Source organism: Streptomyces sp. SAI-135 (assembly GCF_029893805.1).
Classification (GTDB): Bacteria; Actinomycetota; Actinomycetes; order Streptomycetales; family Streptomycetaceae; genus Streptomyces.
The window spans coordinates 2863247-2920917 of sequence record NZ_JARXYP010000002.1 but is presented as its reverse complement, the minus strand read 5'-3'; the positions used below and the strand labels follow the sequence as shown (position 1 = coordinate 2920917).

The following is a 57671-nucleotide window of genomic DNA, read 5'->3' as shown; positions in this document are numbered from 1 at the left end:
CTCCCTCTGGCTCAACTCCATGCACCCGGGCATGCGCGCCCCATGGTTCGGCCTGCACCTGCGGCGCGGCAACTCCCTCATCGGCGCGAGCCGGAAGGTCTACAAGGCCGATGCTCTGACGGGCGGCGGCTGGCTGGCGAAGAAGTACACCCTCCCGCCGACCGACCTGCCCTTCCGTGAGGGCCCACTGCCTGAGGGCGCCGTCCACCAGTTCCTGCTGCCCGCCATCGGCTGGGGCGCGGTCGCGGGCGAGCCGGAGGCGAAGCGACTCGCCGAGGACGAGGCCAGGGCGCTCGGAGCGTGGCGCAAGGGAGTCCAAAAGGCTCCGAAGGGACCGAAACCCTTCCAGGAGCGCGGCGAGGAGACCACCGAGGCACGGCAGAAGCGCTACGACCGGTGGCTCAAGGCCGCCGACAGGACCGAGCTGGGCCGGTTGCAGGGCGTGGCCCGGCGCGCCGAGTTCCTGTGGTCGCTCGTCGCGACCCGGCTGGAACTCTCCGAACGGGCGGTCTCCCGCCGTATCGACGTCTGGGGTGCGGACTGGCTGGAGCAGTCCTCGGAGGCGGAGGACAAACAGAAGGTCCTCGACGACCTGACCCGGCACGGCACCCCCTACTGGCGGCTGAAGACCGTCATGGACGCGTGGTGCGCGCTGTGGTTCTGGCCGCTGGACAAGGTCGCCGAACTCGACGGCACGGACCCGGTGTACGGGACGGGTGGCGGGCTGGTCGACGAGTCGTCGGTCGCCGGTCTGCTGCGCGAACCCCGAGCGGCAGCACCGGCAGAGCCGACCGGTCCGGCTCCCGGGGATCAGGTGTGGCGGGCGACCGGGCTGTTCGACGACCCGGACGGCGAGCAGGAGGAACTGGGCGCTGGCACCGGGCCCGGGCGGACCGCGCCGGGCCGCAAGTCCGTCGCCCGGCCGCCGGAGCGTACGACCGTCCCGCTCCAGAGCCTGGGCGACTGGCTGGACTTCCTGGAGAGCGTCCTCGGCAAGGCCGACATGCCCGAGAACTCTCTGCTCTCAGGCATCGAGAACCTCAAGCCCGACGAGGCACTGGAGGTGCTGGCCGACGTTGAGGACCGCCTGGAGGGCTTCCTCGGCATGCGCCCGGCCCGGCTGCTGCCGTTCCGCTACCCGTGGCTGAACACGGTCGAGGACATCGCCGGCACCACGGAGAAGGACATAAAGGCCGAGGACGGCCACGGGTTCTTCCACTGGGAGCTGCACTTCGCCCATGTGTTCCGGGGGCCGGGGGGTGGGTTCGACCTTCAAGTGGGGAATCCACCGTGGGTGCGGCCGAGGTGGGAGGAGAACCCGGTCCTCGCCGAGCACGACCCGTGGTTCATGCTCACCGAGAAGCCGACCAAGGCGGAACGCACGCGGCGGCGCGAAGAACTGCTGAAGCGGCCCCTCGCCCGCGCGTACCTGCTCGCCGAACTCGCCTCGACGAGCGGCATGGGCGAGATGCTGGGCTCAGGGCCGGTGTACCCCCTGCTCGCGGGAACCCAGCCGGATCTGTACCGGGCCTTCATGTGCCAGACCTGGCAGCACACGGCGAACAATGGCACCGTGGGCCTCGTCCACCCGGACTCCCACTTCAGCGGGGACAAGGAAGGACGGTTGCGGGAGGCCGCATACAGCAGGCTGCGGGTGCACGGGGACTTCGTGAACGCGGGCAACCGCTTCTTCCCGCCGCCTGTCGGCCGGTCCAGCCACTTCGGCGTGCACGTCTACGGGCAGGCGGGCGAAATCGGCTTCGACCACCTCTCCTGGCTCTTCTCCGTGGACGCGCTGCGCCTGTCGGCCGACGATGACGGCACGGCTCCCGACCCAGGGGTCCGTTACGGCGACAGCTGGGACGAACGCCCGCACCGGAAGCGAATCGTCCGCGTGGACGAGGACACACTCGCCCGCTGGCAGAAACTCACCGGCGACGAGACCCAGCCCGTACGCCAGGCCCGGCTGCTGTCACCGGTGAGTACGGCGGAGGCCCAGGCGATCGAGGCACTGGCGGATTACTCGCTGCGGCTGGGTGAGTACGACCCGCAGATCTCCCGCGGTTATGGCGAGAGCGAGGCTAAGGCGGAGGACCTCATCGACTACAACACCCCGGACGACACGGGTGTGATCCAGCGCCCAGCTTCCTGGCGTGAGGTGATCCTCAAAGGCCCGCAGATCGGCCTGGCCAATCCCATGTTCAAGCAGCCGAGCCAGGGAGCTGGGGAGGTTCTGGGTCTCAACCCGCTGACGCTTGCGGACGACGCCGTGCCTGAGTCGGAGTACAAGTATGTCGCGAAACCCGAGGTGTACCGGGCTCGGCAGGAGGTATGGAGCGACGGCAGATCCTTGGACCAGCTCAAGGCGTCCGAACGGGAGGTGACCCGCGCACGGAGGGCTGCGGCGGGGCGGTTCGGGGTGGAGCTGGCCGAGGTTACCGAGGAGCAGGTGGACGGGGAACTGCTGGGGCGGTTGCGGAGGCCGTATACAGAGTTCTACCGATTGGCGTGGCGCGAAATGATCGCACCTGACACGGAGCGCAGCCTCTACACGGCGCTGATCCCCCCCGGTGTGGCGCACATTCTCACCGTGCAGAGCGCAATGGTAGGCAGTACTCGCCTCACTGCCTTGACTGCCGGTTTCTGGAGCGGTTTGCCTGTTGACTACCTGCTCCGGACGACAGGTATCGGTCACCTGCAGAAGGCGCCTGCCCGTCGAATGCCTGCGCCCCAGGCGGAGCATCCTCTCGCTGCCGCTCTGCTCCTCCGCACACTCCGCCTCAACTGCCTCACCAGCGCCTACGCAGATCTCTGGGAGGAGTTGTACGACCCCACCTGGCCCGCCTACGAACCGTGGGCACGCGACTGGCCGAACCTCCAGCCGCTGCACACCGTCGGCCCGGAGTGGACCCGGGACACCCCGCTGCGGACCGAACGGTCGCGGCGTGCGGCTCTCGTGGAGATCGACGCGCTGGTCGCCGTCTGGCTAGGAGTGAGCGCTGACGCCCTCGTGGCCATGTACAAGTCCCGGTTCCCGATCATGCAGGACTTCGACGCCGTGACGTGGTTCGACGCCAACGAACGCAAGATCGCGGGGAACCGCTACACCTACGGCTTCGGCCAGACCAAGGACCACTACGACCACCTCCTCGCCTACCAGAAGAAGGAGCGCCCCGAGCCCCCCGAGGGCTACACCGCACCCTTCTACAAGGCCAAGCGCGAGGAGGAAATGCGCGAGGCACACGCCCACTTCACCGCGAGGCTCAAGAAGGCCCAGGACAAGGGCAATGAGTGAACGACAACGCCCCGTGCAGGACGCATCCGGCACGGGGCGGGGCGGGAAGGTCAGCCCTGGGCGGCGTAGTTGACGAAGTCGTTCCACGCGGTGGGGGAGAGGGCGAGTTCGGGGCCCTGCCGGTTCTTGGAGTCCCGGACGTGGGTGGCCTGAGTGCACTGCGCCACCTCGACGCAGTCGTCACCGTCGGAACCGCTGTAGCTGCTCTTGAACCAGACCCGTTCGTCGATGCTGCTCATCGCGCTCCTCGAAGTTGCTACAGCAGGCTCCTGGAATCCTCGGAGGTGAGAGCCTGTGAACGCAGTTTTGCATACCGCTGGAGCATGATGCTGACCTCTTTCGGGTCCGTGATCAGCATCCCGCCACGCTGGCCCTCCGCGTAGCCGAACCACTTGTTGTCCTGCGACTCCAGGAGCCTCAACGGGCCGTCGAACCCGGCGTGTTCCGGCTGGTACCGTGGCATGATCTGCAACTCGACGTTGAACTGCGAGGACCGCTCCAAGAGGCTGTCGAGCTGCTCCCGCATCACGTCGGGGCCGCCGGTGCCCCGCTCGATGAGAGCCTGCTCGATGATGAAGCTGAACGCGATCGGCGGCCTGCGGTCGAACAGTTGCTGGCGTTCCAGCCGAGCCGCGACCTGCTTGGTCACCTGCTCCTCGTCCTTCACGGGCGGGACGCTCTCCGTCACCGCCCGCGCGTACGCCTCCGTCTGCAACAGGCCCGGAATCACCCGGCAGTCATAGGTCCACAGGGTCACCGCCTGGGCCTCCAGCCGAGCCCACTGCCGGAACCAACTCGCCAGCCCCGCCTGCCGCGTAAGATGCGGCGCGGCTTGCCGCAGAGCACCGGTGTTGCCCGTCGCCGCCTCCCCACGCTCCACGAAGTCGCGGTCTGGCATGCGGCGCCCCAGCTCGACCGAGGCCACCGTGTGCTTCGAGAAGCGGACCAGGTCGGCGAACTCCTCGCGACTGAGGCCCGCGTGTTCCCGTAATGCCTGGACCACGGCGCCGAAGGTGCGCAAACTGTCCGAGACCCCGGGCTCGCCGCAGCTTCCCGCGCCCGCCCCGCCGTCCGTGTTCTCGTAGGCCACCACAGGCCACCTCCCGCGCACCGGTCACGCCGTACCGCTTCTGACTCGCTCCCATGGTCACGCTCAGCGACATGTACTGTCCACTCTGTGTGTGCGTACGCTGACCCGGAGTACGCAGGGCGTCCCTGGTGAAGCGCCCCGAACCGCCGCCAGATTGGGCGCATGACGCCACCGTCCCCCACAACCCGCCGGGAGCCCGTCACCGTACGTGTGTTCGCCCAGCGGTTCAGCTCCACCCCACGCGGAGCCCGCCTCGCCCGTCGCCTCGCGCTGCACCAACTCGACGCCTGGGGCGTTCCGTACGGCAGCGAGGCGTCCGACACCGTCGCGCTGCTCGTCGCGGAGCTCGCGGCCAACGCCGTCACGCACGGCCGTGTCCCCGGCCGGGACTTCGAGGTCGCCGTCCAGTTCCTCGGCCGGACCCTGCGTATCGAGGTCTCCGACACCCGGGGCGAGCGCCGGCCGCCAGCACCCGGCGCGGCCCGCACCGCGCCCCCGCCGCTCGCTGAGACCGGCCGGGGCCTCCTGCTCGTGGAAGCCCTCGCCGACCGGTGGGAGGTCATGGACCGCCTCCCCGTCGGCAAGACGGTCGTCGCCGAACTGGATCTGCCGGGCTGAACCGGCCCGGACCGTCGCGCTGACATGCCGTAAGGCCCGTCATAGGCTTGGCCGGGAACGGCATCGAGCGGCGGCGGAGGGCGGCGGGGACCATGACGGACCTGGAGGACAGCGCCGACGGCCGGGGTGCCGGACGAAACCGGGAGGCAGGAGCCCGGGGGTACGCCGTGGCGGGGGACGTCGACGACCCGGACGCGCTCCTCCTGCCGCTGGGGGCGCCACTCGAAATCGGGTCCGACGGCCGGCCGACCGGCGTGGAGCTGGAGCTCCCGGACGACGAGGAGGAGGACGGCGGGGACTTCGGTGACTCCGACGGCGGCTTCGCCCTGTTCCGGCCCGACAGCATCAGGATCCAGACGGAGAGCACCACGGTCGACCTGCTGCTGTCCCGGCTGAGGGAGGGCATGATCGACCTCGCGCCGGACTTCCAGCGCAGGGCCGGGATCTGGAGCGACCGCGCGCAGAGCCGTCTGATCGAGTCGCTGCTGCTCCGCATCCCGATCTCCACCGTCTACATGGCCCAGGACGACGAGGACAAGTGGGCCGTGGTGGACGGCGTCCAGCGGCTCACCGCCATCGCGCGGTTCATGGAGCCGGGGCTCACCGGCCTCCGTCCGCTGGTTCTGAGGGGCCTGGACTACCTGCGGGACTTCAACGGCAGCTCGTACCAGAACCTGACCGGGCGGCTGAAGATCCGGCTGCGCGAGACCCAGCTCACCGTGCACGTTCTGCAGCATGGCACCCCGGAGGCCGTCAAGTACAACGTGTTCTCCCGGATCAACACCGGCGGCACGCCTCTGACGCCGCAGGAGCTGCGGCACGCGCTGGTGCGGGGGCCGGTCCGGGCGTTCCTCGCCGACCTGGCCAAGGATCCGGCGTTCGGCGAGGCCACTCGGTGGAGCGTGTCCGACGAACGGATGGCCGACCGGGAGATGGTGCTCCGCTTCCTCGCCTTCCGCCTGAGCAATCCGGCCAGGCACGAGGAGAAGGACTTCGACAAGTTCCTCATCGACGCGATGTACAAGGTCAACGCGCTCACCGACGAGCGCCGCGAACAGCTGGCACGGGAGTTCCGGGTGGCCATGCGGTGCGCGCGCGACCTGTTCCTCGACCACGCCTTCCGTAAGTGGCACGGAGGGAAGCGGAGTTCACCCGCCATCAACAAGGCACTGTTCGAGACGATCTCCGTCCAACTCGCGCTTCTCGATGATCAGGAGCGGGCCAGGCTGGTAGCGTCTCGGGAGAAGGTGATCGCCGGGTTCGTCCAGCTCATGGGCGACTGGGACTTCGACCGGTCGATCTCCGTGGGCACCGGGGGCCCGACGAAGATCCGCACCAGATTCAATGCATTGGCAAGACTGTTCCGAGGGGTGGCAGAACAGTGATCGACCGTCTGACCCTGCACAACTTCAAGGCGTTCCAGGACGCCTCACTGCCTCTGGGCCCCCTCACCCTCCTCACCGGACTCAACTCGTCCGGCAAGAGCAGTGTCCTGCAGTCGATCGCCCTGCTGCGCCAGTCGTACGAGGCGGGCGACCTCGACGTCTCCCACCTCCTGCCCGAGGCGCGACGAAGCGGATTCCAGGGCGGTGTCGGCAATCAGGGCTTCCTGCTCAACGGCGACCTCGTCGGCCTCGGCACCGGAGAGGACGTCCTGCACGAGGACTTCACGGAGGATGAGCCCCTGATCGGACTCGGCGTGGACGAGGGGCCGTACCACTACGGCTGGACCGTCGCCTACGAGGCCGAGCAGAACCTGCTGCCCCTGCGGGACGTGGAGTCGCCGCTCACCTCGGAGGGAGCCGCCGCGCCCACCGGACCTGAGGCCGTGACTCCTTCGTTCCTCACCGCCCCCTTTCAGTACCTGCACGCCGACCGGATCTCGCCCGCCGAGTTCTACCCGCGCGACCACCAGGCTGTCGTCGGCCGCGGCTTCCTCGGCGTACGCGGCGAACACACCGTCAACTTCCTGCGCATCCATGCCGGCGGCGCAGTCCCGGCGGGCCCGTTGCGCCACCCGCGCGCCGAGTCGGACCTGCTGCGCGACCAGGCCGCCGCCTGGATGGGCGATCTCTGCCCCGGCGTGGACATCCAGGCGGACGCGATCAAGGGCGCCGACGCGGTGAGCCTCTCGTATGGGTTCCAGGGCACCCTCGGTCCCACGAGGCGCCGCCGTCCCAGCAACGTCGGATTCGGCCTCACCTACGTCCTGCCGATCGTGGTCGCCTGCCTCACCGCCCGGCCCGGCTCCCTGGTCCTCCTGGAGAACCCCGAGGCACACCTCCACCCGATGGGGCAGACCCGGATGGCGGAGCTGGCCGCCGCGACCGCCGCGCAGGGCGCCCAGGTGATCATGGAGACGCACAGCGACCATGTCATCAACGGCGTGCGGCTCGCGGTCAAGCAGGGACGCATCGCCCCCGGCCAGACGGTGTTCCACTACTTCCGTGGCAACGGCTCCGGTGCGCAGTTCGTCAGCCCGCGGATCGACTCGGACGGCATGCTCGACCAGTGGCCCGCCGGCTTCTTCGACGAGTTGGAGAACACGCTCGACCAGCTCATCGGCTGACAGCCGCCCGGGGAGGGCGGGACGAGGCGCACACACCATCGCGGAGGGGGAGACGTGCCGCAGCTGTTCCTGAACGAAAAGTCCTGTGAGACGACGGCCGATCCGGAGCGGGTCAACCGCGCCACGACCGAGATGGTCAGGACCGTGCTCGCGGTGGCCAGGGATGACCGGGCGGGAACCAGGCTCTTCGCCCGTGAGCCCGTCAACGGGCTACAGCTGGCCAAAGAGCATCCCATCAGCAGGTGGATCGGTACCCCGGGCACCAAGGACCTGTGGCAGCGACTGGCGATCCTTGAGACCAAGTGGCCTCACCGGGCGGCCTATCCCGATGGGGAGACCCACTCCGACGTCGAGTACCGGTACGAGGGGGAAGCGGTCGACGGACTCGGGGCGGCGCACCTTTCCGGCGGCCTTGCCATCTCCCTGCCGATCGAGCCACGCTGGGACGCGGAACGGCTCACGCTCGTCCGTGAGGAACTCCTGGACGACGAGGACGGTGGCTCCGCACTCACCGATGTCGAGGTGAAGCACGCCGCCAGGCGGGAGCACCTGGACACCCATAGGTCGTGGATCCAGCGCGGAGCGAACTCCGCCCGGCAGAAGGCCGTCGAAGGCCTGCGCTCCGGCACCGAACTATGGGGCCTGAAGTCGGACCTCTTCCCGCTCCTCCAGTTCACCCGGCTCTCCGAGCAGCACTTCGCTGCACTTCCCGAGGTGTGGGTGCGGCCGGTGGGCGAGCGGCTCGGAGAACTCCAGGACGCCGTCAGCGACTGGGACCCGCAACAGCAGCCCATCTCGCCCCAGTGGCGTTCCTACGTCCGCACCGAGTTCGAGTCCCGCCGGCGTCTGTGCAAGTTCATCGACGACGACGGCGAGGAATATTTGTTCGACTGGCACTGTGACTTCCTGCCGTCGCCGGGCCGGATGCACTTCCGGCTGCTCCACGAGCAGCGCACCCTGCGCATCGCGTACGTCGGACGGAAACTCGGCAGGTGATCCGGGCCGGAGCCGGACGGCCGCTCCCGTTACCGTAGACCGGTGATCGGCCGTCCCCCGGCCCCACCAGCACAAAGGAGGACCGCGCGTGCGTCCCACCCTCGCCGCCGACCAGGTACGGGACAGTCTGAGCCAGTACCTCGCGACGACGTACGCGCTGGCCGACGAGAGCACGCGCCGGGCCCTGGAGAACTTCCTCGGCGACCCCGAGGACGGCATTTTCCGCGGGCCCTACCTCCGCGTCCGCACACCGTTTCGGCCCGCCGACGGCACGGGCTGGAAGCGGCACCTGACCTGGTATCCCGATCTGACCCCGTACCGGCACCAGGAGCAGGCCTGGGAACGGCTGTCCACGCTGCACGGCCCGGCGCGGCCCACCCTCGTCACCACCGGCACCGGCTCCGGGAAGACCGAGTCCTTCCTGATCCCGCTGCTCGACCACTGCTACCGCGCACGTCAGGCCGGCCGGGACGGCGTCAAGGCGATCCTGCTCTACCCCATGAACGCCCTCGCCACCGACCAGGCCCACCGCATCGGCGAGCGGCTCGGCGACCCCAAGGACACCCGGCTACGGGACGCGGGCGTACGGGCCGCCCTCTACATCGGCGACACACCGTCGCAGGAGTTCAAGCAGGCCAACCCGACGATCACCGTCGACCGGGACGAGATCCGGCGCACCGTACCGGACATCCTGATCACCAACTACAAGATGCTCGACCTGCTCCTCCAGCGGCCCGAGGACCGGCGGCTGTGGCAGGACCCGGCGCTCGCGTACGTCGTCCTCGACGAGTTCCACACCTACGACGGCGCCCAGGGCACGGATGTCGCGATGCTGCTGCGCCGCCTGGGGTCGGTCACCGGGCTCGCCGAACCCGGCCGTCCGCTGGGGCCGGTCTGTCCCGTCGCCACCTCTGCCACCCTCGGCGAGAACGGCGTCGGCAACGGCCGGGTGGGAATGAGGGAAGTCGCCGAGCAGGTCTTCGGCGTACCGTTCCCGCCCGACGCGGTCGTGGGTGAGGACCGGCGCTCCGCCAAGGACTTCACCGGCGAGAGCGACTTCAGCCTGCCGTTCCCCTCGCCCGAGGAGGTCGACGCTCTCGGCGACCCCACCCGTGACGCGGGTGCCATGGACGACCTCGTGGCCAGGTTCACCCGCCTGAGCGGACCGACTCCCGAGGAACTCGGGGCCGTGCTGCGCCGCCACCGGCTGACCGCGGCCGTCCTGGAGATCCTCGACGGCACCCCGAAGACCCTCGCCGAGATCACCGAGGTACTGCCCCGCTACGCCTACCACTGGGGCGTGGCCGTGCAGCAGCGCCCGCGTCTCGCGGCCCGCGCCCTCGCCCGCTACCTCGCCCTCCTGTCGTACGCGCGCGACCCGGAGCACCCCGGACGGCCATTGCTGTCCATCGAGATCCACCACTGGGTGCGCTCCGTTTCCCGCGTGCTGCGCGGCATCGGCGTGGCGCGCGCCGAGTTCCGCTGGGACGACGAACGCGTGACCTCCCGCGGAGCCCTGACCCACAAGGACCCGGGTCCGGCCGCCCGGCGCTCCCCGTACGACGGGGAGGAGCCCGCCGTACCGCTCGACGCCGCCGAGCAGGCCGCCGTACCCGCCGACGACAGCGCACCGCCGCCCGCCGAGGTCTTCCTGCCGGCCGTGTTCTGTCGCGAGTGCGGACGCTCCGGCTGGGCCGCATACTCACCGGAGGTCGACCCCGCCGAACTCGACCTGAACGCCACGAAGATCCGCCGCGCCTCGGTCGGGCGTGACAAACGCCGGGTGCGCAACATGATCGCCGCGACCCCGCGGGAGGTGCACCAGGCGGCCTACGGGGCCGGACCCGAACGCCGACGCGGCGGATCCACCGTTATGGTCCTGGAAGGCAGCGGTGGACGGCTGCGGCCCCTGTCGCCCGAGACTGACTTCACCGATGCGGAGGGTCCGGGTGGCGCGGACGGGCCGCGGCGACCACGGGCCCTGCATAACGCCGCGTTTGTCCACGCCGACCTCGCGGGCGACGGGGCCGCCGAACGCGACCAGTGTCCCGCCTGCCACACCGCCAACTCCATCCGCTACCTCGGCACCGGCCTCGCCGCGCTCGCCGCCGCCGCCATCACCCAGCTCTTCACCGGTGGCGAACTCGACAGGAACCTCAAGGAGAACAAGACCCTCCTCTTCAACGACTCCGTCCAGGATGCCGCCCACCGCGCCGGATACGTCGCCAGCCGCTCCTATACGTTCTCGCTGCGCGCGCTCCTCGCCAGCCGCATCGACGAGAACGAACCGATTACCCTGAACGACCTGGCCGCCGACCTGATAGAGGACGTCGTCGACAGCAAGGCCGTGCAGGCCGCCGTCATCCCGCCGGACCTGCACCCGGTGCGCGGCGTGGACACGCTGCTGTCCGGGCGCAGCCGTGGCTCCAGGCCCACGTGGGAACTGATCGCGCAGCGCCTGGCGTTCGCCACCGTCATGGAGTTCGGCCTGCGATCCCGGCAGGGCCGCACCCTGGAAATCACCCGCACCGTCGCCGCCGACGTGCCCCTAACGGACCCCGATGCCGTGGCGGACCTCGTACGGGAGCTCCTGCTCACCACACCCGGAGAGATCGCGTTCGCGGACGGATCGGTCCCCGGGCCCGACCAGTACATCGGATTCGTGCGCGGTCTGCTGGAACGCATGCGCATCCGGGGTGCCGTCCGGCACGCCTGGCTGGACCCCTGGCTGGACCAGGCCGGTGTGCGCCGATGGGCGATCTGGGGCGGGCGCGAAACCGGGATGCCCGCCTTCCCCCGGGGCGTGTCTGCGCCCGCCTTCCTGCTCGGCACCCCCAAACAGGGCAGCGAAGACTTCGACGTACTCACCGGCCGCCTCGGCTGGTACCAGGACTGGGCTGTACGCTCCCTCGGCCTGCGACCGGACACGGCCGGCGCCTTCCTGCCCCGGCTGCTGCCCGCGCTCGCCGACCTGGGCGTCGTCTCCGTACGCACCGCGCTCGACGGCGCCACCCGCGTCTACGGACTCCAGCCCGGCCACATCCAGGTCCGCAAACTCGCCGACGACACCCTTCCCGACGCCACCGCGCACTGTCCGCAGTGCTTCTGGGAACAGACCGTCCACCCCGAGCTCGCCGACCAGTGGCACGGCCTGCCCTGCCCCCGCTACCGCTGCGACGGCATCCTGAGGACCGGCCGTGACCTGGACAGCGGACTGCGCCAGCGGGACTTCACCGACGACTTCTACCGGCGCATGTACCGTGAGGCCGGCGTCTTCACCATCAACACCGCCGAGCACACGGGCGCCCTCAGCCGCGCCCGGCGCGAAGCGGTGGAGAAGGCCTTCCGTGACGGCGTCGATGTCCACTACGCTAACCCGCAGGTGCTGTCCTGCACCCCCACCCTCGAACTCGGCATCGACATCGGCGACCTCTCGGTCGTCGTTCTCGCCTCCCTGCCCAAGGGCCCCGCCAACTACATCCAGCGCGTCGGACGGGCGGGCCGCGCCACCGGCAACGCGTACCTGCTGACCATGGTCGACCGGGGCCCGCGGGACCGCTACTACCTGGAAGAACCCCGGCTCATGATCGCCGGGGACGTCCTGCCACCCGGCTGCTACCTGTCCGCCGCCGAGATCCTGCGCCGCCAGTATCTGGCCCACCTCCTCGACCTCGCGGGCGCCGGACGGCTCACCGCTCCCGACGGGACGCCCCTGCGGCCACTGCCGGCACGCGCTACCGAACTGTTCGGAACCTCGGCCTGGCAGGCCGAGTTCACCGAAGCCGCCCTCGCCGACGGCCCCCGGCTCGTACACGACTTCCTGGACCTTTTCCCGGCGTATGACGAGACCCGCGGCACCGGCGTCGACCCACAGGCCCGCGCGGCCCTCGTCACCTACGCCACCGACCCGGGCGAGGACGGACTCGGCGGTGCCCTGGACTCGGCGCGCCGACGCTGGGAGGACCGCCGCGCCGAACTCCAGCGCCGGACCGAGGCCATCGACCGGGCGCACGGACTGCTCGTCGCCGGCGACCCCAACCACGAACGGCAGGGCCGTGAACTTCGTGCCGAACGCCGGGACGTGGCACGCGTCGCCCGCGACATCGCCCGTACCACCGCGCACGGCGCGCTCGTCGATCTCGGTCTGCTGCCCAACTACAGCCTGATCGACTCCGCCACCGAACTCGAAGCCACTCTCACCTGGACCGAGAAGACCGCCGACGGCCGGCGCGAGAACCACAACAAGACCATCCCCCACCGTCGTCCCGCCCGTCTCGCCCTCACCGAGTTCGCGCCCGGCAACCACTACTACGCGCAGGGCTACAAGCACCGCGTCACCGGACTGGACATCGGCAGCCCCGGCCGCCCGGCCTGGCTCTGGTGGCGGATCTGCCCCGACTGCGGCCACGTCCGCACCCACCGGGCCGAACAGGACACCTCACTCTGCCCCCGCTGCCGCTCCGCGGCCATCGGAGACGTCGGCTGCCTGCACAAGGTGCTCGTACCGCGCCGCGTCACCTCCCGCGACGAACGCGATGATGTCCGCGTACGCGACGACAGCGATGAACGAGAGCGACGGCACTACACCGTCGTCCCCGCCGTCGACATCGACGCCCGCGATGTCGAACAGGCCTGGAAACACAAACACGTCACCTTCGGCTGGGAGTTCACGCGCCAGGCGCACATCCGCCACATCAACGTCGGTGCCACCCGGGTGGACGGCGGCACCGACACGGCCTTCGCTGGACGGGAGATCCGCCTCAACCCCTTCTGGGTGTGTGACGCGTGCGGCTTCGCCGACCCGGACGGCGGACCCGCCGCGCACGACGCGGGCGACACGTCCGCGACCGCCAAATACCACCGGCCCTGGTGCCCCAGGCGGCGCGCCGATGCCGCCATGGCCCGACGGGGCGAACGGATCCTGCTCGCCCACGAACTACGCACCGACGCCCTGCGCATCCTCATCCCCGCCGTCACCGCGTACACCCAGGAACGCCTCGCGTCCTTCAGGGCGCTGCTGCTGGCCGGTATCGCCCGCAGCTACGGCGGCGACCCCGACCACCTCGCCGTCGTCACCGACTCCATGCCCGACGAGGGCGGCGAGGCCGCGCACCGCCGCCATTTCCTCGTGCTGTACGACACCCTCCCCGGCGGCACCGGGTATCTGCACCGCCTCGCTGGCCGGGACGGACTCAAGGGCGTCCTGGAGGCCGCGCGCGAGGTCGTCGAGACCTGCGTGTGCGTGACGCAGGGCCGGACTGCCTGCCACCGCTGCCTGCTGCGGCACGTCACCAACAGCGAGTACGAACTCGTCTCCCGCGAGCACGCCCTGAACATGCTGGGAGACCTGTTCGGCCGGACCGCCGACGGGTGGAGCGTCGAACCGGTCGCCACCACGCGGGACATCACCCTGGTCCACCAGGTGGAGAGCGAACTGGAGGCCCTCTTCCGGCGCGGGCTGCTGGAGTGGGCCGAGCAGGTGGACGACGTCAGCGTCCGCACCGCGCTCACCGCCGACGGCACCAGGGACATCACCCTGCGTTTCACCGCACCCGACGGAACCGTCCGCGGCTGGCGGATGGAGACCCAGATCCCGCTCGGCTTCACCCGGCCGGACGTGGTCTTCCGCAGCACCGAGAATGACCGCCGCGTCGCCGTCTACCTCGACGGGTACCGCTACCACGCGAGTCCCGGGCACCTCACCGCCGAGGAGGACACGGCCAAGCGAACCCGGCTGCGCACGGAGGGCTGGCAGGTCTTCCAGCTCACCTGGGACGACGTGCGGGCCTGGACCGGGCAGGCCAGACCGCCCGCCGACCCCGCGTGGAAGCCGTACCCGAACACGGCGCAGAAGGCGGCCATGGACGTCCACCGACGCATGCACGCCGGAGACACCCGCGACCTGCCACGCCTGATGTGGGCCAACCCGGTGGACACACTGATCGGCTACCTCACCGACCCCGACCCCGGCCTGTGGCGGCGGCGCACCCAGAGCACGCTCGCCGGCTTCGCCGCCGTGTCGGCGACCAGCAGGGCTCTGGCCGACGGCGAGGACATCGCACGCAGGATCGGCGAGGCCCTGCACGGGCGGCGGCTCGCCGGGGGACACGGCGCCGTCCAGGTCATGGCGACCCGGGACACGTCGGGATGCCCGCTCACCATCGTGCTCGACCTGCGCCGGGGACAGACCGGGGCGGTCTGGACGGCGCTGACCGTACTCGAGGACGACACGGACACGGCCGCGGCGGACGAGGCCGCCCATCGCAGGCGCTGGCAGGCGTGGCTGTACTGGAGCAACCTGCTCCAGTTCCTCGACGCGGGCGACGGGGACGGAGTTCAGCTCACGACGGGCATGCTGCCCGGATTCGACCCGGTCGAGCTGGCGGTCACCGGGGGAGCCGGATGGCTCACCTCGCAGCGCTGGGCGCACGAAGCGGCGGCGGACGGACCAGTGCCGGAAACGGGCCGAGCGTGCGCCGCCGAGCAGGCCCGCGCGGCTGTACGCGATCCGGCCTGGGACGAGGTCATCGAGTTCCTCGTCGACGATCCCGGGCTGTCTGCACTCGCCCGGTCGCTCGCCGACCGGGGCCTGCCTGCGCCGGAGGCCGGCTACGAGCTGGGAGCAGCTGCCTGGCCCGCCGAACTCGCCTGGCCCGCTTCGCGCGTCGGTGTCGTCCTCGCTCATCGTCCGGACCCGGAGACCGGACGGGACATCGACGCCGAACAACGAGACCGGGCCTACCGGGAGGCGGGTTGGCAGGTCCGTACCGCGACGGAATGGGACGCCGACGAACTCGCCCGGCTGGTCAACGGCGACGCACCGGGGGCGACGAACGAGCACGAGGAGAACGAGCGATGACGGTCACCGGCACGCCGAGGACGGGCGTGACCCTGCGCCTGCTCGACAAGGCCGATAAGGAAATCGTCAAACTGGACCGCGCGGTCCTCGGGGCGTTCTACAAGTTCCAGCACGACTTCCGCCGCAACCCCGATGCTCCCGGGTTCCAGCTCAAGCAGTTGGAAGGCCACGACCGGCTCTGGTCGGCGCGCGTCAACCGGGAGTGGCGGGCCCTGATGATCCGCCTCGGCGGCGACGACTGGCTGCTCGTCTCGGTCAAGCACCGCAGCCACGTCCACCAGAACCTGGACCGGTTCAACTACGGCATCAACCACATCACCGGCGCCATCGAGTACGTCGACCTCCAGGTCGTCGAGGAGGGCGCGCTCCGCCGTGAAATCCCGCCGGAGCGGGTGGACATGCCGGGGCTCTCGGGCGTACCGGAGCCAGCGGATGAACCCCTCTTCGCCGCGTACACCGACGAGCAGCTCGCGGACCTCGGCGTCGCCGGGCCGCTCATCCCGCTCGTCCGGAAGCTCACCACGGACGACGAACTTCTCGGTCTCGCCGAGTACGCCCCCCGCCACACCGGGGAAGTCCTCCTCCGGCTGCGCGACGGCGTCCCGTACCAGGAGGTAATGGAACAGGTCACCGCGCCCGTCGCCGTGACCGAGCCGGAGAAGAACCTCGACACCGACGACTGGCAGGCGGCGCTCGACCGCTCCCAGACCGTGGTGATCACCGACGACGAGTCACTGCAGAGCATCCTGGAGGAGGGCGACTTCGGACGCTGGAAGGTCTTCCTGCACCCCACCCAGGAGAAGCTGGTCCACCGGCACTACAACGGCCCCGCGAGGGTCGGCGGCGGCCCGGGGACGGGCAAGACGATCGTCGCCCTCCACCGCGTGTGCCATCTGGTGCGACAGCTCCCGCCCGGCCGCACCAGGCCCGTCCTGCTCACCACGTTCAACCGGAACCTCGCCGCGGACCTGCGGTCCCGGCTGCTCTCCCTCGGTGGCCCCGAGGTGCTGGCCCGCGTCGACATCACCCATGTCGACCAGCTCGCCACCCGCATCGTCAGCGAGGCCGACCCGGGCAACGCGAAGCGGCGGATCGACGACACGGCCGCGCTGCGCGAGTGGCGGGCGCTGCTGGTGGAGGCCGGGGAGACCCGCTGGAGCGCCGAGTTCCTCAGCGACGAGTGGAACCAGGTGATCCTCGGCCAGGCGGTGACGTCCAGGAGCGAGTACTTCACCGTCCGGCGGGCCGGGCGGGGCCGCAGCGTCACCCGCGGCGAACGCGCCGGCATCTGGCAGCTCGCCGAACGCTTCACCCAACGTCTGGAGACCAGCGGACTGGAGACACACCGCCAGGTCGCGGAGCGCGCCGCACGGCTGGAGGCCGCCCGCCGGGCCAGGGTCGACCGGCTGTCGGAGGAACGCGAGGAACGCAGCGGTCTTGAGAACCGCCACGTCGAGGCCGGCTCCGGTGCCCGGCTGAACCACCGCTACCGGCACATCGTGGTCGACGAGGCCCAGGACCTCAGCCCCGCCCACTGGAAGATGCTGCGCGCCATGGCGCCCGCCGCACCCGACGACATCTTCCTGGTCGGCGACACTCACCAGCGGATCTACGACAACCAGGTCACCCTCGGCAGCCTGGGTGTCCACATCCGCGGCCGCTCCTCCCGACTGACCCTCAGCTACCGCACGACCCGGGAGATCCTCCGGGCCGCCGTCCGGGTCCTGGACGACGCCGACTACGACGACCTTGACGGCGACGTCGACACACTCGCCGGATACCGCTCGGTCCTCCACGGCCGGCCCCCGTCACTGCGCGGCGCCCGGAGCTGGGACGAGGAGATGGACCTCGTCGTGGAGCAACTGCGGGCCTGGCACGACGTCCCCCGCGAGTCCACGGCCATCTGCGTCCCGACCAACGACATGGTCACCCAACTCGCCGGCCGCCTCGCCCACCGCGGCATCACGCCGACGGAAATCACACCGGACGGGCCGCGCGGCGACCAGGGCGTCCACATCGGCACTATGTACCGCTTCAAGGGACTGGAGTACCGCTGCTTGATCATCGCCGGGGTGGCCGAGGGGCTCGTTCCCCGCGCTTCCGTGGACGCGTGGGAACACACGGATCCGAGCCGTCATCAGCGAGAGCTGCACCGCGCGCGCTCGCTGCTCTTCGTCGCGGCGACCCGTCCCCGTGACGCACTCGCCATCACCTGGCACGGTGAACCGAGCCGCTTCCTGGCGCCGTTGCTTCCGATCGGGTGAGGAGAAGTAGCCCCTCATCACAGGATGACCAGGCGGGGCATGGAGTGGCTGTCGGCGGCAGCGGATAACCCGACTGAGTGCCGACAGGTTTGGGCGGATGACCCGCGGATGCCCTGCCTCCTGCCGACCGGCCGCTTCTTCGATGTGGCGAGCATGGAACAGCGCCTCGGAATGGAGATGTTCGACCGCGTCCAGCGCAGCGGGATGCCGATGGGACCTTCGGTCATCGACCGCAAGGCGCAGCGAGTCGGATTTTTCCTGGGCTCGCAGAGCCGGGAGACCTTCACGTACTACCTCGACCGTGAAACCTCCGCTCCGCCTTCTTACCGCTACCTCAGCGATGGTTCAGCCGTCGTCGTGCCCGGCCCGCATTCCGCTTTGTCCGAAGACCGCTACCAGTGGCTCCGGGCACCGACGCGCCGGCCGGAGACCAATCCGCTGCGGCCGGTGGCTCTCGCTACTGCGCTGGTCGCCTCCGCGTAGCTCTTGGCGAGGATCGACCCCTTCGACGAGCAGTACCCGACTCCCTACGCGGCGGTTCCTGCGCTCCCCGAGCAGACGACCACCGATGCCGGATGAGCCGACCGTCGGGCGCGGCGGTGCCGTGTGGTCACCTCTCGACAGCAACGGCTGGTACGCGGCTCGAAACGCCACCACCGCATTGCGGGACGTCCTCGTGCGCGCCGGCCTGGAGAAGGACTTCCCCTACCTGCGTGCGGACTGGTACTTCGCCGCTGGAGGACAATCGTCAGGGACTGCCGGTGGTTGCCGCAAGCGTGAGCTCACGTTGCGAAAATGACCAGCCTCAGGCCAGAGAGTTCGGGCATACTCATCCGTTCGCCTGCTGGCCGACCCTGCTGGACCAGGCCGGTCCTTGCCTTGAGAGGCCACTGATGCCCATTACCCACGAGCCGCTGCACCGTGCTGCCGAAGACTTGGTCATGGCGGTGCTTGCCGAGCTGGCCGAGACGGCATCCGCGCCGCAGTTCGGCCTGCAACGTGACCACCGCAGCTGGCGACGCTGCCAACAGGAGATCTTCTTGGTGGAAGAACGCGAACAGTGGCGGTGGCCGAACGAGTTCTCCTCACGGGAATGGTGGTATCGCTTCCCGGCCCACAAGGCCCTACGTGAAGTCATCCGGGATCACGAGGTGCTTCGGAGCCGGATAGACACCTTGGTCGGATACCCGTCCAGCCTCCTCCTCCGTCGGCTAGAGGACGTCGTTGTTCGGTATCTGCTGACTCCTGTGGTGGAGGCGGCCCGTGCCTATCGCTTCGACGGTGCTGCCTTCGAAGCTGCTTATGCAACTGTGGAAGCCGGGCTATTCGCTAAGACTGTGTGCCTGGTCGAGTACGTTCCCCTGCTCGGGTTCGACATGTCGCAGGCTGTGTCCGGCACTCCATTGCCTGATGGTCTTACGATACGGCCGATGACTGACGGGGAAGTGTCCGAAGCGCTGCGGGTGATGGGAATCCCCATCGCCCAGCTCAGCAGTACTAACTCACTGAACCTTTCCCGCTTCCATCAGAATGCCCTCGTACTTGAACGCGATCTATCGGTGCACAGTGGTTACAGCCAGCACCCGGAGGCAGGGACTCCTTCGCCATTCGATGCCGCGGTCGACCGCATGCTCATAGCCCTGCGCATCGTGTGTGGCGGCTCAGTCACCTACGGTCGCCCGATGCGTATGCAGAGTCGGGATGATTTTGACGCTCAGCCGCATGCTTCATCCAGCCTCACCGAGGTCCACCATCCGGTTGAGGACCGACCGACTCTCCTTGTCGACGCGGTCACCTTGGGGAGTTTGCGTGAGGTGTATGACCTGCTGGGTAAGCCGGGTGTCCAGAACGAGAGGTTTCTGCTCAATGCCCTGCGCCGCTTGATCATGGCGGGTAGCCGTGCCTTGCCTGAGGACAGGCTCATCGACTTGTGCATCACTGCCGAGTCTCTGTTTATCCAACACCGTGGCCTTTCGCGGAGGCGGGAGAAACGCGAACATCTCGTGGCCGGTGCGAGGGCTCTCCTGAGTGGTGACCCTTATCTGGGCGCAGAAGATCAGCACGTTGAGCAGCTGATCGAAGACATCTATAGACGCCGCAACACCGAGATGCACGGCGACGTAGCGCAGGCCGGGCCCTCTCGCCTCCTCAATGGCGCCATGACCAGTGATCTTCAGGCCCTGGTCGGTGATTTCGAGCGTCTTCTACGCCGTGCTGCTCACCTTGTCCTTATCCAAATCGCCGGCGGCGACGGTGGCCGGACAGCGTAGCCAACCGACCTCCGCTACTGTCTCGATACGGCTGGCCTGACACCCGCTGTAAGGATTTCGACCAGCGGCCAGTAAGCCGATGGGCCCCTAGTAGGGGACGACCGCGAGCGGCCGTCCCGGGATACATGCATGCGTCGTTAATGTCATCCGGGGATGTCAATCACGTTGGCTAAGCGCGTCCGCGAGGGATCGGGCTTGGCTTGGTGTGATGCCGAGGACGAGCTGAATGCGGCCGGGACTGTGGGGTCGACGAACATGCAGCGATCGGGCTGTCCACCGTCACAGCCCAACGAGGCTCGCTATCAGGCTCATGCTCGCCGACGAAGAGGGCAGCCAACTCGTCTGCACACGATGGAGCGGAACTGGCCGAATCGTCAGCGGGGCCGGTCCGTCGTGTCCTAGAGTGCGAGCGCGGCCGGGACCAGGTAGTGCGAGCCGGAGACCGAGAGGCGTACCAATGTTGAGATCGTCAAGGTGTCGACCTTTGAGAAGCGTGGGGAAGAGTTGATGGACGAGGACAAGAAGAAGGAAGCCGAGCTGCCACCCTTGCTCTCACGGTGCGTGGACGCGGCGATATGGGCCAGGACAAACAGTGATCTTGTCTGGGACAGGCAAACAGATGGAAGGTTCCGTGCTGGACTCGTCCTCAAGTTCTCCGCTTCCCAGTCGGTCATGCTGAAGATCGAGAAGAATCCTGGCAGTCGTCTCGACTGGCAGTTCGGTACCTCCAAGCCCTTCTCCAAGCTGCGCAGGAAGCCTCTGCGCTGATACGTGAACCCACGCCCCCTTGATGCGATCCACCAATCCCTCCGCGAGTAGCTTGGCCATACAGTGCCGAGTCTGCTCGATGCGCACCTCAGGAGTGATCACCCGATGCATCTGCTCGGTGGTGGCCATCCGATACTGCACCATTACTGCCAGCGCAAGCCGGTCACCACGGCCGCCATCCAAGTCCGTCATCGCCGGACGCCCCTCTTGGTAACAGGTGGCGTCGTCTGCCCGGCGCCACGCGTACCGGCCACGTCAACAGCCGACTGCGACCACACCCGCGACCACGACCGGCCGACCACGATCACGATGCGACAACACTGCTCTCGACCTGGCTGGCATCCCGGCTGATATCCCCGCCGACAACTGCCCGTCTCCCGTTGGGCCGCAACTGACATGTATGCAGGTCACCACGTCCGCGTCGGCATGGTCGGGCAGCCCGACATCCCCTCTGCACATCCCCACGCTCGCCCCGAACAAAAAGAGGTGAACGGAACGGTGGGCGAACGGGTGGGCGCGTGCCGTCGGGGGATCGGGGCGGGCGGCCACATTCCGTCGGCGGACGTGCCCCCAGTCGTCGGGACTGATAGACAGCAGGGGCGGACGGCGGCTGCTACAGCACACGCCGTCCGGCAGACCGGCCCCGAGCGATCAGAACAAGGACACGAGACATGCTGCTGGCCGAGCAGGCACTCGCCGAGCTGAGGCTGCGCGGACAGCAAGTGCGGGCCGCCGTCACCGTGTTCGCCGACGAGGCCCGCCGCCGGTCCGCAGTTGGCCTCGGAGCCGTCGACAGTCGAGCATTGCTCACCGTTTTGCACGACCTTCCCGTGGACCTTCCCCTGCAGCTGTCCTCACTCGGTGCCCACGCACTGCGGACGCTGCACAGGGCGCCGGCCGGCGTCGTGGAACAGGAGGACTGTCAGGGCACCTTGGTACGGCGCTTGGTGCCCGCCGTCCGCGTCGAGTTGGTTCTCGTCCATGGCGTGAGAGGCGTCTCGCCTGGCGAGTGGGACTCCGTGGTCCGGGACGCCTCGCAGTTCGCACCCTTCTGTGCTCGAGGAGTCCTGCTGTCGCACCCGGTGTCGGAGCGAGTGCTGCGCAGCCCTGACTTGTCCGACGATCCCGACTTCGACCTTCTTCTCATGAAGGCGCGCTTCTATGGAGTCGGCGTCGCCACCCAAGGACCAGCGGGGCTGGGTTGGCTTCTGGAACCTGCGCCTTACCGCCCACTGCGGCACTCCGCCGCCCAGTGGCTCTTCCACGAGCAGGCTTGGCGCCAGCTCGGGCCGGACTGGTCCTGCCCCCGGCGGTCCGCAACCGCGGGCAGTGCGGGTGGACTCGGGTGGCGCCAGGCTTGAAGCACCCTCGGGAATGAGACCTCCGTGCCTGTTTGAGACGCCAACAGGCGGTGGTACTCCCAGGCATCCGCGAGCTGCTGACGCCACCAGCCGATCCGTTCGTCGCCCGGCAGGGTCCCGTCCAACTCGTCATGCAGACCGTAGAGTTCGCACACCGTGTGCTGCAGTGCGGCGACGACGTCCGCTTCGCCGTCCGTGAAGCGAGTGAGGGCGGCACCCTTGCAGACCGTGCAGTCGCACACCCACGGATCGATATGAGCGAACCAGTCCTGCAGCGTGGCCACGCGGTGGTAGCGGAGCAGGCGCCGGACCAGGACCACCGGATATGGCTTGTGACCGCCGCCTCCGTTGTCGGGGCGCGGAGCCATCCCGTGCCGGAGAACGGCCGAGGCCCCGACCGCCGCGCCCAGCGCCCCGTGTGCCATCGCGTCGAAAGCGGCGAGGTCGGTGCGCCACAGTACGAGCCGAGGACAGGAACGGCATAACTTCCTTAGCCCTTCAGCGACTCCAACGCGTTCGAGCGGATCACCATCCGCCTGCATGATCAGCCCTATTGGATGCCGGCAGGCCCGAATCTGCTCGGTGAGGTAAGGCAAGGAGGCGGGCCTTAGCCACCGCCAGCTGCAGGGCAGCAGCACTACCGTGTCCTGGCGGTGCAGCAGGTTCGCCTGGCGGACCACGGCCCTGAGTACTGAAATGTCTCCGGCCTGGTCCGCCGGGATGAAGCAGGTGGGCGTCACGGCGTAGGACGCCTTGTTGTCGCGCTGGCCGTCCAGAATCTCGTTGAGCCCGGTGAGGTCCAAGTCGCGCCAGCCGTAGCTCGTCTTCAGCCCGAAAGGTGCGTCAGGGGTGGCGACCTGCTGGGTATGGCTACCGGGGTCCGTCACGACGACCGTCTCCGGCAGGGCGTTGCGTATCTCTCTGCACTTGGCCGGAGCGGAGGCGCCAGTCAGCACCAGCCCGCCTGCGCGTGCCGGAATGAAGGGGAGTACGTCGATTGCCGACTGGTCATTGACCATGATCAGCAGGCGGTCCCGCAACATGTCATCGATGTCTACGATCCCAGTCCTCACCAATCGTCCCCCTCACGGTCGCCAGACGTGGCCCCGCTGAGTTTTCAGAGTCAGAGCCGTGGCCTAGGGCCGCAAGACCGCCCACCAGCGGTGGAGCCGTTCTCGGACAGCGGAGGAGGCCGTCGAGAAGCGTCTGGGCGCACCTCAAGTACCGGGTCGCCCAATCCATGCCCCGGTTGCCGCCAAGTCTGGAAGGCTTTGGCGCCTCCGGCTCGGCCGGGCCCCAGGCCAAGACCCCGCTCGCGGTGTCCGGTGCGGCCACCTGCGACCAGGTGAACCTGAGAGTGCAGGAGTGCAGGCGATGCGGGTGAAGGCTGGGACGTGGCTCGCGAGCGTAACGGGGGTGCGTACGGCGGTTTCCGACGGGTCAGGCGTGGTGCGTTCGATCGTCCAGGGATGTGGGTTCAGTCTTTGGCTGGAGTCGTTCCCTTGCTGGTGATGCGCGGCGTGCTTCAGCGCCGGCGCAACCAGCGCCGCAGGCGGTCGCAGCCGTAGCCCTTGGAGCCATGAAGTCTGTCCGCCCTGCCACCTTGTCGGTCCCGCCGTGAGAGGAGCGGCGGTACGGCCTGGGCGGGCGGGTTGCAGGCATGACTGCCGCGGTTGTTGGCGCCCGAGATGTAACGGGCAAGGGCAGACGACTGGTCCGCTCAGTGGGCTCAGATGGCTCCCAGGAGTCGCCGCCGTTTCGTCCCGCCAATCCCGATCTCACACCGTCCACCTCCGTCGGCGGAGATCTCCACACCCCCGGCATACAGCCCCACTCGTATGTCCAGTCGGCGCGACGATGCTCAAGCGCTTTCCATCCGCACCGATCCCGGAATCAGGAAGTCGGGGCGATCTGGAAATTACCTGCAGAGCGGGCAATCATGTCGCGAGGTGGAATTCTTCTTTCCGCTTATTCGGGTCGCACGGATACAGTGTTCTATTTCACATGCTCACGGGGGTGCGTCCGGTGTCGTGGGCGCGGGCGGTGTCAGGCCTGGCGCGGCTGGGCCTCGGCGAGGGCTTTCACCTGCGCAGGAGTAGACGGCGAGGTGTACGAAACGTGACATGTCGTCTTATAGTTGTCAATGATGCGGCTCCTGGCCAACTACCACCATCGGCAACCGCGAATTCACATTCAACGCGCCCGATTTTACTAAATTCTGGTGGAGTTCCATGGCGGCACTATCTAATGGCGTGCTCGCCCCGCGCTTCGATAATCTTCAGCGCTCAAGTACGCCTCGAGGTCGGCTTGAGAGGTCCTGGCGGCCTGGCCGGTAAAAAGGCATTGTTGCCTCTGCGGGATCGGCAGGGAAATGGTTGAAAGTGAATCGATTCTGCATCGACGGGGAGCGAGACAACTGTGGACGGGGGAAAAGGATCGTGGTAACGATCAATGTGCTAGGACAATTGGAGGTCATCGCGGGTGGGCGCGACCTGGCGCCGACCGCACCGCGGGTCAAGGCGGTGCTCGCGCTGCTGGCGCTCAACGCGAACCGGGTGGTCAGCACCGACACCCTGTTCGCCGAGCTGTGGGACGACCGGCCGCCGCGCAGTGCGGCCACCACATTGCAGACCTACGTCTACCAACTGCGCCGGATCCTGGACTCCATACCTCAGGGTGACCGGCGTTGCGACATCGTCACCAAGGCGCCGGGCTACGTCCTGCGCACCGCGGGGACCGACGCCGAGCGCTTCCTGACCGTGGCCGAGCAGGGCCGCTGCCTGTGGCGTCAGGGTCATGTCGCGGAGGCCGCCGAGCGGTTGCGGCAGGCACTCGGACTGTGGCGCGGCCACGCGCTGGCCGACATCAGCCTCGGGCCCGAGCTCACGATCCACAAGGCCCACCTGTGCGAACTGCGGCTGCGTGTCCTGGAGTTGCGCATCCAGGCGGACGCCCGGCTCGGCCGGCACCAGGAACTGATCCCCGAACTGCGGTCCCTGGTCGCCGAACACCGGCTCAACGAGCGGCTGCACGCCCAGCTGATCGACTCACTGCGCGCCGCCGGTTACCGCGCCGAGGCGCTGCGGGCGTACCAGGACCTGCGCAGGGTGCTCAAGTCCGAGCTCGGTCTGGAACCGGCCCCGGACGTGCAGCGGCTTCAGGCCGAGGTGCTCAACGGGGGGCACGGCGGCTCCGTGACCACCCTGCTGCGCACCGGCTGAACCGGCGCCGACACGCACTACAGGCCGCCCGGGACGGAGCCTCGTTCCGTCCCGGGTCGGTCCGGCCTGCCCACGGCTGCCCTCGGCTGTCCAGGCCTGCCCAACTAGTGCCGCACCCCACGCCGCCCGCCCGCTTCGAGTGCCGCACTCCACGCCGCCCGCCTGCTTCGAGGCGGTGACTCAGCCATCGTTCTGTGAGGAGAACCCTGGCCATGGCTCATGACGGTCCATCCTTGCCCCTCGCGCCCCTCGCGGGCGAACCCGAACCCGAACCCGAACCCGATCCGCCCCGCTTCCGTGGCGCCGCCCGTGCCCTGATCAGCTACGGGCTGCTGGTCCTCGTACCGCTGGCGCTGGCGCTGCTGCTGTGGAGGTACGGCGTTGACCACCCCGTGAAGGAGATCACCGGCGCGACCAAGGCGGCCGAGCCGGCCGACCTGGCCGGACAGGTGCTGGTGGCCGGGGCCGTGGTGGTCGCGGCGGCCGGGGCGCTGGGGCTGGCGGCCCGCGCGGTCGGTCAGTCGCCGGTCGTCGGCGAGATCCTGGCCGGACTGCTGCTCGGGCCGTCCGTGTTCGGGGAGTTGGCGCCCGGTCTGTCCAAGGAGGTGTTCCCCGCGGCCGTCACACCGGTCATGAACAACCTCGCGCAGGTCGGCGTGGTCTTCTTCATGTTCCTGATCGGCCTGGAGATGCCGCTCACCATGCTGCGCAGGCTCGGCGGCAAGGTGCTCTCCGCCGGGCACGCGGCGCTCGCGGTGCCGTTCCTGCTGGGCATGCTGGCCGCGCTGCGCCTGCGCGACGAGTACCAGCCCGACGGGGTGCGCGCCGGGCCGTTCCTGCTGTTCGTGGCGCTGTCGGTGTCGGTCACCGCCTTCCCGGTGCTGGCCCGGATCCTCGCCGACCGCGGCCTGATAGGCACCCGGCTCGGCGCGATGGGGCTGGCCATGGCCGGTGTCGGTGACGTCACCGCCTGGTGCGCGCTGGGCGTGGTGGTCGCCGAGGTGCGCAGCGACTCGCCGCTCGGTGTGCTGGTCGCGGTGGCCGAGGTGCTGGTCTTCACCCTGGTGCTGTGGTTCGCGGTGCGCCCGGCGCTGGCGCACGTGCTGCGGGTCCTGGAGAGCCGGCACAGCGGGGCGCTGCCGGTCGGCACCCTGATCACCTTCTTCGTGCTGGTCTGCGCGGTGACCACCAACGCCTTGGGGGTGCACGCGATCTTCGGCGCCTTCCTGGCGGGCGTGGTGATGCCGCGCTCCTCCCGGACGGTACGGGACTTCGCGCACCGGACCGAGGGCCTCGCGCTGTGGCTGCTGCTGCCGTTCTTCTTCGCCGCGGTCGGCCTGCAGACCCGGTTGCAGTCGGTGTTCTCGCTCTCGGCGCTCGGGGTGCTGGCCCTGGTGCTGCTGGTGGCGGTGGCCGGCAAGGTCGGCGGGACGTTCGCGGCGGCCCGGCTTGCCGGTGAGGGCAACCGGGAGTCGCTGGGGCTCGGCGTGATGATGAACTGCCGTGGCCTGACGGAGCTGGTGGTGCTCAACGTCGGTCTGTCGCTGGGAGTGATCGACTCCCGGCTGTTCGCGGTGCTGGTGGTGATGACCCTGGTGACCACCGTCGGGACGGACCCGCTGCTGCGTCTGCTGCGGCTCGACCGGCTCTCGCAGACCCCTGGAGGCGGCTTGCTCCCGGTCGAGGCCCCCTCCCAGACTCGGGGAACGGCCGGGACACGTCAGCCATGAGAAACGGGGCGGGATCCGATGCGTGACGAGGACACAACACATCCGACGCGTGCGATGCGGCAGAGCGTCGACACACTGCACGAGCTCAAACAGGCCGTCCTGGAGGGACCGAACCCGGCGGCCACCGAACGGCAGCACGCCAAAGGCAAACTGACGGCACGTGAGCGGATCGCCGTACTCCTGGACAAGGGTTCCTTCCAGGAGGTCGAGGCGCTGCGACGGCACCGGGCCAGCGGATTCGGGCTGGAGGGCAACCGTCCGCACACCGACGGTGTGATCACCGGCTGGGGGACGGTGGAAGGGCGCACGGTGTTCGTGTACGCCCATGACTTCCGGCTGTTCGGCGGTGCGCTGGGCGAGGCGCACGCCCAGAAGATCCACAAGGTCATGGATCTGGCGATCGCCGCGGGCGCCCCGCTGGTGTCGCTGAACGACGGCGCCGGCGCCCGGATCCAGGAGGGCGTCTCGGCACTCGCCGGCTACGGCGGGATCTTCCAGCGCAACACCCGCGCCTCCGGGGTGATCCCGCAGATCTCCGTGATGCTCGGACCGTGCGCGGGCGGCGCGGCCTACTCGCCCGCGCTGACCGACTACGTCTTCATGGTCCGCGAGACCTCCCAGATGTTCATCACGGGCCCGGACGTCGTCCAGGCCGTCACCGGCGAGAAGATCACCCAGAACGGCCTCGGCGGTGCCGATGTGCACGCGGAGCTGTCGGGCGTGGCGCACTTCGTCTACGACGACGAGCAGACGTGCCTCGAAGAGGTGCGGTACCTGCTGTCCCTGCTGCCGCAGAACAACCGGGAGCAGCCGCCGGCGGCGTTCACCACGGACCCGGCCGACCGGCGCGGCGAAGCGCTGTACGAGCTGGTGCCCAGCGACGGGAACCGCCCCTACGACATGCGGGCGGTGATCGAGGAACTGGTCGACGACGGGGCGCACCTGGAGGTGCACGAGCGCTGGGCGACCAACGTGATCTGCACGCTGGCGCGGCTCGGCGGGCGGACGGTGGGCATCGTCGCCAACCAGCCGCGCTCCCTGGCCGGAGTGCTGGACATCGACAGTTCGCAGAAGGCCGCCGGATTCGTGCAGACCTGCGACTCCTTCAACATCCCGATCGTCACCCTGGTCGACGTGCCGGGGTTCCTGCCGGGCGTCGACCAGGAGCACGACGGCATCATCCGGCACGGCGCCAAGCTGCTGTACGCGTACTGCAACGCGACGGTGCCCCGGATCTCCGTGGTGCTGCGCAAGGCGTACGGCGGTGCCTACATCGTGCTGGACTCGCGTTCCATCGGCGCGGACCTGGCGCTGGCCTGGCCGACCAACGAGATCGCCGTCATGGGTGCCGACGGTGCCGCGGGCGTCATCTTCCGGCGGGAGATCGCCGCCGCCGAGGACCCGGAGGCGGTACGCAAGGCCCGCACCGACGAGTACCGGGCCGAGCTGATGCACCCCTACTACGCGGCCGAGCGCGGTCTCGTGGACGACGTCATCGACCCGGCCGAGACCCGGGCCGTACTCGTCCGCGGCCTGGAGATGCTCGCCACCAAGGACGCCGACCTGCCGATGCGCAAGCACGGCAACCCGCCGCAGTGACCGGGCCCGCCGCCGGGGAGCGGCCCGTGGTGCGGATCGTGCGGGGGCGGCCGACGCCCGAGGAGACGGCGGCGGTGACGGCGGTGCTGTTGGCGGTCGTCGCGGCCCGGAACGCCGCCGAGGAGCAGTCCGGTGCGTCCGCGCCGGGTACGGCCCGCTGGTACCGGTGGGAGCGCACTGCCGCGTTCCGGCCGGGGCACAGCTGGCGTCTGGCCCGGTGAGGGCGGACCCCCGTCAGCGGTCGGCCCGGTGACCGCGGACAGTCACTGGGCCGGCTCCGTGACCGGGGACAGTTCGCAGTCGGCCCCGCGGTCAGGGGTGCTTCGAGTGGCTGTCGAGGGGGCCGGACGACAGTGGCCGTATGGCTGCTTTCACCGGTGCACCGAGACTCGAAGAGATCGCTGAAGGGGTTCACGCCTTCCTCCAGCCCGACGGCGGCTGGTGCCTCAACAACGCTGGGCTGGTGGTCGACGGCGGCACCGCGCTGCTGATCGACACCGCCGCCACCGAGGCCCGGGCCCGACGGCTGCGCGAGCTGGTCGAGGGCACCGCCCCGCAGCCGCCGCGGCTGCTCGTCAACACCCACTCGCACGGCGACCACACCTTCGGCAACCACCTCTTCCCGGAAGCGGTGGTGGTGGCCGCCGAGCGGACCCGGCAGGAGGCGGTCCGTACCGGACTGCACCTGACCAGCCTGTGGCCCGACGTGGAGTGGGGCGCGGTCCGACCGGCCGCGCCCCAGGTCACGTTCGGCCAGGAGCTCACGCTCCACCTCGGCGAGCAGGAGGTCCAGCTGCGCGCCTTCGGCCCCGCCCACAGCTCCTGCGACACGGTGGTGTGGCTGCCGGAGCGCCGGGTGCTGTTCGCCGGAGACCTGGTGATGAACGCGGTCACCCCGTTCGTCCTGACCGGCTCGGTCAGCGGTCTGCGTGACGCGGTGGCCCGGCTGCGGTCGCTCGACGCCGTCACCGTGGTGCCCGGGCACGGCCCGGTCGGCGGCCCGGAGCTCCTCGAGACCACCGAGCGCTACCTCGCCTGGCTGCTGGACCTGGCCAAGGCCGGCCTCGCCGAGGGACGGGACCCGCTGGAGGCGGCCCGCGCCGCCGAACTCGGTGAGTTCGCCGACTTCCTGGACACCGAACGGCTGGTGCCCAACCTGTACCGCGCCTACGGCGAACTGCGCGGCGGACGCCCCGAGGACTTCGCCGGCATCGACGAGATGGTCCGCGGGATGGCGGAACTGCACGGCGGCTTCCCCGCCTGCCACGCCTGAAGCCTGACGACACGAGAGAGGACTCACCCGTGAGCACGAAGGACGAGAGCGGCCCGGTCACCCTGATCGCGGTGCTCGAAGCGCCGGTCGAGAACACCGACGAGTTCATCGCGGGCTGGCGCACCCACCTGGAGCCGCTGCGCACCGCGCCCGGCTTCCGAGGCGCCCGTCTGCACCGCGCCCTGCGCGCCGAGCACCGCTTCCCCCTGGTCGCGGTCGCCGACTGGGCGAGCCCCGCGGACCTGGCCGCCGCGGTGTCCGGTGAGCAGCGTGGCCCGGGCGCGGAGAAGTACGCCAAGACCGTCCACCGCGGGGTCTACCGGGTCATCGGCGAAGTCGCCTCCGGGCAGCGGGCGGACGGCGCGGGCGTGACAATGATCAACGCCTTCGAGCTGCCCGGCGAGCGGGTCGAGGAGTTCCTCGACGCCTGGCGGCCCCGGGCCGAACGGGCCAGCCAGGCGCCCGGGTTCGTCGACTTCCGGATGCACCGGGCGGTCGGCGAGGCCTCGCTGCCCCTGGTGAACGTCGCCCACTACGCCAGCGTCGACGCGTGGAAGGCGCTCCAGGCCGACCCGGAGTTCCAGGCCCGCAAGGCCGTCAACCCGCCGTACGCCACCGCCAATCCCGGCCTGTTCGAAGTGGTCGCCGATGTGGTCGCCGAAGTGGTCACGGAAGTGGTCGCCGAAGTGGTCGACGAGGTGGTCGCCGGACCGATGTGAACCGGCGGGCCACCGCTTCCACGCGGGCTTGAGCGGGCCCCGAGAGCGCCCGCACAGACTTCAGACGACTTGTTACCAGCAGGAGGAGCGATGGTGGATCAGGCTACGACCGATGTGGTGATCCTCGGCGGCGGGCTCGCGGGTCTCACGCTCGCGGTCCAGCTCAAGAACGCGCGACCGGAGACGGACGTGGTGATCCTCGACAAGCGGCAGGGCCTGGCGCCGGAGGCGGCGTTCAAGGTCGGTGAGTCGACGGTGCCCGCGGGCGCGCACTACTTCGCGCAGATGGTCGGGATGAAGGAACACCTGGAGAAGTTCCACCTGAAGAAGAACGGCCTGCGGTTCTTCCAGCCCGCGGGCGGCAACCAGGACATCACCCGGCGCATCGAGCTCGGCCCGCGGGAGTTCCCCGCCCACGACAACTACCAGATCGACCGCGGCCGGTTCGAGAACGAGCTGACCCGGATGGCCCTGGACGCCGGCGCGGACCTGCGCCAGGGCGCCTCGATCACCGACATCGAGCTGCGCGAAGGCGACCAGGACCACACGGTGACGTACACCCAGGGCGGCGAGGAGCGTACGCTCACCGCCCGCTGGCTGGTCGACGCGGCCGGCCGCGCCCACTTCGTCAAGCGCAAGCTGGGCCTGTCCCGCGAGGTGGCGCACACCATCAACGCCTCCTGGTTCCGCCTCACCGGCGGCATCGACCTGGAGGAGTGGGGCAAGGACGACCCGGGCTGGATGGAGCGGATGAACCGCCCCGGCATCCGCAGGTTCTCCACCAACCACCTGATGGGCGAGGGCTACTGGGTGTGGCTGATCCCGCTCGGCTCGGACCACATCTCGGTCGGCGTCTGCGCCGACCCGCGGGTCCACCCGTACGAGGAGATCCAGACCTTCGAGAAGGTCCAGGAGTGGCTGCGCGCCAACGAGCCGCAGCTGGCCGAGGTGGTCGACGGCCGCACCGGCGACGTCGCGGACTTCATCAGCCTGAAGGACTTCGCCTTCGGCACCGAGCGGGTGTACTCGCCGGACCGCTGGATGCTGGTCGGCGAGGCCGGCGCCTTCGCCGACGCCTTCTACTCACCCGGCTCGGACATGATCGGCTACGGCAACAGTGTCACCACCGACCTGGTCACCCGGGACTTCGCGGGCGAGGACATCACCGAACGGCTGGAGTTCTACAACGAACTCCACCTGCGCACCTTCCAGTTCGTGCTCTCCAAGGTCGAGGACCACTACCCGGCCTTCGGCAACCCCGCGGTGATGGTGCCCAAGCTGTGCTGGGACGCCATGCTCAACCACGTCGGTGTGGTGCTGACCTTCGTCAAGGACCGTTTCCTGGACTACGCGTTCATGCAGCGTGTGCGCGGCGACCTGGAGAAGCTGTTCACGCTCAACGACCGCGTCCAGCAGGTCTTCCGCGACTGGAACGACCTGGAGAGGGTCGTCACCGACGGCCCGGCGGCCGCCTATGTGCCGGCCAAGGCGATCAAGGACAGCCACGCCACCCTGGTCGTCGACTACACCGACGACGAACTGGCCGCCGAGATCGCCCGGAACGTCACGATCGCCGAGGCACTGGCGGTCGCCGTCCTGCACCGGGCCGCCCGCAAGCTCGACAGCACCCTGGACCCGGAGGTACCGGTCAACCCGTACGCGGTCGGCCTGCGTCCCGACGACTGGCAGGGCGACGGCCTGTACAGCGGACAGGTGCTGCTGACCCTGGCCGAGGCGGAGAAGATCTCCGAGGGCAGCCAGGGCCTGTTCGTCGACCCGCTGCTCGAGGGCGCGGCATGAGCGAGCGACGTGCGGCGAGTGTGCTGCAACCGGGCCCGGCCCTGGTGGACCCGCAGGCGTTCCGCAGTGTCTGCGCCCACTGGGCCACCGGCGTCACCGTGATCACCACCGGCGGTGCCGGGCGGACCGTGGGACTGACGGTGAACTCCTTCACCTCGGTCTCCCTGGACCCGGCCCTGATCCTGGTCTGCATCCACAACGACTCGGGCGAACTCCCGGTGTTCCGGCGGACCGGCGCCTTCGCGGTGAACATCCTGGCCGCCGACCAGGAGGAGCTGTGCCGGTCCTTCGCCAGCCGGCACACCCGGCACACCGTCCAGGCGGACACCCGGCCGGGGATCAGCGGGGTGCCGGTGCTCTCCGACGCGCTGGCCTATCTGGAGTGCCGCATCGACCGCGAGGTGGACGGGGGCGACCACGTGATCGTCATCGGCGAGGTGATCGACCTGGCCGTGCAGCGCGAGGAGGGGCCGTTGACCTTCTTCCGCAACACCTTCCACCGGCTGCCGGCCGCCTCCTGAGCACCGATTCGTGAGGAGAAGACAGATGCCCACCGCCGGGTCGTCCACTGCCGTGGCCGCCACACTCCCTGCCACCGGGGCTGCCGCCGGGGCTGCCGCCGTGGCCTCCGCCGGGTTGGCCACCGCCGCGGCCGCCCTCGCCCCCTTCGCCGGACGCCGTGCCGAGGCCGCCGAACGGGCCCGCGACGTCGAGCCCGCCGTACTGGCGGAGATCGTCCGGGCGGGATTCGCCCGGCACTTCGTGCCCGCGGCGGTCGGCGGCACCGCCGGTTCCTTCACCGACCTGGTCGAGGCGGTCGAGGTGATCGCCGAGGAGTGCCCGGCCAGTTCCTGGTGCGCCTCGCTGATCGCCTCGATCGCCCGGATGGCGGGGGCGTTCCTGCCCGAACAGGGTCAGGCCGAGGTGTGGGCGAACGGCCCGGACGCGGTGCTGGTGGGGTCGGTGACGCCGTTCGGCACCGCCGTACCGGCCCCCGGCGGCTGGCTGGTGCGCGGCCGCTGGCCCTACATCAGCGGCGTCTCCCACTCCGACTGGGCGCTGATGTGCGGCCTGGTGGAGACCGGGACGGGCAGTGACGCCCGGCTGTTCGCCCTGCCGCGCTCCGCGTACCGCGTCGAGGACACCTGGCACAGCGTCGGCATGGCCGCCACCGGCAGCAACACCCTGGTCCTGGACGAGGTGTTCGTGCCCGAGCACCTCTCCTTCGACCGGGCCGACTTGTTCGCCGGACGCACCAGCGAGGCCTGGGGCGGGCCGGCGGCGGCCTGTCACCGGGCCCCGCTCCAGGCGGTCAACGGTCTGATGTTCGCCGCGCCGGCGGTCGGTGCCGCGCTCGGCATGGTCCACACCTTCACGGCGTACTTCGCCGAGAAGGCCGCCAACGCCCCGCAACTGCCCGGCACCACCGGCGTGCAGGGCGTACGGGGATCCGCCGAGCAGGCGCTGGCCCGCTCGGCCGGCGAGGTGGACGCGGCCCGGCTGCTCCTTGGGCGGGCCGCCCGGCTCGCCGACGAGGGCGCCGTCACCGGACCGCTGGAGGCCACCCGCAACCTGCGGGACTGCGCCCTCGCCGTCGACCTGTCGGTGACCGCGGTGGACCGGCTGTTCCGGCAGGCAGGCACCCGGGGGCAGGCGCTCTCCGGTCCGATGCAGCGGCTGTGGCGGGACGTCACCGCCATCTCCACCCATGTGGCGCTGCAGTTCGAGCCGGCCGCCCGCGGGTGGGTCGACCAGGTGCTCAAGGTCTGACTCCCCGGTTCACGCGACGTAGGGGCGCCGGTACCTCGACCGAGGTACCGGCGCCCCTACGTCGCGCATGGAGAAGGCCGGTCAGTAGTTGCCGAGGCCGCCGCAGACGTTCAGTGCCTGCGCGGTGACGGCCGCCGCGCCCGGGGAGACCAGGTAGGAGACCATCGCCGCCACCTCGCTCGGCTCCACGTAGCGGCCGAGCGGCACCCGGGTGGTGATCCGGCTGTGCGCCTCCTGCTCGTCCACGCCCCAGATCCCGGCGTAGTGCTCGCGCACCCGCTCGGCCATCGGGGTCTCCACGAAGCCGGGGCAGACCGCGTTGACGGTGATGCCGGTCTTGGCCAGCTCCAGGCCCAGCGACTTGGAGAAGCCGACCACGCCGTGCTTGGAGGCGGTGTACGGGGCGGCGTGCACCACGCCCTGCTTGCCGCCGGTGGAGGCGATGTTGACGATGCGTCCGGCGCCGCGCTCCAGCATGCCGCCGTCGGTCAGCGCCGCCTTGGTGACCAGGAAGACGCTGTTCAGGTTGGTGTTGATGACGTCGAACCACAGCTCGTCGGGCACCTCGGCGGTGGCCCCGCCGCCCGGCCGGCCGGCGTTGTTGACCAGCACGTCGAGCCGCCCGTAACGCTCTACGACGGCGGCGACCAGCGCCCGCACCTGCTCGGGCGAGGTGACGTCACAGGTGCTGCCGTCGACGTCGAGGCCCTCGGCACGCAGCTCGGCGAGGGTGTCCTCGAGGGTCTTCTCCGTACGGGCGCACAGGTAGACGGCGTTGCCCTGGCGGGCCAGGGTGCGGGCGATCTCGTGGCCGATGCCGCTGGTGGCACCGGTGACCAGAGCGACCTTGCGCTCGGTGGCGGTGGAAGTGGATGGCTTCATGCCCACCACGTTCGCCGCGCCGCCTCGCGCCCCGGTCGAGCCCGGCTCCAGCCCTGCGCGGCTCGCGTTCTGGCCGTGTTCTGGTGCTGGGCCGGGGGTGGTTCGGGTTGTGTGCCGGACCGGGGTCGTTCGGGTTCTGGTCGTGTTCAGTGCCGGGCCGGGGTGGTTCGGGTTCTAAGCGGGCCGGCGTGGCACGGGTTCTGGTTGCGCTCTGCGCCCGGCCCCCGGTGGCTCGTGCCCTGGTCGTGCCGTGTGCCAGGTCCGGGCGTTCGCGCTCCGGTGGAGCCCTGCTCCAGCCCGAGATGGTTCCCCGCCTTGGACCAACCCTGCCACGGGCCCGGGTGGCTCACGCCCAGTCGTGTCCTGTGCCAGACGGGCTGTTCGTGCCCGGTCGGGCCGTGTGCCAGACCGGGCGGCTCGCACGCGGTGGAGCGTTTGCTCCAGCCTCCGTCGGTTCGTGCCTGGTCGGGCCCTGCCCGGGCGCCGACCGGTTGGCGCCTTGTCGGGCTCTGTCCCGGCCTGGGCGGCTCGCACGCGGTGGAGCGTTGCTCCAGCCTCCGTCGGTTCGGGCCTGGTTGGGCCCTGCCCGGGCGCCGACCGGTTGGCGCCTTGTCGGGCTCTGTCCCGGCCTGGGCGGCTCGCACGCGGTGGAGCGTTGCTCCAGCCTCCGTCGGCTCGTGCCTGGTCGGGCCCTGCCCGGGCGCCGACCGGCTCACGCCCTGTCCAGCTCTGTCCCGGCCCAGTCGGCCCGCACCCGGTCGGGCCCTGCCCCCAGACCCAACCGACCCGCGCCCAGTCCAGCCCTGCCCCAGCCGGCCCACTCCCTGGCCCTCTGTCCAGCTCTGCCTCAGCCCCATCCGGCCCGCCCCCGGCCCCTCTGCCCAGCCCTGCCCCTGCCCCAGCCCTCACCCTCTGCCCAGCACCCCATCCGACCCGCACCCCCCGTCGATCCCCCCTCCCCACCCCCCCGACGCCATTGAGCCGGCCTCGACCAGGGCTCTTGGGGGCGATTGAAGACTGGGCGCAATCAACGGTCGCGTGAAGGAGTTCGAGGAGATGGAGTCGACCGGCGTCAGCGCCGAGTTGTACGCAGAGGTTCTTCAGTACTACGCGCGCCAGATGCAGGCGCTGGACGCGGGCAAGGTGGAGGAGTACGCCGACACGTTCACGGATGACGCCGTCTTCGGCCACACGCCCGGCCGGGAGCCCGCGCGCACCCGGGCCGGCATCCTGTCCGACCTCCACGAGGTGCGCGAGCGGCTCACGGCCGACCCGCAGCAGCGGCGCCACCTGTTCACGATGGTCGACGTCGAGCAGTCGGCACCGGGCCGGCTCCGCAGCACCTGCTACGCGCTGGTGCTCACCACCCGCCCCGGCGACGGTCCCGAGATGGTCCGCAGCTGTGTGGTGCGCGATGTCCTGGTCCGCGAGGACGGACGGCTGCGCAACCAGGAGCGGCTCGTCGACCACGACGGTTTCTAGAGAGAGGGGGTTGTGATGAGCCGACGAGTGGTCATCACCGGCATCGGCGTACGCGCCCCGGGAGGCCGGGGCACCAAGGAGTTCTGGGACCTGCTCACCGCGGGCCGTACCGCGACCCGGCGGATCAGCTTCTTCGATCCGTCGCCGTACCGGTCGCAGATCGCCGGCGAGGCGGACTTCGACCCGGTGTGGGAGGGGCTGAGCGGGCGGGAGATCCGCCGCATGGACCGCGCCACCCAGTTCGCCGTGGTCTGCGCCCAGGAGGCCGTGCAGGACAGCGGCCTGGACTTCGCGGGCATCGATCCCGCGCGCATCGGCGTCACGCTGGGCAGCGCGGTGGCCGCCGCGACCAGCCTGGAGCGTGAGTACCTGGTGCTGTCCGACTCCGGCCGCAACTGGCTGGTGGACAGCGACGAGTGGCTGTCGCCGCACATGTTCGACTACCTCGCGCCGAGCGTGATGCCGGCCGAGGTGGCGTGGAAGGTCGGCGCGGAGGGACCGGTGTCGCTGGTCTCCAACGGCTGCACCTCCGGCCTGGACGCGGTCGGGCACGCCCTCCAGCTGATCCAGGAGGGCTCGGCCGACGTGATCGTGGCGGGCGCCACCGACACCCCGATCACCCCGATCGTGGTGGCCTGCTTCGACGCGATCAAGGCGACCACCGCCCGCAACGACGAACCGGAGACCGCCTCCCGCCCGTTCGACCGTTCCCGCACCGGGTTCGTGCTCGCGGAGGGCGCCGCGGTCTTCGTACTGGAGACGCTGGAGTCGGCGCGGCGCCGGGGTGCCCCGATCTACGCCGAGGTCACCGGTTACGGCACCCGCTGCAACGCGTACCACATGACCGGCCTCAAGCCCGACGGCCGGGAGATGGCCGAGGCGATCCGGGTCGCCCTGGACCAGGCCCGTGTCGACCCGACCGACGTGGACTACATCAACGCCCACGGCTCCGGCACCAAGCAGAACGACCGGCACGAGACCGCCGCCGTCAAGCGCGCCCTCGGCGACCACGCGTACCGGACGCCGGTCAGCTCGATCAAGTCGATGGTCGGCCACTCGCTGGGCGCCATCGGCTCGGTGGAGATCGCCGCCTGCGCGCTCGCCATCAAGAACGGCGTCGTACCGCCCACCGCCAACCTGCACGAGCCCGACCCGGAGTGCGACCTCGACTACGTGCCGCTGACCGCCCGGGAACGGGACGTGCGGACCGTGCTGACGGTCGGCAGCGGATTCGGCGGCTTCCAGACCGCGATGGTGTTGCGGCGTCCGACGGGGGAGAGGGAATGACCAGGACCGTAGTCACCGGGATCGGCGCGCTCGCCGCCAACGGCCTCGGTACCGAGGAGTACTGGGCCGCCACCCGGCAGGGCCGGCACGGGCTCGGTGAGCTCACCCGGTTCGACGTGGCGAAGTACCCGGCGAAACTGGCCGGTGAGATCCGCGGGTTCGACGCCGCCGACCACCTGCCGGACCGGCTGCTGCCGCAGACCGACGTCTCCACCCGGTACGCGCTGGTCGCGGCCGGCTGGGCACTGGAGGACGCCAAGGTCGACCCGGCCAGCCTGGTCGACTACGACATGGGCGTGGTCACCGCCAACGCGCTCGGCGGTTTCGAGTTCACCCACCGCGAGTTCCACAAACTGTGGACCGAGGGCCCGCAGACGGTCAGCGTCTACGAGTCCTTCGCCTGGTTCTACGCGGTGAACGCCGGTCAGATCTCCATCCGGCACGGCATGCGCGGCCCTTCCAGCGCCCTGGTCACCGAGCAGGCCGGCGGCCTGGACGCCCTCGGCCACGCCCGGCGCACGGTGCGCCGCGGCACCCCGCTGGTGGTCGCGGGAGGCGTGGACTCCGCGCTCGACCCGTGGGGCTGGGCCTCACAGATCGCGGGCGGCCGGCTGTGCACCGGCACCGATCCGGACCGCGCCTACCTGCCCTTCGACCGGGACGCCGGCGGCTATGTCCCCGGCGAGGGCGGCGCGCTGCTGGTGGTGGAGGACGCCGATGCGGCCCTGCGCCGCGGCGCCCCGGACATCCTGGGCGAGATCGCCGGCTACGCCAGCGGCTTCGACCCGGCTCCCGGCTCCGGCCGGCCCCCGGCGCTGCGCCGCACCGTCGAGGCGGCACTCGCCGACGCCGGGGTGACGGCCGCCGAGGTCGACGTGGTCTTCGCCGACGCCGTCGGTGTGCCCGAGCTCGACCGGGCGGAGGCGGCCGCGCTGGGCGAGGTGTTCGGCGCCGGCGCGGTGCCGGTGACGGCGCCGAAGGCCGGGTCCGGCCGCACCTACGCGGGCGGCGGCTCGCTGGACGTAGCCACCGCGCTGCTGTCGATCCGCGACGGCGTGATCCCGCCGACCCCCGGCACCCGCGAGGTGCCCGCCGAGTACGGCATCGACCTGGTCCGCGACCGGGCCCGGGAGACGGACGTGCGCACCGCACTCGTGGTCGCCCGCGGTCTGTGGGGCTTCAACTCGGCCGTCGTCGTCCGTGCCTGGGACGCCGACGCCACCAACAACCTTTCCTGAGGAGACAGTTGTGAACATCACCGTGGACGAGATCCGCCGTATCATCATCGCCAGCGCGGGCGCCCCCGAGTCCGGGGCCGCCGAGGCCGACTTCGCCGACACCTCCTTCGACGAGCTCGGCTACGAGTCGCTGGCCCTGATGGAGACCGCCTCCGCGATCGAGCGCGAGTTCGGTGTGTCGGTGCCCGACGAGCTGCTCTTCGAAGCCCGCACGCCGCGTGACCTGGCCGAGCTGGTGCGCTCCGCGAAGGAGGCCGCGGCCGCATGAGTCCGCTCACCCGAGAGATGGAGCACAGCCGGTTGGTGCGCGCCCCAGCCGACCGGCTGTACGCGCTGGTCGCGGACGTGAGCCGGTGGCCGGTGCTGCTCGGGCCGTGCCTCCGGGCACGGCAGATCGAGCGGCACAGCGCCGAGGAGCGGATCGAGCTGTGGGCGCGGACCAACGGCACGGTGGCGACCTGGACCTCCCGCCGCACCCTGGACCCGCGGAACCTGCGGATCTCCTTCCGGCAGGACCGCTCCACCGCGCCGGTCGCCTCGATGTCCGGTGACTGGTCCTTCCACCCGGCCGAGGACGGCCGGACCCGGATCGTGCTGACCCACGCCTTCACCGCCGTGGACGACGACCCCCGGGCGCTGGAGTGGATCGCGCAGGCGGTGGACCGCAACAGCGTCCAGGAGCTGGCCGCCATCGGCGAGTTCGCCGAACTCCCGTACCCGCCGGAGCAGTTGGTTCTCTCCTTCTCCGACCGGATGGAGGAGCCCGGCGTGGACCCGGCCGACGTCTACGACTTCGTGCACCGGTCGGACCTGTGGCCCGAGCGGCTGCCGCACGTCGGCCGGGTCGACCTCACCGAGGACCCGGCGGGAGTGCAGCACATGGAGATGGACACCGTCACCGCCGACGGCCGCACCCACACCACCGCCTCGGTCCGGCTGTGCGTGCCGGGCGAGTCGATCTCCTACAAGCAGACCGTGCTGCCCGCCCTGCTGTCCGGGCACAGCGGCCGCTGGGAGTTCGAGAAGTCGGCCGGCGGCACCGCGATCGTCTCCCACCACACCGTGGCGCTCGACCCGGCCGCCGTGGAACGGGTGCTGGGCGCGGGCACCACCGTCGACCAGGCGTGCGCCCACGTCCGCGACACCCTGGGCGCCAACAGCCGCGCCACCATGGGGGCGGCCTGCGCGTACGCGGCATCGGTGGTGCGGCGCCCATGACCCCGACGCCGAAGCTGGTCGGCCTCGCGCTGTCGCCGGACGCCGAGGCCGACCGGGTGTGCATGGTCGCGGGCGGCCGCTCGCTGACCCGGCGCCAGGTCCGCAACGAGGTGGCCCGCACCCAGGCCGCCCTCCTCGACCGCGGCCTGGCCCCGGGCCGGCGGGTGCTGGCCCTGCTCGACCACGGACCGGAGGCGGTGTTCCTCCTCGCCGCGGCCAGCTCGCTCGGACTGCACCTGCTGATGCCGTACGGCCTGCAGACGGCGGCGCTGCCCGAGTGGCTGTCGATCGCGGAGGCCGCCGAGCCCGACGTGGTGCTGCACTTCAAGCGCGACAGGGCCGGACTGGACGTGCTGCGCGAGCGCTGCGCGACCGTGGTGGAGCTGCCGTTCCCCGCCGGCGAGGCGCCCGACGCGGAGGTGGAGGTGCGCCACCCCGAGCCGGTGGAGCACTTCCTGGTGCTGTTCACCAGCGGCACCACCGGCAAGCCGAAGGCGATCAGCATCAACGAGGCGCACATCGTCACCAGGATCGGCTGGGTCACCCGGACCATGGGCTACGGCCCGACCGCCCGGATCTTCATGACCGGACTGATGAACAACACCACCGGTGTGATCAACTCCTTCGGCGCGCTGCTGCACGACGCCACCGTGGTCTTTCCGGAGACCCCGGACCCCGCGCAGTGGCCCGCCCAGGTGGCCCGCCACCGGGGCACCCACCTGGCGCTGCGCCCGGTGGCGCTCAAGCAGTTCGTGGCCGCCGCGGCCACCGGCGAGCACGACCTGTCCTGCCTGCGCGTGGTCTCCTACGGCGGCGCCGCCGTGCCCCGGGCGGTGCTCGAACAGGGCCGCGAACTGGCGCGCTGCGACTGGATCCAGGGCTACGGGCTGACCGAGACGTACGGCCCGTTCTGCTTCCTGGACGAGCAGGGCCACGCCGAGGAGCGCCCTCTCAAGCACGTCTACTGCATCGGCCGGCCCGACGACTCCCTTCAGGTGCGTCTGGAGCCGGTGGCCGGCCACCCGGACGGAGTCGGCGAGATCTGCGTCCGCGGCGAGTCGGTGATGGAGGGCTACGTGGACGTCGCCACCGGAGTGATCCAGCCGGTCGGCGAGTGGCTGCGCACCGGAGACCTCGCCGAGTGGAGCCCGGACGGCGACCTGGTCCTCAAGGGCCGGCTCGCCGGGGTGCTGCTCAGCGAGAACGGCCACCGCATCTACCCCGAGGAGACCGAGGCGGTGCTCGCGGGCACCCCGGGGGCGGACGAGGTGGTGCTGGTCGGACTGCCCAATCCGGACGGCCCGCACGAGCTGCCGGTCGCCTGTCTGTGCGGCCCGGTCGGTGAGCGGGGCGAGAAGGAACTGCGCGATCTGGTCACCGCCGAACTGCGCCACGCGCTGGCCCCGGAGAAGTGGCCCGACCGGATCTGGGCCACCGCGGAGCCGTTCCCCCGCAGCGCCAACGGCAAGATCATGCGCGGCGAGGTGGCCGCGGCCGTCGACCCGGCCCGGGTCGTGCTGCTGAGGGGCGGCCCCGATGAATGAGCCCACGGAGGCGAGGGAGACCACGGAGCGCCTGCGGGTGCCCGAGCACATGTACCGCGCGCTCGGCTACCTCTTCCCGCGGCTGATGTTCCTCAACGCGCGCTACGCCCCGCAGGTGCACTGGGGCGACATCGCGGCGGCGCTGGACGGCTTCCCCGCCGACGACCTGGACCTGGCCTCCGCCGGGTTCTGGGACCTGTGGCGCGAGCGCTGGACGAGCCAGGCCGAGGGCTGGGTCGCCCTCGCCGAGGCGTCCGGCACGCAGGCCGGGCGCGGCCGCGCGCTGCGCGCGGCCGCGGCGGCCTACCACTGGGCGGAGTTCCAGTACTTCGACGACCGGGAAGTCAAACAGCGGCTGCGGCAGCGCATCCGGGACTGCTTCCTCGGCAGCCTGCCGGGCACCGGCCTCGATGTCACCGAGGAGTCGCTGCCCGGCACCGGAGCGGGCTACTGGGTGCTGCGCACCGAGGCGATGCGCGCGTCGGGCGAGCCGCTGCCCGCGGTGGTGCTCTCCAACGGCCTGGACTCCGCCACCGAGGTCGAGATGGTGGCGCTGGCCGAGGCCTACCTCGAACGCGGGATCGCCGCGGTGCTCTTCGAGGGCCCGGGCCAGGGCCTGCGGCTGGGCCGCACCCCGGTACGGGCGGAGATGGAGCCGGTGGTCGCCGAACTGCTGGAGGGGCTGCGCGCCGAGCCGGGGATCGACACCGGCCGGCTGGCGTTCGCGGGCATCAGCTTCGGCGGCTATCTGGCGCTGCGGGTGGCCCGGGGGCTCGGTGAGCACTTCCGGTGCGTCGTCAACTTCGGCGGCGGGCCGGTGATCGCCAAGTTCGACGGCCTGCCGCGCCGGCTGAAGGACAACTTCCGGTTCGCCTTCGGAGCGGAGCCGGGCGCCGACCTGCAACCGCGCTTCGACGAGCTGGCGATCGAGCCCGGCCCGGCACCGGCCACCGAGGTGCTGAGCGTCGGCGGCGCGCTGGACGACATCTTCCCGATCGAGGGGCTCTACGACCTCGACCGGGCCTGGTCGGGCCGGCACGCGCTGGAGGTGCACCCCAGGGAGGCGCACACCAGCCTCAACCTGATCGACTCCTACACCCTGCGCACCGCCGACCTGGTCGCGGACCGGCTGGCCGGCCGAGGCTGACCGGACCGGCTCACGAGGGCCTGCCCGCCGGGACCGCCGACGGGCAGGCCCTCGGCGTGCGCCGGGGCCCGCCTCGTACGGAACCGGTCTGGTCAGCGGCTCTCGGCGAGCGCGCCCTCGGACGTGAGGAGGCCGGGGTGCAGGTCGCCGGCGAGTCCGGCCTGGACGAAGACCCGCTTGAGCAGGGTGACGAAGATCCGCGCCTCCTCCGGCTCCAGTCCGCCGAGCAGCCGGGCCTCGAAACCGCTGATGAGCGACTCGGCCTCGGTGTGCAGCTCACGGCCGGCCGGGAGCACGTGGACGGCGTGGGCGCGGCGGTCGGTGGGGTGGCGGCGGCGCTCCACCAGACCGCGCCGCTCCATCTCGTCGACCAGGCCGACCATCACGTTGCGGTGCACGTTCAACGGCCCGGCGAGCTGGTGCTGGCTGAGCCCGTCCTTGCCGATCAGCAGGTCGAGCAGGCCGAACTGGCGGGGGTGGATGCCCAGGGGCGCGAGCACGTCGACGAGCTGCTCCTGCACATGGGCGCTGAGGTGGGTCATCACGCAGGCGGGGTGGTCGAACAGCGATGGGGTACTCACGCCCGCCATGATACCTCCGAAGAATTATCACCTTGAGGGATAGTCACTGGAAGTGCATACTTGTTCCGTGACCCAAGACATCTCCGCATCCGCTCCCGCCGCCCCGCCGCAGGAAGCCGCGGGTGGCACCGCACCCGACCCGAAGCGCCGCCTGGCCTTCGCCGTCGTCCTGATCGCCGGATTCATGGACCTGGTCGACACGACGATCGTCAACGTCACCGTCCCGAGCATCCAGCGCGACCTGCACGCCGACTACGCCCAGATCGAGTGGGTCATCGCGGCGTACGTACTGTCCTTCGCAGCCCTGCTGATCCTCAGCGGCAGGCTCGGCGACATCTTCGGACGCAAGCGCGTCTTCCTGGTCGGCATGGCCGCCTTCACCGTCGCCTCGCTGCTGTGCGGGGTCGCCGTCAACCCGGGGATGCTGATCGCCTCCCGGTTCGTCCAGGGCGCCGCGGCCGGCCTGATGGTCACCCAGATCCTGGCGATCCTGCACGTGGTCTTCCCGCCGGGCGAGCGCGGCAAGGCGGTCGCGATCTTCGGCGCGGTCACCGGCTCCTCCGCGGTGTTCGGCCTCGCCCTCGGCGGCGTGGTCGTGCAGTGGGACCTCTTCGGCTGGGAATGGCGCCCGATCTTCCTGGTCAACGTCCCGGTCGGGATCGCGGCCCTGATCGCCGGCGCCCTGGTGATCCGCGAGTCCCGCGCCCCGCAGCGCCCCAAGCTCGACCTGCTCGGCATGCCGCTGGCCCTCGCCGCCGTGGCGCTGCTCGTCTACCCGCTCACCGAGGGCCGCCGCCTCGGCTGGCCCGCCTGGACCTTCGGCATGCTCGCCGGCGCCCTGGTGCTGCTCGCGGTCTTCCTCGCCTACGAGAAGCGCCGCTTCGCCAAGGTCGGCTCCGCGCTCGTCGAGTTCGGGGTGTTCCGCTCCCGCTCGTTCTCCATCGGCATGGCGGTGTGGTTCCTGTTCTGGATCGCGGTCGGCGGGTTCTTCTTCGTCTGGACGCTCTTCCTCCAGCAGGGCCTCGGCTGGACGCCCATGCACGCCGGCCTGACCGCCGCCACCTTCGCCATCGGCGTGGGCATCGGCGCGGGCAACGCCCCCGACAAGCTCGTCCCCAAGTTCGGCCGCAACGTCCTGGTGGCCGGCGGCATCGTCAACGCGATCGGCTTCGTCGCCTTCGCCGTCCTGGTCGCCCACTACGGCCACAGCCTCGCGTCCTGGCAGATCATCCCGGTGCACATCGTCTCCGGCGTCGGCTTCGGCCTGATCGTCGCGCCGACCCTGGACCTGCTGCTCGGCCAGGTCCCCGGCGAACAGGCGGGCAACGCCTCCGGCCTGCTGAACACCGTCCAGCAGCTCGGCATGGCCCTCGGTGTCGCGCTGACCGGCGTGGTCTTCTTCGCCCAGGTCGCGAACGCGTCGGGTGACGCCGCCGACGAGGCGGCCCCGGCACTGAAGTCCGCCCTCAGCAGTGCCGCGGTCGGCTCCGAGGACCAACTGCTCGCCGACTTCCGCACCTGCGTGCGCGAGCGCGCCGACTCGGTCGACCCGAGCGAGGTCCCGGCCGTCTGCCGCAAGGAGGACCCGAAGGTCGCCGGCGCCTTCGGCGGGGCCATCGCCCGCGCCGACTCGGTCAGTTACTCCTCCGCGTTCCGTACCGTCCTGCTGCTGGACGCCGGCATCCTGGTGATCGCCGCCGCCGGCTTCCTGACCCTGCCCAAGCACTCCCGGCCCGCCGACGCGGCCGCCGCGAGCCCCGAGCCCACCGAGGTGACGGCATGAGCAACGAGAAGAACGTCCTGGTCCTCGGCCGTGAGCGGCACCTGGTCGACGCCTCCACCGGCATCATCGAGGCCGCCGGTTTCCAGACCGTCGGCGTCACCCGTGACGAGGAGGCGCTCGCCCTGCTGGACACCGGCCGGTTCATCGCCGTCCTGGTCGGCAGCGGCGTCGAACGGGAGTCCCGTCCGCCGGTGCGGCAGCACGCCGCTCCGCACGGCACGGTGGTCCTGGAGGCGCAGCGCGTCCCGATGCAGACCGTCCAGGAGCACGTCCGCCATGTGATCGTCCCGAAGCTGCGGCAGATCGCCTGACCACCCCTGCACCAGGGCCCCGGATCCGGCCGTCCCCCGACGGATCCGGGGCCCGGCCGCACCTTGGTTCAGCCGGGCCGGTGGCCCAGCGAACGCTCCGTCACCCGGCTCAGATGGCCGTGGAAGACCTCACGCGGGTCCGGAGTCAGCGTGCGCAGCGCCACCAGCGCGGTGATCACCACGTCGCACAGCTCACCCTGCACGTCCTCCCAGCTGTGGCTGACGCCCTTGCGGGGGTTCTGGCCCATCGCCCCGATGACGGCCTCGGAGACCTCACCGACCTCCTCGGACAACTTCAGCATCCGCAGCAGAAGCCCCTCACGCCCACCCACCGGCTGATCCGCCTCCAGCCAGGCCCACAGGGCGTCGACGGACTTCCACAGATCGGGGGAGGGGACGACGTGATCGCTCATGCGGGGCAGCTTGTCACGGGGGTTCACGGGGAGACCAAAGCCGCTGGGTCCGACGTGAGTCCGGCGCCGCCTCACCCCTCGAACAACGCCTCTTCCTCCGCGAACAGGGACGCCTGGCCGTCGTCGTCCCCGCTCTTCTCCTCCCGCAGCCGTCGGTTGCGGGCGCCCACGATCAGGGTCGTCGCGAGGGCCGTCACCCCGAGGGCCGCCGGCACCATCCAACTCCGGTTCACCGCGTGGCCGAGGGCGTGGTCCAGGGAGAGGCGGCCCGGACCCGTCACCGCGAGGCCCGCCGCCGTCAGGCCCAGCGAGGCCGCGTACTCGTAGCCGCCGCCCGCGTTGAAGAAGCCGTTGGGCGCGTGGACCGCGGACGCTCCGGCCATCGCTCCGGCCGCCGCCGCACCCGCGGCCGGGGTCGCCAGGCCCAGCGCCAGCAGCGTGCCGCCACCCGCCTCGGCAAGGCCCGCCGCGGTGGCGCTGGCCTTGCCCGGCGCGTAGCCGACGGACTCCATGAACTGGCCGGTTCCCTCCAGGCCGCCGCCGCCGAACCAGCCGAGCAGCTTCTGCGCCCCGTGGGCGGCCAGTACACCCCCGGTTCCCAGTCGGAGCAGCAGCAGGCCCAGGTCACGTCGGTCGTAAGCGGTCACGATGACTCCCAGCACAAGAAGCGGAACGAGACCCCCCTCGCGTTTCCACCGTCGCACCGCTCACACCTGCCCGGAACACGCGCGCGGCCGTTCGGGTGGCGGGCCCGGGGGAGCGGTGTGAGTCTGGCAGGCATGACGATTCAGACCGCCCGACTCAGCGACCCGGCCGTCCGCGCCTTCGTCTCCGCCGTCAACGCCCATGACCGCGAGGCCCTCCTGGCCCTGCTCACCCCCGGCGCGACCATGGCGGACGACGGCAGCGACCGTGACCTCGGCGAGTGGGTCGACCGGGAGATCTTCTCCTCCCACGGCCATCTCGACGTCGACAACGAGTCCAACGGCGGCCGTTCCCTCCTCGCCCACTACCGCAACGACGCCTGGGGCGAGATGCGCACCCGCTGGGACTTCACGGTCGAGGACGACGGCAGGATCTCCCGTTTCGAGACCGGCCAGGCCTGAATCCCGAGAAAGCCCTTGCCCTGGAGCGCACTCCAACTCCTAGCGTTCTGCGGCATGGAGACCACACGCACACTGGGCCGCTCCGGCATCGAGGTCAGCGCACTCGGCTTCGGCTGCTGGGCGATCGGCGGGGAATGGCAGGCGGCCGACGGCCAGCCGCTCGGCTGGGGCAAGGTCGACGACGAGGAGTCCGTACGGGCGGTCCGGCACGCCCTGGACCTCGGCATCACCTTCTTCGACACGGCCGACACCTACGGCGCCGGGCACAGCGAACGCGTCCTCGGCCGTGCCCTCGGCAAGCGCCGGGACGACGTCGTCCTCGCCACCAAGTGGGGCAACGTCTTCGACGAGGACACCCGCACCCTCACCGGCCACGACGACACCCCGGCCTACGCCCGCCGCGCCCTCACCGCGTCCCTCGCCCGCCTCGGCACCGACCACGTCGACCTGTACCAGCTCCACCTCTCCGACCTCGACCCGGTACGCGCGGCCGAACTGCGGGACGTGTGCGAGCAGTTCGTGGCCGAGGGGCTCATCCGCGCCTACGCCTGGAGCACCGACGACCCGGCCCGCGCCGCGGTGTTCGCCGAGGGGGAGCACTGCGCGGCCGTACAGCACGCACTGAACGTGATGCAGGACGCGCCCGACATGCTGGCCCTGTGCGAGGAGTCGGGGCTCGCGAGCATCAACCGCAGCCCGCTCGCCATGGGGTTGCTCGCGGGCAAGCGCCAAGGGCCCCAGGACGCCGGGGACATCCGCAGCAGGCCCCCGGCCTGGCTCCAGGGCTTCGGTGACGGGGCGTCGGCCGACCCGGAGTGGCTGGCCCGCATCGACGCGCTCAAGGAGATCCTCACCAGCGAGGGCCGCACCCTGGCCCAGGGCGCGCTGGCCTGGATCTGGGCCCGCAGCCCGCGCACGGTACCGATCCCGGGGTTCCGTTCCGTGGCCCAGGCGGAGCAGAACGCGGGAGCGATGGAGAAGGGGCCGCTCACCGAGGCCCAGTTGACCGAGATCAACCGCGTCCTGGACCGGTGAGCGGCCCGACTTCTACTGCGCGTACGACTGCTGTTGCTCGGTCAAGGTGATCTGACCCGCCTTGATGGTGGCGAGCCGCGGTGCCCGCCGGGCGATCGACGAGTCGTGCGTGACCATGACGAACGTCAGCCCGTACTCGTGCCACAGCCCTTCCAGCAGGGCCATGATCTCGTCCCGCATCGACTCGTCGAGGTTGCCGGTGGGCTCGTCGGCGAGCAGCACCTTCGGCTTCTTGACCAGGGCCCGGGCGATGGCGACCCGCTGCTGCTGACCGCCGGACAGCTCGGCGGGCGCGTGCGTGAGCCGTTCACCCAGCCCCACCGAGCGCAGCGCCTCCGCGGCCCGCTCGCGCCGCTCGGCCGGCTTCACGCCGAGCGGCACGAGGGCCGTCTCCACGTTCTCCTGAGCCGTCAGGGTCGGGATGAGGTTGAACGACTGGAAGATGATGCCGATCTTCTCCGCCCGCAGCCGGGTCAGCCTGGCCTCGCTGATCTTCGCGAGGTCCACGCCGTCCAGTTCGACGCTGCCCTCGGTGGGGCGGTCCAGTCCGCCGATCATCTGGAGCAGCGTGGACTTGCCGCCGCCGGTGGGGCCCTGGATGACGAGCTGGTCGCCGTCCTCGATGGTCAGGTCGACCCCGCGCAGGGCGTCGACGGTCTCCTTGCCGCGCGAGTAGCGCTTGGTGACGCCGGTGAGTCTGTACATGGGAGCTCCGTGGGGAATCCGCCGTGGCGGTGGGGTGAGGGGGTGTTACGACACGCTGCGCAGCGCGTCCGCGGGCCGCATCCGGGACGCCCGCCAGCCGCCCATCGCCCCGGCGATCAGACCGCCGGTCACCGCGAGGCCCACGGCGAGCGCGATGGTGGTCATGGAGACGGGCGCGGACAGCGCGATCTCCATGGTGTTCTGCGCGGACTGCTGACCCGGACCGCCCCCGCCGCCCGGGCCGCCGCCCATGCCGCCGGCACCGCCGGTGCTGCCGAGCTGGGCGGTCAGCTTGGGGCTGATCGCGGTGACCGTGTACGCGGCCGCGAGGCCCAGGGCGATACCGAGGGCGCCGCCGAGCAGGCCGTTCACGATCGACTCGCCGACGACCTGCCGGGTGACCCGGCGACTCGGCCAGCCGAGGGCCTTCAGGGTGCCGAACTCCCGCACCCGGCGCGAGACCGCCGAGGAGGTCAGCAGCGCGGCCACCAGGAAGGCGGCGACGAGCACGGCGACGGAGAGCCACTTGCCGACGCTGGTCGCGAGGTCGGAGGCCGTGGACAGCGAGCCGGAGACGGTCTCCGCGAGGTCCGCGGAGGTCGTGACGGTCGTACCGGAGATGTTCTTCTGGATCGCCGCCTTGACGGAGTCGATCTGCTGGGAGTCGGTCGCCTTGACGTAGATCGTGGTGACCTTGTTCTTGGCGTCGGCCAGCGTCTGGGCCTGCCCCAGCGGCAGGTAGACGTCGGTGGTGGACTCGCTGCTGTCGGGCGTCGCGATGCCGATGACCGTGTACTTGGTGCCGGAGATCTTCAAAGTCCCGCCAACCTTGAGGGAGTTCTCCTTCGCGTACGACTTGCTGACGACCGCGACCTTCGCGTCGGTCTGCGTGGCGGTGAAGGTCTTGCCGGTGGTGATCTTCGAACCGGCCAGCGGACCGAGCGTCTGGTCGCTGACGTCGACACCGGCGACGGAGTAGGAGTTCACGTCGAAGTTGGCGCCGCCGCCCTGGACCTGGGGCGCGGCGGTGGAACCCCCCGCCTGGCCGCCGCCGGGGCCGCCCTGCCCCTGGGAGTTCTGCGACTGGGCCTTGCCCTGGGTGAAGGAGCCGTCGACCTTGGTGACGTTCAGGGTCAGCGCGCCGACCGCGCTCGCCACCCCCGGTTGCTGCGAGACCTTGGTGACCACCGAGGACGCCAGGGCCTGACCGCCCTGGGTCATCACGCGGTCCGAGCTCTGCGTGTCGTCGCTGTCGTTGGAACTGGCGTCGAACTGGAAGTTCGGTCTGCCCGAACTCCCGGACGTCGGGGCCGACCTGGCTTTGGTGACGGTCATGTCGGTGCCGAGCCCGTAGAGCGACTTCAGGACCTTGTCCTGAGCCTGAGTCATACCGGCCGACACCGAGGTGACGGTGATGACCAGCGCGATACCGAGCGCCAGACCCAGTGCGATGACCAGGGCCGCCTTCTTGCGCCGGCCCAGCTCGCGCTTGAGATAGATGCCAAACATCCCGTTCCTCGAAGGTTCTTGGCGCCCGCTGTGGGCGCGCCCTCAAAGGTAGGGACGCTGCATTGCGGGGCCGTGAGGAAGGGATGTGCACCGGCTGAGAAGGGATGTGCGTGAGCTGAGAATGTGCGCGGCGGCCGTCCTCGGACCGGTGCGCATCCCGCGGTCCCACGCGAGATCCACCCCCACCCGGCCCATGGACGGCCGCCGCGCTCCCCCCTCGGGCGAGGCCGACGGAACGCCGCCCCCCAAGTGTGAAGCTCTTGTGGAGAGCGCGTGATGAGCATAAGCCGTCGACCGGCCGCGACGGGGGTGGAATCACATATTCCGTTTGTAGAAATCGGCCGCTCAGCCACGCCCGACGTACGGCATGGCCGTCGCCAGTACGGTCGCGAACTGCACATTGGCCTCCAGCGGCAGCTCCGCCATGTGCCGCACCGTGCGCGCCACGTCGGCCACGTCCATCACGGGTTCCGGCACGACCTCCCCGTTGGCCTGCAACGCTCCGGCCCCCATGCCGGCGGTCATGTCGGTCGCCGCGTTCCCGATGTCGATCTGCCCGACCGCGATGCCGTAGGGCCGTCCGTCCAGCGACAGCGACTTGGTGAGACCGGTCAGGGCGTGCTTGGTGGCGGTGTAGGCGACGGAGTGCGGCCGGGGGGTGTGTGCCGAGATCGAGCCGTTGTTGATGATCCGGCCGCCCCGCGGGTCCTGCTCCTTCATCTGCCGGTACGCCGCCTGCGCACACAGGAACGCCCCGTTGAGGTTGGTGTCCACCACGTGCCGCCACGCGTCGTACGGCAGCTCCTCCACCGGCACTCCGCCCGGTCCGAAGGTCCCCGCGTTGTTGAACAGCAGATCCACCCGCCCGAACCGCTCCACGGTGGCGGCGAACAGCGCGGCCACCTCGTCCGGCCGTGACACGTCGGTGCGTACGGCGATCGGGGCGCCCGCGGTGTCCCCGGTGCTTTCGGAGGCCAGCGCGGCCGTCTCCTCCAGCGTCTGCGTCCGCCGGCCCGCCAGGGCGACCGACCAGCCCGCGCGCAGCAGCTCCACGGCCACCGCCCGACCGATGCCGGAGCCCGCGCCGGTCACCACCGCGATCTTCGAACGTTGCGCAGTTTGCATGGCATTCATGGCCCCGCAGCGTACGGGAGGGCCCGAGCGGGGTCCGCCATGCGGAACTCATCCGTCCGCCATCTGAGTGTTGTGTACGCGACAATCCCGCGTCGCTCCCGGCCACTCCAATTGCCTCCTGCATCCACCAGTCAGGGGAGGACCGGATGACACGCGACACCCACCCGTCACAGCACGCCCCCGAACTGCGCGCCGCCGCACGGCACATGGGCCGCCGCCGCTTCCTGACCGTCACGGGCGCCGCCGCCGCGCTCGCCTTCTCCGTGAACCTGCCCACCGCCGGCACCGCGAGCGCCGCCGAACTCGACGCCTCGAAGATCACCGAGAACCCCTTCACCCTCGGCGTCGCCTCCGGCGACCCGCAGCCCGACTCCGTGCTCCTGTGGACCCGCCTCGCCCCGGTCCCCTTCCAGGAGGACGGCGGCCTCCCGGCCGAACGCGTCCTGGTCCACTGGGAGCTGGCGCACGACGAGAAATTCCGCCGGATCGCCAGACGCGGCACGGCCGTCGCGCACCCCGAGTTCCACCACACCGTGCACGCCGAGGTCGGGCACCTCGACGCCGACCGCTTCTTCCACTACCGCTTCCGGGTCGGCAGGTGGATCAGCCCCACGGGCCGCACCCGCACCGCACCGGCCCCCGGCAGCCGCGCCGCGGCCCTCACCTTCGCGGCCGTCTCCTGCCAGGCGTACACCGACGGCTACTTCACCCCGTACGGCCATCTCGCCGCCGAGGACGTCGACATGGTCTTCCACCTCGGGGACTACCTGTACGAGTACGCGGTCAACTCGGTGGGCGGATACCGCAACTACACCGACCGCACCCTCCCGGCGGTCTTCAACCGCGAGACGGTCACCCTGGAGGACTACCGCCTGCGCTACGCCCTCTACAAGTCCGACCCGGACCTGATGGCCGCACACGCCGCACACCCCTTCGTGGTCACCTGGGACGACCACGAGACCGAGAACAACTACGCCGACGACATCCCCGAGAACGACGTGCCGCCCGAGGAGTTCCTGCTCCGCCGCGCCGCCGCCTATCGCGCCTACTGGGAGAACCAGCCGCTGCGCCGCCCGCAGCGGCCCGCAGGCCCGGACATGCAGCTGTACCGGCGCCTGCACTGGGGCCGGCTCGCCCAGTTCGACGTCCTCGACACCCGCCAGTACCGCTCCGACCAGGCCTACGGCGACGGCCTCGACCTGCCGGGCCCCGAGATCGACGACCCGGCGCGCACCATGACCGGCGAGACCCAGGAGCGGTGGCTGCTCGACGGCTGGCGCGCGTCACGGGCCCTGTGGAACGTCGTACCGCAGCAGGTGAACTTCTCGCAGCGCAAGCTCGACCTCACCGACCCGGCCCGGCTGTCGATGGACTCCTGGGACGGCTACCGGGCCTCCCGGCGCCGGATCCTCGACGGGGCCGAGGCGGCCGGCATAGACAACCTGATGGTCCTCACGGGTGACGTGCACGTCGCGTACGCCTACGACATCAAGGACGACTTCGACGACCCGGCCTCCCGCACCCTCGGCACGGAGATCGTCGGATCGTCGATCTCCAGCGGCCGGGACGGCGCCGACAAGCCCTCGACCTGGGACACGTACACCAGGGCCAACCCGCACATGAAGTTCTACAACGGGCTGCGCGGCTACGTGACCGTCGAGCTGGGCCGCGAGCGGGCCCGGGCCGACTTCAGGAGCGTGCCCTACGTGACCCGGCCCGGGGCGCCGATCGCCACGGCCGCGTCCTTCGTGACGGAGGTGGGGGACCAGGGGCTCAAGCCGGCATGAGTTCCGTCTCACCGATCTGACCGGTCCCGCCGGTCTCGCCGGGATAGCGGACGCCGACACGGTCACGGATCGCGTCCAGCGTCCGCATCACCGCCAGGGTGCCCTCCAGCGGCACCAGCGCGGACTCCTTCTCCCCGGCCCGCAGCGCGCGCATCACCTCGCGGGCCTCGTGCTTGAGGCTGTTGCGCGGCCCGTCGGCCGGGTCGGCGACGAACTCCTCGGGGTCCCGGCCGTCGCGGTGCAGGACGAAGCGGTCCGGGTGGAAGAAGCCGTTCGGGATGTCGATCCGGCCCAGCGAGCCGGTGACCGACGCGATCGTGGCGGTGCCGCCGGTCAGCGAGCAGTGCAGGGAGGCCAGCGCCCCGCTGTCCCAGGAGAGCAGCGCGCCCGTCTGGAGGTCCACGCCCTCCTCGGAGAGCACCGCCTTCGCCGTGACGCCGGAGGGCTCCCCGAGCAGCAGATGCGCGAACGACACCGGGTACACCCCGAGGTCGAGCAGCGCGCCCCCGCCCTGCGCGGGGTCGCGCAGCCGGTGCGCGGGCGGGAAGGGGCCGGCGAGCCCGAAGTCGGCCTGCACCGTGCGCACCTCACCGATCGCGCCGTCGTCGACGAGGGCCTTGAGCCGCCGGACCAGCGGGTTGCAGTACATCCACATGGCCTCCATGAGGAAGCGCCCGTGCTCCCTCGCGAGCCCGACCAGCTCCTCGGCCTCCCGCGCGTTCAGCGTGAACGCCTTCTCGCACAGCACATTGCGGCCGGCGGCCAGACACAGCCCGGCGGCCGCCCGGTGCGCCGCGTGCGGGGTGGCCACGTACACGACATCGATGTCCGCGTCCTCGGCGAGGGCACCCCAGTCGCCGTACGCCCGCTCGATCCCGAACCGTTCCGCGAACGCCTTCGCCGAGGCCTCGGACCGGGAGGCCACCGCGACCACCTCCGCGTCCGGCAGATCCACCAGGTCCGCGGTGAACGCCGCCGCGATCCCGCCCGTCGCCAGAATCCCCCAGCGCACGCTCTGCTCCGTCATTCCCGGCTCCACCCTCGCTCACCTGATCCTCGCCACCCTGTACGAGCTGAGAGCATAGGTGGCGGATCACCGGGAGAGGGAGGGGCACATGCCCGAGCAGGGGGCATCGACACCGCACCTGAAGCAGCAGGCGACCGTACCGGACACGGAGCCGCCCGCGGCCGTGCGCCGCACCGGCCTGCTCGTCACCCTGCTCCTGGGCGGCCTCACCGCCACGCCCCCGCTGGCGATGGACATGTACCTGCCGTCGCTGCCGGAGGTCACCGACTCGCTGCGGGCGCCGGCCGCCACCGTCCAGCTCACCCTCACCGCCTGTCTGCTCGGCATGGCGCTCGGGCAGCTGGTGGTCGGCCCGATGAGCGACCGCTGGGGCCGCAGGCGCCCACTGCTCGCCGGTCTGTTCGTGTACGTCGTCGCCACCGCGCTGTGCGCCCTCGCGCCGAACGTGGAGTTCCTGGTCGGCTTCCGGCTGGTGCAGGGGCTCGCGGGCGCCGCGGGCATAGTGATCGCCCGGGCCGTGGTCCGGGACCTGTACGACGGCGTGGCGATGGCCCGGTTCTTCTCCACCCTCATGCTGATCGGCGGGGTCGCGCCGATCGTGGCGCCGCTGATCGGCGGACAGATCCTGCGGGTGACCGACTGGCGGGGCGTGTTCGTGGTCCTGACGGTCATCGGGGCGCTGCTCGCCGCCCTGGTGTGGGTGAGGCTGCCCGAGACCCTCCCGGCGGCCGAGCGGCACACCGGCGGGGTCGCGGACGCGCTGCACTCCATGCGCCGCCTCCTGGCCGACCTGCCCTTCGCCGGCTACATGCTCACCGGCGGCTTCGCCTTCGCCGCGCTGTTCGCCTACATCTCGGCGTCGCCGTTCGTGGTCCAGGAGATCTACGGCGCCTCCCCGCAGACCTTCAGCCTGCTGTTCGGCGTGAACTCGGTCGGACTCGTCGTGGTCGGCCAGATCAACGGCAAGGTGCTGGTGGGCAGGGTCGGCCTGGACCGGGTCCTGGGCGCGGGTCTGCTCGTCGTGACGGCGGCGGCCGCGGCGCTGCTGCTGATGACGACCGGGGTCTTCGGCGAGGTGGGCCTGCTCCCCGTCGCCGCCGGACTCTTCGTCCTGATGTCCGCGATGGGTGTCACCCTGCCCAACGCCCAGTCCCTCGCCCTCCTGCGCACCCGGCACTCCGCGGGGTCCGCGTCGGCCCTCCTCGGCACGTCCTCCTTCCTCATCGGCGCGGTCGCATCGCCGCTGGTGGGGATGGCCGGCGAGGACACCGCCGTCCCGATGGCGGTCGTCCAGCTGGCGGCCGCACTGGTCGCGCTCGTGTGTTTCATGGCAATGTGCCGTCCTTGGAACAGGCGTGCGACTGTGGAGGGGGCAGAGAGCTGAGCGCACCGAGACTGCGCGTCGACACACCGGAACGGGCCGGCCTCGATCCGGCGGAACTCCGGCACCTCGTGCGGGACTTCCACGCCCTCACCACCGGTGAGCGCCCCTGGGCCCCCGGCGCCGTGCTGGTCGCGGGGCGCGGCCCGGTGATCGCCGTGCAGGAGGCGTCGGGCTGGGCCGTCCGCTACGCGTCCTACGACCCCGAGGCCGACGCGGGCGTGGAACTGCCCGTCGAGGCACGCGTCCCGGTCCGGGTGGACACCCCCTTCGACCTGGCGTCCCTCACCAAGCTGTTCACGGCCGTGGCGGCGGTGCAGCAGATCGAGCGCGGCACGCTGGGCATCGACGCGAGGGTGGGCGCCTACCTGCCGGACTTCACGGCGGCCGTCACCCACGGCATCACCGTCCGCGAACTCCTCACCCACACCTCGGGACTGCGCCCCGAGCTCCCGCTCTACGACTGCGACGACGACGAGGGCCGCCTGAACCTCCTGCGGGCCGAGCCGCCCATCGGAGTCCCGGGCACCTACACCTACTCCGACCTCAACCCGCTCCTCCTCCAGCACGTCCTCGAACGCATCACCGGCCGCCCCCTCGACGTCCTCGTCCACGACGGCATCACGCGGCCCCTCGGCATGACGTCCACCCGTTTCGGTCCCTGCCCGCAGGCGGCGGCCACGGAGGACCAGCGCCGGCCGTGGGCCAAGGCGGACCGGGGGATGCTGCGGGGTGTGGTCCACGACGAGAACGCGTGGGCGCTGGGCGGGGTGGCGGGCCACGCGGGCCTCTTCTCGACCGCCCACGACCTCGCGATCTTCTGCCGGGCCCTGCTGGCGGGCGGCGCGTACGGCCCCGCCCGCATCCTCGGCCCGGACTTCGTGGAGCTGCTGCTGACCCCGCCCGGTCTGGGCTTCGCCATCGACCAGAAGTGGTTCATGGGGGAGCTGGCGGGCCGGGGAGCGGCGGGCCACACGGGCTTCACGGGCACGTCCCTGGTCCTGGACCCGTCCACCGACACGTTCGTGATCCTCCTGGCCAACACGGTCCACCCGAGAAGACGCCCCCCGGACAACCGCCCACGAGCGGAAACGGCGACGAGGCTGGCGCGGGCGGTACGCGGGGCGTAGATCCGGCGGTCCGGCAGTACGGTCCGGCGGTCTGGCAGTTCGGCGGTCTGGCGGTCCGGTGGTCTGGCAGTTCGGTGGTCCGGCAGGCCCGGCAGGGGTGTCGGGTCCAGCACTCACCGACCCCGGCCCGGGCGGCCTTCCGCTCTGGCCCCGACTTCAGCCCTCGTCCCGGCCAGGCTTTCGCCGCGTGTTTCTGCCCTGGTTCCGGGCCCAACGCTCGCCTGGGCTCCAGCCCTCACCCCGAGCCGCCGGCTCCCCGCCGAGACGCCCGCCTGACCCGGGTCTCGGCCCCGCACCGAGACGCTCACTCCCCGAACCCCTCACCCCGAGCGCCGTCGCACCCACCGCGACACCCACCCCCGCGCCCCACCCCTAGAATCACGGAGTGACCGCCCCCGCACCCCCGGCCCAGACCCTCCGTGCCGCCCTCGCCGCGCTTCTTGACGGGCTTCCGCCGAAGCAGGCCGCTCAGGCGGTGGAGCGGCTGATCGGCAACTACCGGGGGAGCACCCCCACGGACAGCCCCATCCTCCGCGACCGCGCGGACGTGGCCGCCTACGCCGCCTACCGCATGCCCGCCACCTTCGAGGCGGTCCACGCGGCCCTGGGGGCCTTCGCCGAGGCCGTCCCGGGCTGGAGTCCCGCCGACCACACCGACGTCGGCGGCGGCACCGGCGCCGCGACCTGGGCCGTCACCGCCACCTGGCCGGGCGACCGGGCGGTCACCGTCCTGGACTGGTCCGAGCCCGCGCTCGCCCTCGGCCGTGAG

Annotated in this window: 46 protein-coding genes (2 of these 46 running past the window's edge); 35 read left to right on the top strand and 11 right to left on the bottom strand. The window is 70.7% G+C overall.

Going from position 1 to position 57671, the window contains the following annotated elements; all coding sequences use genetic code 11:
• Positions 1-3295, top strand: partial view of a DNA methyltransferase gene (locus M2163_RS17665; protein WP_280894428.1) — the 3' portion only. The gene continues 2213 nt to the left of window position 1, outside the view; only the last 3295 of its 5508 coding nucleotides appear in the window; its start codon lies beyond the left edge, outside the window; its stop codon occupies positions 3293-3295.
• 50 nt (positions 3296-3345) lie between these two features.
• Here the strand turns inward: M2163_RS17665 and M2163_RS17660 are convergent, their stop codons facing one another.
• Both M2163_RS17660 and M2163_RS17655 read right to left on the bottom strand, forming a co-directional pair.
• Positions 3346-3534, bottom strand: a complete 189-nt coding sequence (locus M2163_RS17660) for a DUF397 domain-containing protein (RefSeq protein WP_280894427.1) — start codon at positions 3532-3534, stop codon at positions 3346-3348.
• A gap of 17 nt (positions 3535-3551) precedes the next feature.
• Complete coding sequence (locus tag M2163_RS17655; protein ID WP_280894426.1) at positions 3552-4385, bottom strand: helix-turn-helix transcriptional regulator; 834 nt, start codon at positions 4383-4385, stop codon at positions 3552-3554.
• Between the two features lie 162 nt (positions 4386-4547).
• On the opposite strand from M2163_RS17655, the gene M2163_RS17650 reads away from it, so the two are divergent.
• The 10 genes from M2163_RS17650 (at position 4548) to M2163_RS17605 (ending at position 20729) form a co-directional block, all read left to right on the top strand.
• Complete coding sequence (locus M2163_RS17650) at positions 4548-5003, top strand: ATP-binding protein (RefSeq protein ID WP_280894425.1); 456 nt, start codon at positions 4548-4550, stop codon at positions 5001-5003.
• Positions 5004-5095: 92 nt separating this feature from the next.
• A complete protein-coding gene (locus M2163_RS17645; protein ID WP_280894424.1) occupies positions 5096-6388 on the top strand; it encodes a DUF262 domain-containing protein in 1293 nt (430 codons plus the stop codon).
• A complete protein-coding gene (locus M2163_RS17640) occupies positions 6385-7572 on the top strand; it encodes a DUF3696 domain-containing protein (protein ID WP_280894423.1) in 1188 nt (395 codons plus the stop codon). Before M2163_RS17645 ends, M2163_RS17640 begins: the two co-directional genes overlap by 4 nt.
• Before the next feature lie 54 nt (positions 7573-7626).
• Entirely contained in the window at positions 7627-8568 is a 942-nt protein-coding gene (locus M2163_RS17635) for a hypothetical protein (RefSeq protein WP_280894422.1), read from the top strand.
• Between the two features lie 88 nt (positions 8569-8656).
• Positions 8657-15427 carry a DEAD/DEAH box helicase gene (locus M2163_RS17630; protein WP_280894421.1) on the top strand — a complete coding sequence of 2257 codons (6771 nt, stop codon included), beginning with the start codon at positions 8657-8659 and terminating at the stop codon, positions 15425-15427.
• On the top strand, positions 15424-17691 hold the full coding sequence (locus M2163_RS17625; protein ID WP_280894420.1) for a UvrD-helicase domain-containing protein: 2268 nt from the start codon (positions 15424-15426) through the stop codon (positions 17689-17691). Before M2163_RS17630 ends, M2163_RS17625 begins: the two co-directional genes overlap by 4 nt.
• A gap of 39 nt (positions 17692-17730) precedes the next feature.
• A complete protein-coding gene (locus M2163_RS17620) occupies positions 17731-18174 on the top strand; it encodes a bifunctional DNA primase/polymerase (RefSeq protein ID WP_280894419.1) in 444 nt (147 codons plus the stop codon).
• Positions 18175-18259: 85 nt separating this feature from the next.
• Entirely contained in the window at positions 18260-18490 is a 231-nt protein-coding gene (locus tag M2163_RS17615; RefSeq protein WP_280897437.1) for a hypothetical protein, read from the top strand.
• A 94-nt stretch (positions 18491-18584) separates the two neighbouring features.
• Positions 18585-19961, top strand: coding sequence for a hypothetical protein (locus M2163_RS17610; protein WP_280894418.1), 1377 nt, complete (start codon positions 18585-18587; stop codon positions 19959-19961).
• 507 nt (positions 19962-20468) lie between these two features.
• Complete coding sequence (locus tag M2163_RS17605; protein WP_280894417.1) at positions 20469-20729, top strand: hypothetical protein; 261 nt, start codon at positions 20469-20471, stop codon at positions 20727-20729.
• 1222 nt (positions 20730-21951) lie between these two features.
• Here M2163_RS17605 and M2163_RS17600 read toward each other — a convergent pair.
• A complete protein-coding gene (locus tag M2163_RS17600; RefSeq protein ID WP_280894416.1) occupies positions 21952-23133 on the bottom strand; it encodes a hypothetical protein in 1182 nt (393 codons plus the stop codon).
• A 1422-nt stretch (positions 23134-24555) separates the two neighbouring features.
• Between M2163_RS17600 and M2163_RS17595 the strand changes: the two genes are divergently transcribed.
• From M2163_RS17595 to M2163_RS17555, 9 genes are all read left to right on the top strand, one after another.
• The gene (locus M2163_RS17595; protein ID WP_280894415.1) at positions 24556-25311 is read left to right on the top strand and encodes an AfsR/SARP family transcriptional regulator; all 756 of its coding nucleotides are present in this window, start codon (positions 24556-24558) and stop codon (positions 25309-25311) included.
• 233 nt (positions 25312-25544) lie between these two features.
• Positions 25545-27041 (top strand): cation:proton antiporter, encoded by a 1497-nt coding sequence (locus tag M2163_RS17590; RefSeq protein ID WP_280894414.1) that lies wholly within the window; start codon positions 25545-25547, stop codon positions 27039-27041.
• A gap of 54 nt (positions 27042-27095) precedes the next feature.
• Positions 27096-28640 carry an acyl-CoA carboxylase subunit beta gene (locus M2163_RS17585; RefSeq protein ID WP_280851832.1) on the top strand — a complete coding sequence of 515 codons (1545 nt, stop codon included), beginning with the start codon at positions 27096-27098 and terminating at the stop codon, positions 28638-28640.
• Positions 28637-28861 carry an acyl-CoA carboxylase subunit epsilon gene (locus tag M2163_RS17580; RefSeq protein WP_280894413.1) on the top strand — a complete coding sequence of 75 codons (225 nt, stop codon included), beginning with the start codon at positions 28637-28639 and terminating at the stop codon, positions 28859-28861. Before M2163_RS17585 ends, M2163_RS17580 begins: the two co-directional genes overlap by 4 nt.
• A gap of 140 nt (positions 28862-29001) precedes the next feature.
• Positions 29002-29913, top strand: a complete 912-nt coding sequence (locus M2163_RS17575; protein WP_280894412.1) for an MBL fold metallo-hydrolase — start codon at positions 29002-29004, stop codon at positions 29911-29913.
• Positions 29914-29942: 29 nt separating this feature from the next.
• A complete protein-coding gene (locus tag M2163_RS17570; protein ID WP_280894411.1) occupies positions 29943-30632 on the top strand; it encodes an antibiotic biosynthesis monooxygenase family protein in 690 nt (229 codons plus the stop codon).
• A gap of 90 nt (positions 30633-30722) precedes the next feature.
• A complete protein-coding gene (locus tag M2163_RS17565; RefSeq protein WP_280894410.1) occupies positions 30723-32432 on the top strand; it encodes a tryptophan 7-halogenase in 1710 nt (569 codons plus the stop codon).
• Positions 32429-32953: a flavin reductase family protein gene (locus M2163_RS17560; RefSeq protein ID WP_280894409.1), complete on the top strand. Its 525-nt coding sequence runs from the start codon at positions 32429-32431 to the stop codon at positions 32951-32953. Before M2163_RS17565 ends, M2163_RS17560 begins: the two co-directional genes overlap by 4 nt.
• 25 nt (positions 32954-32978) lie before the next feature.
• Positions 32979-34202: a hydrolase gene (locus tag M2163_RS17555; RefSeq protein ID WP_280894408.1), complete on the top strand. Its 1224-nt coding sequence runs from the start codon at positions 32979-32981 to the stop codon at positions 34200-34202.
• Positions 34203-34283: 81 nt separating this feature from the next.
• On the opposite strand, the gene fabG is transcribed toward M2163_RS17555, so the two are convergent.
• Positions 34284-35084, bottom strand: a complete 801-nt coding sequence (gene fabG / locus M2163_RS17550) for a 3-oxoacyl-ACP reductase FabG (RefSeq protein ID WP_280894407.1) — start codon at positions 35082-35084, stop codon at positions 34284-34286.
• A 1038-nt stretch (positions 35085-36122) separates the two neighbouring features.
• Between fabG and M2163_RS17545 the strand changes: the two genes are divergently transcribed.
• Genes M2163_RS17545 through M2163_RS17515 form a run of 7 tightly spaced genes read left to right on the top strand, consistent with a single transcriptional unit; the run spans position 36123 to position 43000 of the window.
• Positions 36123-36566, top strand: a complete 444-nt coding sequence (locus tag M2163_RS17545) for a nuclear transport factor 2 family protein (RefSeq protein ID WP_280851840.1) — start codon at positions 36123-36125, stop codon at positions 36564-36566.
• Positions 36567-36581: 15 nt separating this feature from the next.
• Entirely contained in the window at positions 36582-37853 is a 1272-nt protein-coding gene (locus M2163_RS17540) for a beta-ketoacyl-[acyl-carrier-protein] synthase family protein (protein WP_280851841.1), read from the top strand.
• On the top strand, positions 37850-39091 hold the full coding sequence (locus tag M2163_RS17535; protein ID WP_280851842.1) for a ketosynthase chain-length factor: 1242 nt from the start codon (positions 37850-37852) through the stop codon (positions 39089-39091). The genes M2163_RS17540 and M2163_RS17535 overlap by 4 nt, the downstream gene beginning before the upstream one ends.
• Before the next feature lie 10 nt (positions 39092-39101).
• The gene (locus M2163_RS17530; RefSeq protein ID WP_037721245.1) at positions 39102-39359 is read left to right on the top strand and encodes an acyl carrier protein; all 258 of its coding nucleotides are present in this window, start codon (positions 39102-39104) and stop codon (positions 39357-39359) included.
• A complete protein-coding gene (locus M2163_RS17525) occupies positions 39356-40309 on the top strand; it encodes an aromatase/cyclase (RefSeq protein WP_280894406.1) in 954 nt (317 codons plus the stop codon). The genes M2163_RS17530 and M2163_RS17525 overlap by 4 nt, the downstream gene beginning before the upstream one ends.
• Positions 40306-41853 carry a long-chain fatty acid--CoA ligase gene (locus tag M2163_RS17520; protein ID WP_280894405.1) on the top strand — a complete coding sequence of 516 codons (1548 nt, stop codon included), beginning with the start codon at positions 40306-40308 and terminating at the stop codon, positions 41851-41853. Before M2163_RS17525 ends, M2163_RS17520 begins: the two co-directional genes overlap by 4 nt.
• Positions 41846-43000: an alpha/beta hydrolase gene (locus M2163_RS17515; RefSeq protein ID WP_280894404.1), complete on the top strand. Its 1155-nt coding sequence runs from the start codon at positions 41846-41848 to the stop codon at positions 42998-43000. The genes M2163_RS17520 and M2163_RS17515 overlap by 8 nt, the downstream gene beginning before the upstream one ends.
• Positions 43001-43092: 92 nt before the next feature.
• Here the strand turns inward: M2163_RS17515 and M2163_RS17510 are convergent, their stop codons facing one another.
• On the bottom strand, positions 43093-43581 hold the full coding sequence (locus M2163_RS17510) for a MarR family transcriptional regulator (RefSeq protein WP_280851846.1): 489 nt from the start codon (positions 43579-43581) through the stop codon (positions 43093-43095).
• A gap of 67 nt (positions 43582-43648) precedes the next feature.
• Between M2163_RS17510 and M2163_RS17505 the strand changes: the two genes are divergently transcribed.
• The gene (locus M2163_RS17505) at positions 43649-45364 is read left to right on the top strand and encodes an MFS transporter (protein ID WP_280894403.1); all 1716 of its coding nucleotides are present in this window, start codon (positions 43649-43651) and stop codon (positions 45362-45364) included.
• Entirely contained in the window at positions 45361-45675 is a 315-nt protein-coding gene (locus M2163_RS17500) for a hypothetical protein (RefSeq protein ID WP_280894402.1), read from the top strand. Before M2163_RS17505 ends, M2163_RS17500 begins: the two co-directional genes overlap by 4 nt.
• Positions 45676-45743: 68 nt before the next feature.
• Here M2163_RS17500 and M2163_RS17495 read toward each other — a convergent pair whose 3' ends face one another.
• Together M2163_RS17495 and M2163_RS17490 are read right to left on the bottom strand one after the other, a co-directional pair.
• Positions 45744-46088 (bottom strand): MazG-like family protein, encoded by a 345-nt coding sequence (locus M2163_RS17495; RefSeq protein ID WP_280894401.1) that lies wholly within the window; start codon positions 46086-46088, stop codon positions 45744-45746.
• A gap of 71 nt (positions 46089-46159) precedes the next feature.
• Positions 46160-46735 carry a DoxX family membrane protein gene (locus M2163_RS17490; RefSeq protein WP_280894400.1) on the bottom strand — a complete coding sequence of 192 codons (576 nt, stop codon included), beginning with the start codon at positions 46733-46735 and terminating at the stop codon, positions 46160-46162.
• 132 nt (positions 46736-46867) lie between these two features.
• Here M2163_RS17490 and M2163_RS17485 point away from each other — a divergent pair, with 132 nt between their 5' ends.
• Both M2163_RS17485 and M2163_RS17480 read left to right on the top strand, forming a co-directional pair.
• Positions 46868-47194 (top strand): nuclear transport factor 2 family protein, encoded by a 327-nt coding sequence (locus M2163_RS17485; protein ID WP_280851851.1) that lies wholly within the window; start codon positions 46868-46870, stop codon positions 47192-47194.
• Positions 47195-47248: 54 nt separating this feature from the next.
• On the top strand, positions 47249-48229 hold the full coding sequence (locus M2163_RS17480) for an aldo/keto reductase (RefSeq protein ID WP_280894399.1): 981 nt from the start codon (positions 47249-47251) through the stop codon (positions 48227-48229).
• A 12-nt stretch (positions 48230-48241) separates the two neighbouring features.
• Here the strand turns inward: M2163_RS17480 and M2163_RS17475 are convergent, their stop codons facing one another.
• The 3 genes from M2163_RS17475 to M2163_RS17465 all read right to left on the bottom strand — a co-directional run bounded on the left by M2163_RS17475 (position 48242) and on the right by M2163_RS17465 (position 51577).
• Positions 48242-48934 (bottom strand): ABC transporter ATP-binding protein, encoded by a 693-nt coding sequence (locus M2163_RS17475; protein WP_280851853.1) that lies wholly within the window; start codon positions 48932-48934, stop codon positions 48242-48244.
• 45 nt (positions 48935-48979) lie between these two features.
• Positions 48980-50443, bottom strand: a complete 1464-nt coding sequence (locus tag M2163_RS17470; protein ID WP_280894398.1) for an ABC transporter permease — start codon at positions 50441-50443, stop codon at positions 48980-48982.
• 345 nt (positions 50444-50788) lie between these two features.
• Positions 50789-51577: an SDR family oxidoreductase gene (locus M2163_RS17465; RefSeq protein WP_280894397.1), complete on the bottom strand. Its 789-nt coding sequence runs from the start codon at positions 51575-51577 to the stop codon at positions 50789-50791.
• Between the two features lie 146 nt (positions 51578-51723).
• Between M2163_RS17465 and M2163_RS17460 the strand changes: the two genes are divergently transcribed.
• The gene (locus M2163_RS17460) at positions 51724-53364 is read left to right on the top strand and encodes an alkaline phosphatase D family protein (protein ID WP_280851856.1); all 1641 of its coding nucleotides are present in this window, start codon (positions 51724-51726) and stop codon (positions 53362-53364) included.
• Here M2163_RS17460 and M2163_RS17455 read toward each other — a convergent pair.
• On the bottom strand, positions 53351-54391 hold the full coding sequence (locus M2163_RS17455; protein WP_280851857.1) for a Gfo/Idh/MocA family oxidoreductase: 1041 nt from the start codon (positions 54389-54391) through the stop codon (positions 53351-53353). The genes M2163_RS17460 and M2163_RS17455 overlap by 14 nt on opposite strands.
• An 88-nt stretch (positions 54392-54479) precedes the next feature.
• On the opposite strand from M2163_RS17455, the gene M2163_RS17450 reads away from it, so the two are divergent.
• The 3 genes from M2163_RS17450 to M2163_RS17440 all read left to right on the top strand — a co-directional run.
• A complete protein-coding gene (locus M2163_RS17450; RefSeq protein ID WP_280894396.1) occupies positions 54480-55775 on the top strand; it encodes a multidrug effflux MFS transporter in 1296 nt (431 codons plus the stop codon).
• Positions 55727-56902: a serine hydrolase domain-containing protein gene (locus M2163_RS17445; RefSeq protein WP_280851859.1), complete on the top strand. Its 1176-nt coding sequence runs from the start codon at positions 55727-55729 to the stop codon at positions 56900-56902. The genes M2163_RS17450 and M2163_RS17445 overlap by 49 nt, the downstream gene beginning before the upstream one ends.
• Before the next feature lie 385 nt (positions 56903-57287).
• A protein-coding gene (locus M2163_RS17440; RefSeq protein ID WP_280894395.1) for a small ribosomal subunit Rsm22 family protein crosses the window boundary here: on the top strand, positions 57288-57671 show its start. The gene runs 606 nt beyond the window's last position; only the first 384 of its 990 coding nucleotides appear in the window; the start codon lies at positions 57288-57290; the stop codon falls past the right edge of the window.

What these genes read in the sequence shown, in the direction of transcription:
- M2163_RS17480 (WP_280894399.1), top strand. Translation starts at nt 47,249, where the DNA reads ATGGAGACCACACGCACACTGGGCCGCTCCGGCATCGAGGTCAGCGCA.
- M2163_RS17565 (WP_280894410.1), top strand. Translation starts at nt 30,723, where the DNA reads ATGGTGGATCAGGCTACGACCGATGTGGTGATCCTCGGCGGCGGGCTC.
- M2163_RS17465 (WP_280894397.1), bottom strand. Translation starts at nt 51,577, where the DNA reads ATGAATGCCATGCAAACTGCGCAACGTTCGAAGATCGCGGTGGTGACC.
- M2163_RS17625 (WP_280894420.1), top strand. Translation starts at nt 15,424, where the DNA reads ATGACGGTCACCGGCACGCCGAGGACGGGCGTGACCCTGCGCCTGCTC.
- M2163_RS17555 (WP_280894408.1), top strand. Translation starts at nt 32,979, where the DNA reads ATGCCCACCGCCGGGTCGTCCACTGCCGTGGCCGCCACACTCCCTGCC.
- M2163_RS17495 (WP_280894401.1), bottom strand. Translation starts at nt 46,088, where the DNA reads ATGAGCGATCACGTCGTCCCCTCCCCCGATCTGTGGAAGTCCGTCGAC.
- M2163_RS17575 (WP_280894412.1), top strand. Translation starts at nt 29,002, where the DNA reads ATGGCTGCTTTCACCGGTGCACCGAGACTCGAAGAGATCGCTGAAGGG.
- M2163_RS17585 (WP_280851832.1), top strand. Translation starts at nt 27,096, where the DNA reads ATGCGGCAGAGCGTCGACACACTGCACGAGCTCAAACAGGCCGTCCTG.
- M2163_RS17535 (WP_280851842.1), top strand. Translation starts at nt 37,850, where the DNA reads ATGACCAGGACCGTAGTCACCGGGATCGGCGCGCTCGCCGCCAACGGC.
- M2163_RS17485 (WP_280851851.1), top strand. Translation starts at nt 46,868, where the DNA reads ATGACGATTCAGACCGCCCGACTCAGCGACCCGGCCGTCCGCGCCTTC.
- M2163_RS17460 (WP_280851856.1), top strand. Translation starts at nt 51,724, where the DNA reads ATGACACGCGACACCCACCCGTCACAGCACGCCCCCGAACTGCGCGCC.
- M2163_RS17600 (WP_280894416.1), bottom strand. Translation starts at nt 23,133, where the DNA reads ATGTTGCGGGACCGCCTGCTGATCATGGTCAATGACCAGTCGGCAATC.
- M2163_RS17455 (WP_280851857.1), bottom strand. Translation starts at nt 54,391, where the DNA reads ATGACGGAGCAGAGCGTGCGCTGGGGGATTCTGGCGACGGGCGGGATC.
- M2163_RS17515 (WP_280894404.1), top strand. Translation starts at nt 41,846, where the DNA reads ATGAATGAGCCCACGGAGGCGAGGGAGACCACGGAGCGCCTGCGGGTG.
- M2163_RS17645 (WP_280894424.1), top strand. Translation starts at nt 5,096, where the DNA reads ATGACGGACCTGGAGGACAGCGCCGACGGCCGGGGTGCCGGACGAAAC.
- M2163_RS17520 (WP_280894405.1), top strand. Translation starts at nt 40,306, where the DNA reads ATGACCCCGACGCCGAAGCTGGTCGGCCTCGCGCTGTCGCCGGACGCC.
- M2163_RS17660 (WP_280894427.1), bottom strand. Translation starts at nt 3,534, where the DNA reads ATGAGCAGCATCGACGAACGGGTCTGGTTCAAGAGCAGCTACAGCGGT.
- M2163_RS17615 (WP_280897437.1), top strand. Translation starts at nt 18,260, where the DNA reads ATGCCGGATGAGCCGACCGTCGGGCGCGGCGGTGCCGTGTGGTCACCT.
- M2163_RS17525 (WP_280894406.1), top strand. Translation starts at nt 39,356, where the DNA reads ATGAGTCCGCTCACCCGAGAGATGGAGCACAGCCGGTTGGTGCGCGCC.
- M2163_RS17540 (WP_280851841.1), top strand. Translation starts at nt 36,582, where the DNA reads ATGAGCCGACGAGTGGTCATCACCGGCATCGGCGTACGCGCCCCGGGA.
- M2163_RS17650 (WP_280894425.1), top strand. Translation starts at nt 4,548, where the DNA reads ATGACGCCACCGTCCCCCACAACCCGCCGGGAGCCCGTCACCGTACGT.
- fabG (WP_280894407.1), bottom strand. Translation starts at nt 35,084, where the DNA reads ATGAAGCCATCCACTTCCACCGCCACCGAGCGCAAGGTCGCTCTGGTC.
- M2163_RS17610 (WP_280894418.1), top strand. Translation starts at nt 18,585, where the DNA reads ATGCCCATTACCCACGAGCCGCTGCACCGTGCTGCCGAAGACTTGGTC.
- M2163_RS17450 (WP_280894396.1), top strand. Translation starts at nt 54,480, where the DNA reads ATGCCCGAGCAGGGGGCATCGACACCGCACCTGAAGCAGCAGGCGACC.
- M2163_RS17620 (WP_280894419.1), top strand. Translation starts at nt 17,731, where the DNA reads ATGGAGTGGCTGTCGGCGGCAGCGGATAACCCGACTGAGTGCCGACAG.
- M2163_RS17605 (WP_280894417.1), top strand. Translation starts at nt 20,469, where the DNA reads ATGGACGAGGACAAGAAGAAGGAAGCCGAGCTGCCACCCTTGCTCTCA.
- M2163_RS17475 (WP_280851853.1), bottom strand. Translation starts at nt 48,934, where the DNA reads ATGTACAGACTCACCGGCGTCACCAAGCGCTACTCGCGCGGCAAGGAG.
- M2163_RS17500 (WP_280894402.1), top strand. Translation starts at nt 45,361, where the DNA reads ATGAGCAACGAGAAGAACGTCCTGGTCCTCGGCCGTGAGCGGCACCTG.
- M2163_RS17560 (WP_280894409.1), top strand. Translation starts at nt 32,429, where the DNA reads ATGAGCGAGCGACGTGCGGCGAGTGTGCTGCAACCGGGCCCGGCCCTG.
- M2163_RS17470 (WP_280894398.1), bottom strand. Translation starts at nt 50,443, where the DNA reads ATGTTTGGCATCTATCTCAAGCGCGAGCTGGGCCGGCGCAAGAAGGCG.